The organism is Kribbella sindirgiensis (assembly GCF_004331435.1).
GTDB classification, from domain to species: domain Bacteria; phylum Actinomycetota; class Actinomycetes; order Propionibacteriales; family Kribbellaceae; genus Kribbella; species Kribbella sindirgiensis.
Genome location: NZ_SJKA01000005.1, coordinates 285,171 through 342,436, shown reverse-complemented (window position 1 = coordinate 342,436; position 57,266 = coordinate 285,171). Strand labels below are relative to the sequence as shown.

The window sequence follows — 57,266 nt, the reverse complement described above, 5'->3', positions numbered from 1 at the left end:
TGTGCTTCCGCCGCCGGTGGCCGATCCCGGTCCTGCTGGCGGTCGCGGTGCTGTTCGTGGTGAACGGGGAGCGGGTGCTGTTCGCGTTCGCCGCCAACCTGGTCACGCAGGCGACCATGTTCATGGCGATCTACGCGGCGGTCGCCTGGGCGCGCGACCGGCGGCTGATGAAGGCCGCCGTGGCGGTCGTCTTCATCGTGATGTTCGGGTGGCTCGGGCTCAACTTCGTGCAGGCGCTGCGGAACAACGCGATCGACGGACCGAACCATGCGCTGTTCTCGCCGTACGTCTCGAGCGTGGTGCTGGCCGTCGCGCTGAACGTCCTCTACTTCTTCGGCGCGTACTTCTGGGGCCGGACCGCGTGGGCGACCGCGCGGCAGCGGTTCGAGCTCGAGCAGCAGGCGACCGAGCTGGCGGCGCAGCAGGACGCGAACTCGCGGCGCGCGGTGCTCGACGAGCGGCTGCGGATCTCGCGCGAGCTGCACGACGTCGTCGCCCACCACATCAGCAGCATCGGGATCCAGGCCGGCGGCGCCCGGCGGGTGATGGACACCGACCCGGATGCCGCGAAGAACGCGCTGAACGTGATCGAGGAGTCCAGCCGGAGCGCGGTGAACGAGATGCGCCAGCTGCTCGGCATGCTCCGCTCGGCCGACCCGGACCTCGACGTCGGGACCCCGGATCCCAAGGAGCCGCAGGCCGGCGCGGACCGGCTGCCGGCGCTGATCGCGGAGGCGAACAGCCTCGGCCTGGAGGTCGGCTTCCACCAGATCGGGTCACCGGCCGAGCTGCCGAAGACCGTGTCGGTGTCGGTGTACCGGATCGCGCAGGAGGCGCTCGCGAACGTCCGCAAGCACTCGACGGCCCGCAGCGCCCACGTCACGCTGCGTTATCTAGGGGACGCGGTCGAGCTCGAGGTCCTCGACGACGGCCGCCCGAAACACGCCCCGGTCGGCAGCCGGCTCGGCCATGTCGGGATCCGCGAACGGGTCGGCCTGCTCGGCGGCGAGAGCGAGATCGGCCCGCGACCCGTGGGAGGATTCCGCGTCCGGGTGCGGATCCCGCTGGATCCGCAGAACCGTCCGTTGGCTGGGGGATCTTGAGATGGCTGAAGCGATGCGGGTGCTGCTGGTCGACGATCAGGACCTGGTGCGGGCCGGGTTCCGGATGATCCTGTCGGTCGAGCCGGAGATCGAGGTGGTCGGCGAGGCCGCGGACGGCGAGAAGGCGATCGAGCTGGCGCTGGCGTTGCGGCCGGACGTCGTACTGATGGATGTCCAGATGCCTGGGATGGACGGGATCTCCGCGACGCAGCGGATCGTCGCGGAGGACGCCGGGAAGGTCGTCATCCTCACCACCTTCGACCGTGACGACTACCTGTTCGAGTCGCTCGGCGCCGGCGCGAGCGGGTTCCTGCTGAAGAACACAGCGCCCGAGGACCTGGTGGAGGCGATCCAGGTCGTGCACTCCGGCCACGCGCTGCTCGCGCCCGAGGTGACCCGTCGGGTGATCAAACGATTCACGGGCAAGGGAGAGCGGGTGTACCGGCCGGATCTGCTGGCTGAACTGACCGAGCGCGAACGCGAGGTCCTCGGCCTGATCGCCCGCGGCCTGACCAACACCGAGATCGCCGGCCAGCTGTACGTCGGCGAGGCCACCGTGAAGACCCATGTCTCCCGGGTCCTCCTGAAGCTCGGCCTGCGCGACCGCGTCCAGGCCGTCGTCTTCGCCTACGAATGCGGCCTCGTCACCCCCGGAGACGACCCGACCGGGTGATCCGTCCGTCGTACGGATGACGTCGTTGATCACCCTCGCGGGCGACGTGCCGACATACCTCCACTGACTAGCTTTGGCAGCGTTGGAAGTTTTGGCTAGCTGATGGGAACGGTGACACATGCTCAGGGTGGCAGGGCTCACCCGGCGGTTCGGTGATCATCTGGCGCTGGACGACGTGACCTTCGACGTCGTTCCGGGACGGATGACCGGGTTCGTCGGGGCCAACGGTGCCGGGAAGACGACGACGATGCGGATCATCCTCGGCGTCCTGGCCGCGACGGCCGGCGAGGTGCGGTGGCAGGACAAGCCGCTGACCGGGGCCGTACGCCGGGACTTCGGCTACATGCCCGAGGAACGCGGGCTGTACCCGAAGATGAAGATCCGCGACCAGCTGGTGTTCTTCGGCCGGCTGCACGGGCTCGCCCCGGAGCGCGCCGGCACGCGGACCGACAAGATCCTCGGGCGGCTCGGGCTCGCCGAGCGCGCGTCCGACGTCCTCGAGACGCTGTCGCTGGGCAACCAGCAGCGGGTGCAGATCGCGGCCGCGCTGGTCCACGAGCCGATCGCGCTGGTGCTGGACGAGCCGTTCAGCGGCCTCGACCCGCTCGCCGTCGACGCGATGGTCGACCTGCTCCGCGAGGAGGTGACGCCGGAGGTGCCGGTGCTGTTCTCCAGCCATCAGCTCGACCTGGTCGAGCGGCTCTGCGACGACCTCGTCGTCCTGTCCCGCGGCAAGGTCGTCGCGGCGGGCGCGGTGTCCGAGCTGGCGGCCGGATCCACGTCGACGTACCGCCTGGTGGTGGACGGCGACGCCGGGTGGCTGCGGGACGTGCGGGGGATCCAGGTGCGTGACGTGGCCGGCGGTACGGCGTTGTTCGACGTACTCGATGACGCGGTGGAGCAGAAGATCCTTTCCGAAGCGATCAGTCGCGGGCCGGTGCTCGAGTTCGGGCCGGAGCGGGTGGCGCTCAGCGACGTCTTCCGGGAGGCGACCCGATGAAGACCCTGGACAAGCCGTGGGTGCTGATCGCGGAACGCGAGATCACCACGAAACTGCGGGACAAGACGTTCATCGGCTCGACGCTGGTGATGCTGCTGATCGTGATGGTCGCGGTGATCCTGCCCGCGATCCTCGCCGGCAAGGGCGGCGCGGACAAGATCGGCGTGATCGACGACGCGGGCCAGAAGGTCGTGCAGACGGCGTCGGCGACCGCGGGCGGCGACGGGTACGAAGCGACCCGCTTCGCGGACCGGCCGGCCGCTGAGAAGGCCGTCACCGACGGCAAGGTGAAGGCCGCGCTGCTGCCGGACGCGGACGGGTACGTCGTGCTCGGTAAGGACCGCGTCGACTCCGGTGTGGAAGGCGCCCTTCGCGAGGCGGCCGCGGCCGTCGGGATGGAAGCGAACGCCGGGAAGGCCGGGCTGTCACCGGCGGAGCTGCACGCCGGCACGAAGGTCTCGTTGCAACTGCTGAAACCGGGCCCGTTGCCGGACATCGTCTCCGACTTCGTGAACATCGGGCTGGCGCTGGTGTTCTACATGACGGCGCTCGGCTTCGGGATGATGATCGCGCAGAGCGTCGTCCAGGAGAAGGAGAGCCGGGTCGTCGAGATCCTCGCCGCCGCGGTGCCGATCCGGTCGCTGCTGTGGGGCAAGGTCCTGGGCAACACGGTGCTGGCGCTCAGCCAGATCGTCGTGATCGCGGGTGCGTCACTGATCGGGCTGCTCGCCACCGACCAGGCCGACATTCTCGAGGTCGTCGCGCCGGTCGCCGGGTGGTTCGTGGTGTTCTTCGTGCTCGGATTCGTCGCGCTGGCCGGGCTCTGGGCGGTCGCCGGTTCGCTGGCGACCCGGCAGGAGGACCTCGGGTCGACCACGCTGCCGGGGCAGATGATCCTGATGATCCCGTTCTTCTTCTCGGTGTTCGCGGGTTCGTCGGCCAAGACGGTGGCGTCGTTCGTCCCGATCGCGTCGTCGATGTCGATGCCGGGCCGGATGCTCACCGAGGATGTTCCGGTCTGGCAGCCGCTGGCAGCGATCGCGCTGCTGCTGGTCGCGACCGTGCTGATCGTCCGGGTAGGCGCGCGGCTGTACGAGCGCACGCTGCTGCAGACCGGCCGCCGGCTCGGTTACCGCGAGGCGCTGGCACTCGAATCGAAGTAGCACATCGTCACGACCGGGCCCGGCGTTACAGCTCCGGGCCCGGCTGTGACGAAACCGCAATGTAGGGTCGCTGTGTGCTGTGTCCAGACCTCGACTACGGTCTCAACGCATGAACGTTGAGCTGCGCCACCTGCGGGTGGTGGTCCTGGTGGCAGAAGCGGGGTCCGTCGGACGGGCCGCCCGCTGGCTCAAGGTCAGCCAGCCGAGCCTGACCGCGCAGCTGAAACGGATCGAGGCCGCGTTCGGCGGTGAGCTGTTCGAACGCTCCCGCACCGGCGTGAAGCCGACGCCGCTCGGCCGGTACGCCGTTGACCGCGCGCGGGCCATCCTGGTCGACGTCGACCACCTGTCGGCGACCGTGTCGGCGATGACCGCGGTCGAGTCGTCGGCGGTCCGGCTCGGCGGGTTCCCGACCGCGCCGATGTCCGGGATCGCGTCCCGGCTGCGCGCCCACGGCGAGATCGAACAGGTCAGCATCGAGGTCGAGTGGTCCACCAGTGTGCTCCTGCAGCAGCTGGAGAGCGGGCGGCTGGACTTCGCGCTGCTCCGGGAGTTCCCCGGGTTCGAGCTGCGGCTGCCCGCCGGGGTCGAGAGCACCACGGTGGTCGAGTCCGAGTCGGCGTACGTCGCCTTGTCGGCGGACCACCCGGTGGCGGAGGCGTCGCGGACGCGAGGCGAGGTCGATCTCGCGTCGCTGTCGGGCGAGGAATGGATCGGTGAGCCGCCGGACGACAGCGGCTTCCACGTACTGTTCCGGGCGGCGTGCGAGGCGGCCGGGTTCCAGCCTCGGGTGGAGCACCATTCGGTGGATACGTCGGTGCTGATGGGGTTCGTGACCAGTGGTCAGGGCGTGGCGCTGATCTCGCCCACGTCGTACCGGATGCTCTCGGCCGATGTCACCACGCGCACGCTGGTCGGCGACCCGATTCACCGGAAGCTGGTGCTCGCATGGAGCACCGACTCACCACGGGCCCAGATGGCAGGCGAGGTGCTGCAGATGGCGAGCGCGGCGTACGACGAGGCCATCACCGAGCACGCCCGTCGCGACCAGCACCAGCAGCGCATGCACGTCGCCTGAGTCCCGCGCAGGCTAGGCGGGCTTCACGACAGGGTTCTCGAACGCGAGGTGGAACTCGCCGGTGTCCTCCGGGTCCTCCATCCGCTCCCGGTACTGCGACCCCATCTTCTCCCCCCGCTCCATCTTCTTCTCCTCAACGGGAGCCTTCGTCTCAACCGGCTGAGTCTCCTCAACCGCCTGCGGCTTGGCCTCGACCGGCTTAGTCTCCTCAGCGGGTGCGGTTGCCTCGGGCTTGGCCTCCGTCGGCTGAGCCTCTTCCACCGCGGCGTCCATCGGCTGGGTCTCCTCAACCGGCGCGGCCGCCTGCGGCTCTGGCTTCACCGGCTGGGTCTCCTCGACCGGCTCCTGCTGCGCGACCGGCTCCTCGGCCGCCGGGGGCGGTGCGATGACCGTGTCCTCGCCGGTGTAGTTGCTTTCGGCATCTGCCTCCGGGAACTGGCGGGTGTGCTCGAACTCCTCCGCCTCGCCGACCGGGAACTGCCGCGTCTGGTCGTCGGCCTGATTCCGCGGCTGCGCCGCGGGCTCGTCGAACAGGTCGTCGTACCGGGTGTGACTCTCGTACGCCGCCGGCGCCTGATAGGTGCCCCCGGCAACCGGATACACCGCCGCGACATCCGCCTCCTGCTGCGCCTGCGCGGCTTCCTGCTCGCGCTGCAGCCGGTCGGCCTCGACCCGCTCCCGCCGCCGACGCTGGACGCCGTGGACGATCAGCTGGATCGCGTACACCAACGAGATCACCCCGAGGATCGGCACCACGCCGTTCAGCGTGTACTGCTTCGACCCGTCGATCATCCCGTTGGTGACACCCGGGACGTCGTTCAGGAAGTTCGTGGTCCGGTTCGGGATCCACAGCCAGCAGTAGATCAGGACGCCGAAGGCGATGAACGCCCCCAGCGCACCGGCCCCGGAGAAGTACGACACCACGGCCCAGAAGACCAGCGCGCCGATGCCGAAGGCAAGCGCCATCCCCTTCGCGTTCAGCTCGATACCACCCGGCGCCGCGAGGACCCCGAACACGGCCGGTCCGGCCAGAGCAACAGCTACGCCGAGCAAGAACCCAAGAAATTTGGACACACCCCCAAGGTAGCGACGAACAGCGGTTACACCCCGCAGACACTTCGGCACACCTTTGGGCTGACCCGCACAGGCAACCGCTTGCCTAGGGTAGGAGCCATGCGCCCACCGAACATCGTCGTGATCCTGTCCGACGAACACACCGCCGCGGCGGCCGGCTGGGCGGGTCATCCGCACGTCCGGACGCCACATCTGGATCGCCTGGCCGCGCAGGGCGTCGCGTTCGACCGCGCCTACACCAACAGCCCGATGTGCGTGCCGTCCCGCCTCTCGCTCATGGCCGGCCAGTACGTGCACCAGCTCGGGGCCTGGGACAACGGCGTCATCCCAGACGCGTCGTACCGCACCTGGGGCCATCACCTACGCGAAGCCGGTTACACCTCGGTCATAGCGGGCCGCACGCACTTCAACGGACCAGACCGCTTGCTCGGCTTCGACCGCCGTCTCACCGACGACCTGGACTTCTGGCTCGACCACAGCGGCCGTCCACCCCGGCGTACGGCGGGCTGGCGACGCCCGACCAACTCTCACGTCACTGAACAAGGGTCGGGCGACCACGTCCACACGCAGCACGACGTAGCCGCGACGGATGCCGCTGTGGAGTTCCTGCGCGACCCAGGCGAGGAGCCGTTCCTGCTGTACGTCGGCTACATGCACCCGCACTTCCCGTTGGTCGCACCACCGGAGTTCCGCGCGTTGTACGACACGGCCGACGTCGAGCTACCTGCCGTCGCAGACGATCAGCACCCGGTGATCTCGCTGCTACGCCACGGGTTCCGGAACGACGAGCCGCTGACGGAGGAGCAGATCCGGGAGGCGACAGTCTGCTACTGGGCACTGATCAGTCACCTTGACCACCAGATCGGCCGGCTGCTGGCCGCCGTACCGGACGACACCGTGGTCATCTACACCAGCGACCACGGGGAGATGGCCGGTCACCAGGGCATCTGGCAGAAACAGTGCTTCTACGAGCCCGCCGTACGTATCCCGATGCTCCTGCGCCACCCGTCGTTGCAGCCAGGCCGGAGCGCCGCACACGTCAGTCTGATCGACGTGCTCCCCACCCTCCGACACGCGGCCGGTATGGCACCCGACACCGCACTGCCCGGTCTGACGCTGCTGGAGGCTCAGGACAGACCTGTGCTGTCGGAGTACCACGCACAGGGCATGGTCGACGGTGGCTTCATGCTGAAGTCCGGGCCGTGGAAGTACTGCTACTACGGGTCCGCACACGCGCCACAGGTCTTCAACGTCGACGACGACCCACTGGAGCTCCACGACCTGTCCGGTGAGACGGCTCTGGTGCAGCGACTGGATGCTGAGCTGAGATTGCTGCTGGACCCTGACGCGACCGATGCCCGTGCAAAGTCAGACCAGGCCGCGCGCCTTTCGAGAGGATGAGCTGTTGCCCGCTCCGAACATTCTGCTGATCGTTTCCGACGACCACGGGTACGCCGACCGCAGTGCCCTCGGGGTGCAGCCCGACGTCCGCACTCCGGCGCTGGACCGGCTGGCCGCGGAGGGAGTGAGTTGCACCGACGCCTACGTGACGGCGCCGATCTGCAGCCCGTCGCGGGCGTCGATCATCTCCGGGCGGTACCAGCAGCGGTGGGGCGGCCAATGGTTCGACTCGGCCGCGTTCCCGCCGGACGACGTACCGACGCTCGCGGAGATCCTGCGCGACCAGGGGTACCGGACGGGGTACTTCGGCAAGGTGCACTACGGGAAGGAGGATGTGGGGGACAGGGCGTGTCCGCCGCACCACGGGTTCGAGGAGACGCTGTACGGGCTGGCTGGGCAGTCGTTCGGGCGGCTGAACTACCTGCATCACTCGGACGAGTCGGTCGAGTCCTACGGTCAGCCGGCCGCACACCACATGGCTGTGCAGCCGCTGCTGTCGGGGGACGAGCCAGTTGAGCACGAGGGCTTCCTGACCGCGGAGTTCGGTCGCCGCGCGGCGGAGTTCATGGACGCGGACGACGAGCGGCCGTACTTCTGCATGGTGGCGTTCAACGCCGTCCACAACTTCTGCTGGCAACTGCCGGACTCCGAACTGGAATCACGAGGCCTGCCGGCGTTCCGCGACTGGTCACCGGATGCGGACGGACCGTTCATGGAGTGGTACGACGACGTGATCGTGCCGAATCTGCCGCACGGTCGCGAGTACTACCTCGCCCAGCTGGAGCTGATGGACGCCGAGATCGGGCGGCTGCTCGACCGGGCAGGCGAGGACACGATCGTCGTGTACGTGACGGACAACGGCGGGTCGACCTGCAACTTCGGCGACAACGCGCCGCTGCGCGGGACGAAGTACACGCTGTGGGACGGCGGCATCCGCATCCCGATGCTCTGGCGCTGGCCGGACCGGTTGCCGGCGGGACGCCGTACCGACGCACTCGTCAGCACGATGGACCTGGTCCCCACGCTGGCCGCCGCGGCGGGCGCGACCATGGACGGCGCCGACGGTGTCGACCTCCTGCCCGTACTGACCGGGGACGCCGAGGCCGCGCACGAGAATCTGCACTGGGACTGCGGGTTCCAGTGGGCGGTGCGGTCGGGGGAGTGGAAGCTCAGCTGGGTGGCGGACGACGCCAGCACCCGGCATCTGCGCGACTACGAGCACGCGCCGATGGGGGAGGGCTGGTTCCTCGCGAACCTGGCCGACGACATCGGCGAGCAGACCAACCAGCTGTCAGCGCAGCCGGAGATCGCCGATCGGCTGCGCTCGTTGCACGCCGACTGGCGCGCGGAGGTCGGGCTCGAGGCTCAGACCGTCAACCCGTAGGTGATCGCGGTCGGCGGCTCCTCGTGGTGGTCGATGTCCGGGCTGCGCTCGTACTCGTCCCAGGCGAGGAGCTCGTCGAGGTGCCGGCGCACCGAGGCGAGGACCTCGGTGGTCGTGACCTCGCGGCCGAGTTCCTTGGAGAGCGTGGTGACGTCGGCGTCCGAGATGCCGCACGGGACGATCCGGTCGAACCAGGTGAGGTCGTTGTTGCAGTTCAGCGCGAAACCGTGCATGGTCACGCCCTGCGCGACCCGGATCCCGATCGCGGCGATCTTCCGCTCCCGGCCGCGGTCGTCGGCCGCGACCCAGACGCCGCTGCGGCCCTTGACCCGGCCGGTCTTCACCCCGAGGTCGGCGCAGACGGCGATCAGCGCCTCCTCGAGCCGCCGGACGTAGTCCACGACGTACACGTGGGAGGCGAGCTTGACGATCGGGTACCCCACCAGTTGCCCGGGGCCGTGCCAGGTGATCTTGCCGCCCCGGTCCACGTCGACCACCGGCGTACCGTCCAGCGGCCGCTCGTGCGGCTCGGTGCGCTTGCCCGCCGTGTAGACCGGCGGGTGCTCGAGCAGGATCACCGTGTCCGAGCCGGTGCCCTCGGCAACCTCCGAGTGCAGTCGTCGCTGCTCGGCCCACGCGGTCTCGTAGCGCACCGCGTCGGCGCCGAATCCGGCTTCCACGTACCTGATCGCCCTCACGCCTTCGAGTGTAGGCGGCGGCCGATCGGGCCCGGCGCCCTGGGCTGTGGATAACTTCGACGGGCGTCGTCGCGATCGGTGCATCCTCTTGGGCATGGACCTCGCAGATCTCACCGGCTACAGCCTGCGCCGCGAGCTCGGGTCCGGACCGGCCGGCACCGTCTGGCAGGTCCGGGACCGCGCCTCGGGCCGCAACGCCGTGCTCAAACACGTCCCACACAGCGCCTATCCCGACCGCGGGCGGCTCCGCGAGGACTTGAGCATGCTGTCCCGCTTCCGGCACCCGCATGTCGCGCAGCTCCACGAGTTCCGCGAGACCGGTACCGGCTGGATCCTGATCACCCAGCACCTGGCCGCCGGCAGCCTGGCCGCCCTGCTCACCCGCCGCGGCCCACTGTCCCGCGGCGAACTAGTCACCCTCCTCGCCCCGCTGGCCGACGCCCTGACCCACCTCCACGCCTCCAACCTCACTCACGGCTCCATCACCCCCGAAAACATCCTCTTCGACGCCGAAGGCCGCCCAATCCTCACCGACGCCACCCTCCGCCCCACCACCCCCACCACCGACCACCACTCCCTAGCCACCCTCACCCACCACGTCAGCGCCCACCCCACCCCCTTCCCACCCACCCTCATCACCAACACCCCCCTCAAATCCCTCCCGCACCGCCTCCTGACCCACACCCCCGCCGCCCCGATCGACCTGGCCCCACTCACCAGCCCACCAACAACGAATCCCCCGGCCGGCCCTGACACCTCGCCCACCCCTACGCCCACCCCTCCGTCCACCGCTCCGTCCGCGACGAGTGTCGCTGGGCCAGGCGGTCACGCTCCGACGTCGTCGGGAGGGTCTGCTGACGACGACGATTCGCCAGCCGTGTCCCGCGGACCGCTCGCTCCACCTCCGGCGGACCCACCGCCCGCACCTCTGACGCAACCAAAGCGACCCCACCCCTCCGCGCCGTCCGCCAAGGCCCGCTCGAAGCGCATCCGCCCCATCCGCCGCACCAAGTCCCGCCGCACCAGGTTCGCAGCGCTCCCCGCGCTCGCACGACTCCCACACCCCGCGTACGGCGTACTGGCCGCAGCCGGCCTGGCCGCGATCATCGTGCTCGCGATCGCCATCGCCACCCTCCGCACCCTCAACACCCCAGCCACCGCCCAACCAGACCCCACCAATCCGCAGTCCACAACCCAACGCACGCCCGAATCCCCGCCCACTCAGTCACCTACTGCCGCGCACCCAACGACGCCCGGGCGACCCGAGCCATCGCCGAGCCAGGGCCGTGCCACGACGTCGGCTCCACCCTCCGCGTCCGCAGCAGAGCTGGCCACCTGGATCGAGACGTTGCAGGCGCTCGACGCCCAACGCGCCCAAGCCTTCTGGACTCTGGACCTAGACGCTCTCGACCGCATCTATGTCCCAGGCAGCGCCCCGTGGCGCACCGACCGCGCGCTCCTGTCCACCTACCGCCAACAGAACGTCCGCGTCCAAGGTCTCCGCATCACGATCGAAAGCACCGCCATCACCCGCCGCACCGCGACAACGGTCACCCTCAGGACCACCGACCACCTGACAGCCGGTCAAGCAGTCGACCGCACCGGCGCCAAAACCCCACTCCCACCAGGCTCCCCAGCCACCAGACTGATCACCCTGACAACCACCCCACGCACCGCAGCCCCATCCCGCAGCTCTGATCGTCAACCAGTCCACACCTGGCGCATCACGGCAATCACCCAAACCTGACCCACCGAACCAGACGATCTTCAGCTTGGCCGATTGAGCGCGTCGAAAACGTCCCGCACGAAGTAGGCGTCCGCCAACGCATCGTGAATCGCGTACGAGGACTGGTCGACGCCGACAGCCGCCGACATCTCGCCGACGTCCGCAGTCGGCGGCAGGTTCGTCCGGCCCAACAGTTGGCTGATCACGCACACCAGCCGGAAGTCCCACGGCACGTCCGCCGCGTCATCTGCGACTAAGCCGTTGAGATGCATCAGGTGCAGTACATCGGTCGCATCCATCCACGGCGCCGCCCCTACCCACAGCGGCTCGTCGGAGGTCAGGTCGACCATCAGCTCCGCGACCTCTCGACCGCGGCTCACGTCCTGCTCGGATCCGTTCAGCGACGGGTGGCGGTGAAAGCGGCTGATCTCGAGCGCCCGCTCGGTCGCGACCGACAGATCCAGCTCGTCCGGCCGGACGAACCGGTTGTACGCCGTCTCCCGCCCGTCGTCCTCCCGCCGGATCACCGCCAACTGCCAGATCTGCCGGCCACCTGGCAGCCAAGGTTCCCGAACACTCGTAGTTTCCAGATCAACGAAGAGAGTCGCCATCCAGAAATCCAAGCAGGTCAGACCCGCGCCGGCGAAGGCGTTGAGGAGATCAGCCAGCGGCCGTTGAAGCACGGATGGGCCCCGTAGATCACGACCATCCGGCTTGGATGCAGTACGCGACTTGCCTCCCGAAGTCGTCGACGTCGGTGGACAGCCACAGTACGGCGACAGTAGCGAAGACACCGTCGGCGAACGGCAGCTCCGCCGCGTCGCCCTGGATCAACGTCTCGCCGTCGACCGTGCGTTCGTCCTCGGCATGGGGTCTAGGCGAGGGCGGCGGAGATTGCGGTGGTGACTGTGGGGTGGTGGAAGGTGAAGCCGGTGGACTGGAGGCGGGTTGGGAGGGCACGTTTGCTGCCGAGGAGTTCCCAGGCGAACTCGCCGAGGGCGGCCTTCATGAGGATGGCGGGCACCGGGACGAGGGACGGCCGGTGCAGGGCGGTTGCCAGGGCTTCGGCGAGTTCGAGGTTGGTGGCCGGTGTCGGCAGGGTGATGTTGACCGGTCCGCTCACGCTGTCGTTCTCGGCGACGTGCCGGACGGCGCGGATCCAGTCGGTGAGCGAGACCACCGGGAAGTACTGGGTTCCAGGCCCGAGGCGGCCGCCGAGACCGAGGCGGAAGGGGAGAGAAAGAAGCTGGAACGCAGGAGCCTTGCTGTCGAGCACGACGCCCGTGCGCAGCGCGGCCACCCGGCTGCCTGCCTCACGGGCCGGTTCGAGCGCGCCCTCCCACAGCCGGACGACGTCGGCCAGGAAGCCTTCGCCCAGGTCGGAGTCCTCGGTCAGGATGCGATCGCCGAGGTCGGTGCCGTAGCCGCCGATCCCGCTCTGCGTGAGCAGCGCCGGCCGACGGTCGAGCTGGGTCGCCACCGCGGCCAGGGTCGCGGTGGTCGAGACGCGGCTCTCGCGGATCTTCAGGCGGTACGTCGGTGTCCACGGGCGGCCGATGTTCGCGCCGGCCAGGTTGACCAGGACGTCGGGATCGTCCAGGGCGCCCGGGTCGAGATCGCCCCGGGCCGGGTCCCAGCGCACCTCGTCCGGTGTCGACGGCGGACGGCGTACCAGCCGGACCACCTGGTGGCCGTTGGCAACCAAGTCGCGGGCGAGCGCCTTACCGAGAAAGCCGGACGCTCCGGCCAGTACGTACTTCATCCCGCTGTGCTCCTTGCCGGTTCACGAGAGAAAGAACGGCGCCGGTGTCCGTCTCCGGGGAGACAGGCACCGGCGCCGGGTGTCCGATCGGATCAGACGTCGAACTGGGCCTCTTCGAGGCGCTGCTTGACGGCCGTCAGGTAACGGGCCGCGTCGGCGCCGTCGACCAGGCGGTGGTCGTAGGTCAGCGCCAGGTACACCATCTGCCGGATCGCGATCGTCTCGCCGAGCTCCGGGTGGGTGATGACCACCGGGCGCTTCACCACGGCGCCGGTCCCGAGCATGCCGACCTGCGGCTGGTTCAGGATCGGGGTGTCGAACAGCGCGCCCCGGCTACCGGTGTTGGTGATGGTGAACGTGCCGCCCGCCATCTCGTCCGGCAGCACCTTGTTGTTCCGGGTGCGGTCGGCGAGGTCGGCGATCTTCTTCGCCAGGCCGGCGATGTTCAGGTCGCCGGCGTTGTGCACGACCGGGACCATCAGGCCGCGTTCCACGTCCACCGCGATGCCGAGGTGCTCGGCGGCGTGGTACGTGATCTCGCCCTTCTCCTCGTCGATCGACGCGTTCAGCTTCGGGTACTGCTTGAGCGCGTCCACCGCGGCGAGCGCGAAGAACGGGAGGAAGGACAGCTTGACGCCTTCGCGGGCCTCGAACTCCGCCTTCTTCTTGTTCCGCAGCTTGGCGATCTCGGTGACGTCGACCTCGACGACCGTGGTCAGCTGGGCCGAGACCTTCAGGCTGTTGACCATGTGGGCCGCGATCGCCTTGCGGATCCGGCTCATCTTCTCGGTGGTGCCGCGCAGCGGGCTGACCGCCGGGGCCTTCGCGGCTGCGGCCGGGGCCGCGGCCTGGGCTGCCGGAGCGGGTGCTGCCGCGGCGGCCTTCTTCGCCTCGGCGGCGGCGATCACGTCCTGCTTTCGGATACGGCCGCCGACGCCGGTGCCCTGTACGGCGTTCAGGTCGACCTCGTGCTCCGCGGCGAGCTTGCGGACGAGCGGGGTGACGTAGTTCGCGCCGTCGGCAGCGCCGTTCGGCGACACCGCGGGAGCCGGAGCTGCTGCCGGGGCCGGCGCGGCCGCAGCCGGAGCCGCCTGCGGAGCAGGAGCCTGAGCCGCCGGAGCGGGAGCAGCGGCCGGAGCGGGAGCAGCAGCCGGAGCGGGAGCAGCAGCCGGGGCCGGTGCGGGAGCAGCAGCCGGGGCAGGAGCAGCGGCCGGGGCAGGAGCAGCAGCCTGGGCCGGTGCGGCGGGAGCGGAGGCTGCCGGAGCGGCGGCGGGGGCGGCTGCGCCGGAGCCGACGATGGCCAGTTCGGCGCCGACCTCGACGGTTTCGTCCTCGGCGACCTTGATCTCCAGGAGCTTGCCGGCGATCGGGCTCGGGATCTCGGTGTCGACCTTGTCGGTGGAGACCTCGAGGAGCGGCTCGTCGACGGCCACGTCGTCGCCGACCTGCTTCAGCCAGCGAGTCACGGTGCCTTCGGTCACGCTCTCACCCAGCGCGGGCAGCGTCACCGACGTACCGGACGCGCCGGACGCACCGTCAGCGGGAGCAGCCTCGGCCGGAGCAGGAGCCTCAGCAGCAGGTTCAGGAGCCGGAGCCTCGGCAGCCGGGGCCGGAGCGGACTCAGCAGCCGGAGCGGGAGTGGGCTCGGCGGCCGGCGCGGGCTCGGCGGCGGGCTCGGCGGGGGCCGCAGGTGCGGAGCCGGCCTCGCCGGCGTCGCCGATCACGGCCAGTTCGGCGCCGACCTCGACGGTCTCGTCCTCGGCGGCCTTGATCTCGAGAAGGGTGCCGGCGACGGGGCTCGGGATTTCGGTGTCGACCTTGTCGGTCGAGACCTCCAGCAGGGGTTCGTCCACGGCAACCGTGTCACCGACCTGCTTGAGCCAGCGGGTGACGGTTCCTTCGGTGACGCTCTCCCCGAGGGCCGGCAGGGATACAGAGGTCGGCATGACGGTCGTTGCTCCTTCGTCTGATCGGTCGAGTGTCAGCCTACGGTGCCGCCGGAGCGCCCGGGATCCGGGTCACGGCCGTCCTTGACGCTCCTGCGGTTCCAACCTACTGGGGCGGCCCAGCAGGGTCAGTCATGGAAGTGCAAAGGTTTCCCGGCGAGGGCGAGGTGGGCCTCTCCGAGGGCTTCGTTCTGGGTCGGGTGCGCGTGCACCAGCGGCGCGACATCGGCCGGGTACGCCTCCCAGTTGTAGATCAGCTGGGCCTCGCCGATCAGCTCGCCGACACGCGAACCGACCATGTGCAGCCCCACGACCGCACCGTCCCGCGCGCGGACCAGCTTCACGAACCCGGCCGTCTTCAGGATCTGCGACTTGCCGTTGCCGCCGAGGTTGTAGTTGAGGATCTCGACGTCGCCGTACTTCTCCCGGGCCTGCTCCTCGGTCAGCCCGACGGACGCGACCTCCGGCTCGGAGTACGTCACGCGCGGGATGCCGGCCTCGTCGATCGGCGCCGGGGCGAGGCCCGCGAGGTGCTCGGCGACGAAGATGCCCTGCTGGAACCCGCGGTGCGCGAGCTGCAGGCCCGGCACGATGTCGCCGACCGCGTAGACGCCCGGCACGCTGGTCTGCAGCGTCGCGTCGACGGTCACGAACCCGCGGTCGAGCGCGACACCGACCTCTTCGTACCCGAGACCCGTCGTGTTGGGGCCCCGGCCGACGGCGACCAGCAGGAGCTCGGCCTCGATCACCTCGCCGCCCGCGACGGTCACCCGGACGCCGGAGTCGGTCACCGCGACGGACTCGAACGGCGTACCGGTCTTGAACGCGATCTTCCGCTTCCGGAACGCGCGCTCCAAGGTCTTCGAACAGTCGGCGTCCTCGGCCGGGACCAGCCGCGGCAGCGCCTCGACGATCGTCACCTTGGTGCCGAACGACGTCCACGCGGACGCGAACTCGACGCCGATCACGCCGCCGCCGAGGATCACCGCGGACTCCGGGACCCGGTCGAGCGTCAGCGCGTGCTCGCTCGCGATCACCCGGTGCCCGTCGAGTTCGAGACCGGGCAGCGACTTGGAGTACGAGCCGGAGGCGAGCAGGACATTACGGCCGGTGTACGTCGTGTCGCCGACCTGGACCGTGGTGGGCGAAGTCAGCCGGCCCTCACCCTCGATCACCGTGATGCCGCGGGCCTTCAACTGGCCCTGCAGACCCTTGAACAGCCGGTCGACGACGCCGTCCTTGTACTTGTTCACGCCGCCCATGTCGACGCCCTCGAGTGTCGTCCGGACCCCGAACTGCTCGCTTTCGCGCGCCGAGTCCGCGACCTCGGCCGCGTGCAGCAGCGCCTTGGTCGGGATGCACCCACGGTGCAGACAGGTCCCGCCGACCTTGTCCTTCTCGACCAGCGCCACGGACAGGCCGAGCGTCGCCGCGCGCAGTCCGGCGGCGTAACCACCGCTGCCGCCGCCGAGAATCACCAGGTCGTACGTCGTGCCACTGTCAGTCACAGGTTCCTCCGTGGGGTCCAACAGGCTGTGGGTCTGGGCGGGCGGCCCCGGATCGCGGTTCCGGCCCGGCGTCATCTTGTCACCGATCAGGCCCGGATCCATCCCCGGGCCGGTCGTGGCGGGCAGGCCGGGATCGGCCGCAACCGTTATCCAGGATTTCGGCCCGGACTTGCACAGATAGTGGACACTTACTCCCATGAAGTGGTTCGGTCGCCGGCAGAAGGCCGGAACGATGCGCCGGTCGGACACTCCCGACCAGGCGCACCTGCGCGAGTTCGCCCAGACCCGTCAGGGCGTCGAGGGGTTCGTCGAGCCGCGGACGGCGGTGACGGAGTACACCCTGCTGCTGGTCGCTGTGGACGGCGAGTGGACCCGCCGCCGGGTCCCGTCGGTGAAGTGGGCCCACGACTTCGCGAACCGCCTCGGCATCCCGTCGTACGACGCGGCCGTCGTCGGCTACCCGCCACGGATGCGCGAGTACAACGCCCGCATGAAGAAGAACGGCCTCTCCTAGAGAATCGGCACCCGGGCGCGGACAGCGGCGACGACGGCAGTGTCGACAACAGCGTGCAAGGTTTCAGTTCCGGCGCCGAGTCTCGTGTGGCTCTGACCCAGGGGAGTGGTCAGGCTGCTGCGCCCGATCCCCAGCGGATCCGTGCCGACGGGCGGTACATACGCCTGGTCGCACGCCAGCAACCAGGCCTGAGCGTCCGCGGCGCGAGCACGCGTCAGTAGGTCCCACTGCTCTTCCTTGCCCGGCCCCGCACCCCACGACGCCGGTACGACGATCAGTTCCGCACCGAGCCGCCCGAGCGCGGTGAACTGGTCGGCGAACCGCAGGTCGTAACAGGTCGCCAGCCCGATCGTCACGTCTCGCAGGGCGAACGTCACCAGATCCTTGCCCGGAGCAACAGTGTCCGACTCGCGCGACCCGAAGGCGTCGTACAGGTGGATCTTCCGGTACGACGCTTCGACGCCGGGTCCCGTGACGAGCAGCGTGTTGTACACCCGCCCGTCCTCGGACGGTTCGAACAGGCCGGCGACCACGACGACCCCGGCGTCCGCCGCGGCCTTCCGCAGACCGGTGGCGAACGGTCCGTCCAACGGCTCGGCGATCGAACCCAGGTCGGTCCCGAAGCAGGCCGACGTGGCTTCGGGCAGGATGATCAGTTCGGCGCCGCCGGCGGCCGCGTCCCGGACCGCGCCGGTCGCAGTCGCCAGGTTGGCGACCGGGTCGGGTCCGCTGCTGATCTGGGCCGCGGCCACGTGCACGACTGTCATCAGAACCTCCGAAGCTGTATACATTGAGTATGCAATTGAGTGGGGACTCCGGCCGTGATCGTGCCTATCAGTACTTGCGGGGGACGGTGCTGAGCGACCCGGCCGTGTCGGGGACGTTCATCAACGAGCAGGTCGTCGCGACCGAGGTCGGCATCTCCCGTACGCCGGTGCGCGAGGCGTTGCTGATGCTCGCCGCCGAGGACCTGGTCCAGCTCGTGCCGCACCGCGGTGCGTTCGTCGCGCCGCTGCCCGGCCGCGAGATCGCCGAGCTGATGCAGGCCCGCGGTGTGATCGAGTGCTGGGCCGCGTCGACTTCTCTCGCGGCGGATGCGGCTCCGGTCGAGGCGATGAACGACGTCCTCGAGCAGCAGCGGGCGATCGTCGAGCAGGGCGACGCCAAGGCGTTCATCGAGCTGGACAGCAAGTTCCACGCGCTCCTCGTCGAGGCCGGCGGCAACTCGGTGCTCGGTCGCCTGTACGACAACCTGCGGTCCAAGCACGTGCTCCTCGGCGTCGTGGCCCTGCAACGGAGCGCCACTCGCCGGCAGGATGTCCTCGCCGAGCACCAGGCCATCGTCGATGGCTTGGCGGCCGGCGAACCGGCGGCAGCCGAGAAGGCGATCCTCAGCCATCTCGGCACCACCGGCTCGGTTCTCATGCAGGGCTGACGGCAAGGGAGTCCTCCTGCACGGCCCGGCCGAGGCGCAGGCCGACAAGCGTGATCGAGCACGCCACGATGATGTACGCCGCGATCACGTAGCCGGTGCCCGCCTTGGCGAGGAAGTACGTGAACGCCAGCGGCGCGAGCGCACCGCCGATGACGCCTGCGAACGTGTAGGCGAGTGAGCTCCCGGTGTATCGCAGCCTCGCGGTGAACTGCTCCGACACGAACGCCGCCTGCGGCCCGTACATCAGCGAGTGGAACACCAGCCCGATCACCACTCCCGGGAGCACGGTCGCCAGCGACGACGCCATCGCGAAGAACACCACGCTCCACACGGCTCCTCCGACCGCACCGATCGCATAGACCGTACGACGCCCGTACCGGTCCGAAAGCCAGCCGGACCAGGGAATCAGCACGACCTGCAGCGCAGAACCGACCAGCACCGCGGTCACCGCCTCGCCGCGACTCATGCCCAACTCCTTGGTCGCGTACGTCAGGACGAAGACCGCGAACATCGCGTACAGCACGTCCGGACCCACTCTGGCCAGGATCGCTGCAATCAGCGGGCGCCGCTGCGTCCGCAGCACCTCGGACACCGGAGCTGTCGGCCGATCGCCTCGCGCCTCGAGTTCGCGGAACACCGGCGTTTCCTCGAGCCTGGAACGGATCAGGAGACCGAAGGCGACCAGTACGGCGGACAGCAGGAAGGCGACCCGCCAGCCCCAGCTGAGGAACGCGTCCTCGGACAACGCCCCGGCCAGGACAGCCAGCACGCCGTTGGCCAGCAATGTCCCGAGCGGCGGACCGACCTGGGCGGCTGACGCCCAGAAGCCGCGTTGACCCGCCTCGCTGAACTCACTGCTCAGCAGCACAGCCCCACCCCACTCGCCACCCACTCCGACGCCCTGCGCGAAGCGGAGTACGACCAGCAGCGTCGGTGCCAGGGCGCCGGCTGACGCGTACGTCGGCAGCAAGCCGATGAAGAAGGTGGCGACGCCGATCAGCAGCAGGGTGGCGACCAGTACGCGTTTGCGGCCGATCACGTCCCCGAGCCGGCCGAAGAAGATGCCGCCGAGCGGGCGCGCGACGTACCCGACGGCGTACGTCGCGAAGGCCTGCAGCGTCCCGGTCAGCGGATCGCTGCCGGGGAAGAAGAGGTCGCCGAAGACGAGGGCGGCGGCGGAGCTGTAGACGGCGAAGTCGTACCACTCCAGCGAGGTGCCGGACAGGCTCGCGGCGAAGGCCTTGTGCAGACCGCGGCGATCGGGAGGGGAGGGCGGAGCGCTGGACATCGAGGTGGACCTCCTTGAGGGGATGCTCCATACTCGTTGTATACGACGTGTTCACGCAAGCGCTGATTCAAGAAAATCTGGAGGAGCCCGATGACGATGCGGTTCACCTTGCCCGACGGGAGTGAGCGGGCGGTCACCGTCCGCTATGCGCTGAACGCGGGCTACGCCGGCCGTGACACCGCGCAGGTCCAGCATCACGTGGACGAGCTGGCCCAGCTCGGCGTACCGGCTCCGCGCCGCATCCCGACGCTGTACCCGCTGTCCGCGTCACTCGTCGGACGGCCGGAGGTCGTGCAGGTCGCCCACGCCAAGACGTCCGGTGAGGCGGAGTGGGCGCTGGTGGTCGGCGAGGACGACGTCTTGCTCACGGCCGCGTGCGATCACACGGACCGGGCCCTCGAGGTGCATGGCGTTGCCTGGAGCAAGCAATCCGCGCCGGACCTGCTCGGTGACGTCGCCTGGCCGCTCAGGGAGATCGAGGACGAACTCGACCGGTTCACCTTGAAGGCGTGGGTCCGGCACGGGGACGTCGAGACGCTGATCCAGGACGGGACACTGGCACAGTTGCTGCCGCCGTCGTACTGGATCGAGGAGCTGGGGGAGCGGATCGTTCCGGGCACCGTGCTGCTCAGCGGGACGATCCCGATGATCCCGGGCGTCGACCAGTTCGCCGACGCGTGGCGGGTGGAGCTGACCGACCCGCGCGGTCTCAGCAGCCGCGTCGTGTACTCGATCGAGCAGCTCGCACCGGCCTGGGACTGACGTGCAGGAACAGCCGGCCCCTATCGCACCGGGACCGGCTGCACCATGCTGGAGATTCGCTCCTCAGCTCGCTGAGGCGGCGAGCTCGACCAGGGTGCGGACGGCGTAGCCAGTGCCGCCGGTCGGGGTGTAACCGGAAGGGCCGCCGTCGTTGAAGGCGGGGCCGGCGACGTCCAGGTGCACCCAGTCGATGCCGTCAGCAACGAAGTCGCCGAGGAAGGCGGCCGCGGCGAGGGCGCCGCCCCAGGGCTCGCCGGTGATGTTCGCCAGGTCGGCGACCTTGGAGTGCGACTTCAGCTTGTCCAGCATCTCGGCCGGGATCGGCAGCGGCCACATCGACTCACCCGCCGCGACCGCCGCGTCCACCACCCGGTCGCGGGCCGTGTCGGTGTTCCCGAACGCACCGGCCACCTTGGTGCCGAGGGCAACGACACAGGCGCCGGTCAGGGTGGCCACGTCGATGATCAGGTCGGGCTGGTCCGCGGACGCGCGGACCAGCGCGTCACCGAGTACCAGGCGGCCCTCGGCGTCGGTGTTCAGCACCTCGACGGTCTTGCCGCCGTACATCGTCAGCACGTCGGAAGGCCGGGCCGCGGAACCCGACGGCATGTTCTCGGCCATCGCGGCGTACGACGTCACCTGGACCGGCAGGCCGAGCCGGGCGATGGCGATCGTCGCGCCGATCACCGCGGCGGCGCCGGCCATGTCGGACTTCATGCTCACCATGCCGGTCGACGTCTTCAGCGACAGGCCGCCGGAGTCGAAGGTGATGCCCTTGCCGACGAACGCGAGGTGCGTAACCGGCTTGCGAGGGGTGTAGGTCAGCCGGACCAGCCGCGGCGGGTTGCTCGAGCCCTGGCCGACGCCGAGGATGCCGCCGTACCCGCCCTTGGCGAGCGCCTTCTCGTCGAGCACCTCGACCTTGACGCCGTACTCCTTGCCGAGCTTGACCGCGTCGGCCGCGAACTCGGCCGGGTGCAGGTCCGACGGCGGCGTGTTCACCCAGTCGCGCACCTGCGCGACGGCCTCCGCGGTCACCTGGGCGCGCTCGAGGGCGGCCTTGGCGTCCTTGTTCCGGGCCAGGTCGGTGAGCACGGTCAGGTTGCCGGGCGCGTCGTTCGCGCCGTCCGACGACTTGTACGCCGTGAACGCGTAGCGACCCATCAGCGCGCCCTCGGCCACCGCGCGCACGCACTCGGCGTCCGGAGTCGGAAGCGCGAACGCGACGGACTGAGAGATCTTGGCGGCCCGCACACCGGTCCCGGCCGCGGTCCGCAGGTCCTCGGTCTTCAGTTCGCCGTCCGGGGCGGCGCCGAGACCGACCGCGATCAGGGTGGCCGACTTGCCGGGGTTGGGACCGGGCACCTTCGTCACCTCGCCGGCCTTGCCGGTGGCGCCGAGCCCGGACAGCACCTCCACCAGCTTCCCGCCGTACGCGGCGTTCAGCGATTCGGTGCCGGCCGGCAGCGTGACACCGCCGCCGCTCTTGACCACGCCGATGACCACGGCGTCGCTCTTGACGCCGGCGGCATCTGACTTGCTCAGGGTGATGGTGGTCACGAAATCCTCAGTCCTCCTTGACCGGCGGGCAGACAGCCGGTCGTCACGGTACGTGCGAGCTGCCTCCGCATGCTACGCGTCCGGTAGTTTGCGCTCCATGACCCCGTCATCTTCGCAGTCGCCTGTTCTGAAGAAGTCCCCGTTGCACGAGCGCCACGTCGCGCTCGGCGCCAAGTTCGCCGAGTTCGGCGGCTGGGAGATGCCCCTGGAGTATTCCGGCGTCGTGGCCGAGCACACCGCGGTGCGTACGTCGGTCGGCGTCTTCGACGTCAGCCATCTCGGCAAGGCGACCGTCAAGGGTCCGGGCGCCGCGGCGTACGTGAACGCGTGCCTGACCAACGATCTCGGCAAGATCGCGCCCGGTCAGGCGCAGTACACGCTGTGCTGCAACGAGAACGGGGGAGTGGTCGACGACCTGATCGCCTACCTGCACGCCGACGACGACGTGTTCCTGATCCCGAACGCTGCCAACACGGCCGAGGTCGTGCGCCTGCTCCAGGCCGACGCACCCGACGGCGTCGAGGTGACCAACGTCCACGACGACTACGCGATCCTCGCGGTGCAGGGCGCGAACAGCGACGAGGTGGTGTCCGCGATCGGCCTGCCGACGGGCAGAGACGGCATGGACTACATGTCCTTCGCGACAGCCGACTTCGGCGGTACGCCGGTGGTCGTGTGCCGCACCGGCTACACGGGTGAGCGCGGCTTCGAGCTCGTCGTACCGAACGCCGCCGCGGTGGCGGTGTTCGACGCGCTGCTGGCGGCCGGCGAGCAGTACGGCATCGTCCCGGCCGGACTGGGCGCGCGGGACACGCTGCGGACCGAGATGGGGTACCCGCTGCACGGTCAGGACATCGCGCCGGACATCACGCCCGTCCAGGCACGGTCGGGCTGGGCCGTCGGCTGGAAGAAGGAGCACTTCTGGGGCGACGCGGCCCTGCGCGCCGAGAAGGAGCGCGGACCGGCCCGGATCCTGCGCGGCCTGCGGGCCGCCGGACGGGGTATTCCGCGGCCGCACATGGCGGTTCTGGATCAATCTGGTACGGCGCTGGGTGAAGTTACCTCCGGAACGTTCTCGCCGACGCTGAAGAAAGGTATTGCGTTGGCGTTGCTGGACGCGTCGGTGAAAGAAGGCGATCAGGTAACCGTCGACATCCGGGGCCGCGGGGAAACCTTCGACGTCGTCAAACCGCCCTTCGTGACGGTTCACGTGCGCTGACCCCGTTCCGCGACCGAACGTCGAGAATCGTTACCGTCCGTAATAACCTGGCACAAAATGGCCACTGTCGGTACTGTGCCGACGCGTTTCGCAAGGGCTCAACTGCGGACGGTGACCAAACGGGGCAATTATCCCGTTCGACTACCGGTTCCGGTAACGATTTGTTTACCGCTGCCGGGCACTGCTGGTTTGGTGTCACCGCGTCGGGCAGGCTAGCGCCCGGCTCGGACGGAATCGCTTGTCAAGGCGATTTGACCGGAGCCCTCAAGAGAGCAAAGGTCGGCACGCCATCCACCGATGTGTGCCGGATCCGCGGACCGAAATCCGGCCGACTGAACTGACGGAGTGCGAATGAGTATTGGGTCGCCCGACTCGACCGTAGGGGTCGAAGATCACCCGGCCTCTGCGGAGCCGGCCCGCACGGCCGCCACTCCGCACGGCAAGTCGCCGAGCCGGATCGCCTTCGACCGGCTCCGCAAGGACAGGGTCGCGGTGATCTGCGCGTCGATCGTGCTGTTCTTCGTCCTGGTCGCGATCTTCGCGCCGCTGCTGTCCAAGCTCGAGGGCCAGGACATCAGCACCTTCAACACCCAGCAGATCGACGAGTTCGGCTACCCGACGATCGGCATCACCGCGGACCACTGGTTCGGCATCGAGCCGAAGACCGGCCGGGACAACTTCGCCCGCTGGGTGTACGGCGCCCGCCCGTCGCTGATCATCGCGTTCCTGGCGACCGTGGTCGGCACCGCGATCGGCGTCGTGATGGGTCTGCTGGCCGGCTTCCTCGGCGGCTGGGTGGACCGGATCATCTCCTGGCTGATCGACTTCGTGCTCAGCCTGCCGTTCCTGCTGTTCGCGATCGCGCTGGTCCCGATCGTCGAGTCGCTGCGCGGCGGGTCGTTCAACCTGTCGCCGGAGGACCAGGCGAACATCCGGTTCTACGTGCTGATCTTCGTCCTCGCGTTCTTCGGCTGGGCGGGCCTGGCCCGGATCATCCGCGGCGAGGTGCTCTCGCTGCGCGAGCGCGAGTTCGTGCTCGCCGCGAAGGCGATCGGTGTGCCGACCTGGCAGGTCCTGTTCAAGGAGCTGCTGCCCAACCTGGTGGCCCCGATCGTGATCTCGGCCTCGCTGGCCGTCCCGGCGTACGTGACCGCGGAGGCCGGGCTCTCGTTCCTCGGTGTCGGACTGGTCGAGCCGAAGCCCTCGTGGGGCCAGACGATCGCCGTCGCCACCAACTGGTACAAGGCCGACCCGCTCTACCTCTGGCTGCCGGTCATCGGGATCACCGCTCTGGTGCTCGCGCTGGCCCTGCTCGGAGACGCGATCCGGGACGCCTTCGACCCCAAGACTCGCCGGTAGTACGGCGATTGCCCCAGCGGCAGAAAAGGAGAAACCCGACCATGCAGTGGAAACGGATAACCGCAGTCGCGGCGACGGTCATGCTGACCGCCGTGGCCTGTGGCAGCCCGTCCTCGAACAGCGGCAGCAAGGGCGGCACCGACGCGGTGGGAGGCGCCCAGGTCAAGGCGACGGACCCCACTGCGAAAGGCCCGGCCCCTGACGTCGAGGGCGCGAAGAAGGGCGGGACGATCACCGTCCTGTCCGACGTGACGCCCTCCGGCTTCGACCCGACCGACACGTACTACGTGGACGGCAACGCGATCGAGAAGCTGTACTTCCGCGCGCTGACCCAGTTCCGCCTCGACGGCCCGGACAAGAAGCCGGTGCTGGTACCGGACCTGGCTGAGGACCTCGGCACCAAGTCCGACGACGGCCTGACCTGGACCTTCAAGCTCAAGCAGGGCATCAAGTACCAGGACGGTACGCCGGTCAAGGCCGAGGACTACGCGTACGCGATCAAGCGGTCCTTCGCGCACACGCTGTACGAGAACGGCCCGACGTACCAGATGGACTACTTCCTGGACGGACAGACCTACAAGGGTCCGTACGTCGCCGGGGGCGACGTCTACAAGGGCGTCGAGACGCCGGACGACCACACCCTGGTCATCAAGTTGGCGAAGAAGTTCGACGACCTGCCGTTCTACGCGGCGTTCCCGCTCTTCGCGCCGATGCCGAAGGCGAAGGACACCCAGAAGAACTACGAGCAGCACCCGATGTCGACCGGTCCGTACATGGTCCAGTCCTACAACCCGGGCAGCGAGCTCAAGCTGGTGAAGAACCCGAACTGGGACCCGAACACCGACCCGGTGCGGCACCAGTACGTCGACGGCTGGGACTTCAAGTTCGGTCAGGACACCATCAAGGCGCAGCGCCAGGTGCTGGTCAGCTCCGGCCCGGACGCCAACGCGGTGAACTACTCGAACCTGGACACCACGCTGCTGCCCGAGGTCAAGGACCAGGCGCAGCTGATCACCGGTCAGTCGCCGTGCACGAACATGTACACGATGGACACCCAGAAGATCCCGCTGGACGTCCGCAAGCTGATCGCCAAGGCGTACCCGTACAACTCGTGGCGCAAGGTCGCCGGTCTGAACCCGACCACCGACCCGCCCGCGTCGACGATCCTGCCGCCGGCCGTCCCGGGCTACGAGAAGTACGAGCTGCCGGGCCTGAACGGCACCGGTAACGGCGCCGAGGACGACGCGGTCGCCAAGGAGGTCAAGGACGAGCTGGCCAAGATCGGCAAGTCGAACTTCGAGCTCAGCTGGTACTACTCGATCGACGACAAGATCTCGACCCAGGCCAACCAGCTGCGCAAGCAGGTCTTCGAGAAGGCCGGCTTCAAGGTCAAGGCGATCGGTGTCCCGAAGGCCAACATCCGTAAGTTCACGGGTGCGCCGGACGCTCCGGTCAACATCGGCCGCACCCCGGCCGGCTGGTGCTCCGACTGGCCGAGTGCCACGAGCTGGTTCCCGGTGCTGTTCACGTCCGCAGCGGTCGCGGCGGGTAACAGTGTCGGTCAGCTGAAGGACCCGGAGCTGGACAAGCAGATCGAGGCGATCCAGGCCAAGTCTCCGGACGAGCAGCTGAAGGAGTGGCCGAAGATCGACAAGGAGATCATGGAGAAGTACCTCCCGGTCCTGCCGCTCTACTACAGCTCGAGCAACATGCCGGTCGGCAAGAACATCGGCGGTGCGGTGAACGACCCGACCCAGGGCGTGTTCGAGTTCACCTCGATGTTCCTGAAGCAGCCCTGACCGACGTCCGTTCTGAAGCAGTACTGATCCACTGAGGGTGGCGTGGTGCCCGGACCACAAGTCCGGGCACCACGCCGATCGGTGAGGAGATAATCCCGTGCTCTATTTCGTGGCGCGCCGCTTGGTCAGCGCGCTCAGTGTGGTGCTGGCAACGTTGATCGCGACGTTCGCGCTGTTCTTCATCGCGCCGACCGATCCGGCCGCCGCCATCTGCGGTGAGCGCAACTGCACGCAGCAGCGCTATGAGGAGATCACGAAGAACCTGAACCTCGACCGGCCGAAGGTCGAGCAGTTCGCCGACTACACGATCGGGATCTTCGCCGGCCGCGACTTCACCACGTCCGGTGTCACGCAGCACTGCGCGGCGCCGTGCCTCGGCTTCTCGTTCAAGAACGACCGGCCGGTCACGGAACTGATCGGCTCCAGGTTCCCGGTGACGTTGTCGCTGGTCCTCGGGTACGCCGTCCTGGTCCTGACGATCGGTGTGTTCGTCGGATCGATGGCCGCGAAGAGACGCGGGAGCCTCGGCGACCGGGCGTTGATGACCAGCACGCTGGTGGTCAGCTCGGTGCCCTACTACATCGTGGCGCTGATGGTCGCGCTGTACCTGACCATCGTCTACCCGATCCTGCCGCGGGGTGAGTGGACACCACCCTCGGAGAACTTCGGGAAGTTCATCGCCGGCCTGCTGACTCCCTGGCTGGTGCTCGGCATCTACAACTGCACGTCCTACGCGCGGTACTCCCGCGGATCCATGGTCGAGACGCTGAGCGAGGACTACATCCGGACCGCACGGGCCAAGGGCCTGTCCGACCGGGTGGTCACCTACAAGCACGCGCTCCGCTCCGGGCTGATCCCGGTCGTGACGATCTTCGGCCTGGACATCGCCGGCAGCCTCGGCGGCGCGATCTTCACCGAGCGGATCTTCGACCTCCCCGGGCTCGGGCAGCTGGTGCTGGACAGCCTGAACAACTACGACCTGCCCGTGATCATGGGCACCGTGCTGGTCGCGTCGGTGATCATCGTCGCGATGAACTTCCTGGTGGACATCGGCTACAGCCTGATCGACCCGCGAGTGAGGCTGTCGTGAGCACTCCCGCCCCCGAAGACAAGAAGGACGCTCCTGTGGACGCCAAGCGCGGTCCGTCGGTCGCCACCCGTGAACGCCGGCAGGGTTCGATCAACCCGAGCGGCGAGACGCCGTACCTGGTGGTCGAGGACCTGGCCGTGAAGTTCCCGACCGCCGACGGTCTGGTGAGCGCCGTCAACGGGCTGAGCTACTCGGTCCCGCTCGGCCGCACGCTGGCCATCGTCGGCGAGTCCGGCTCCGGCAAGTCGGTGTCGAGTATGGCCGTGATGGGCCTGCACGACCGCAAGCGGACCCGGATCACCGGCTCGATCCGGCTGGGCGGCGACGAACTCGTCGGCCTGTCCGAGAACGACCTGATGAAGATCCGCGGCGACGCGATGTCGATGGTGTTCCAGGACCCGCAGTCCTCGCTGCATCCGCTGTACACGATCGGCAACCAGCTGGTCGAGGCGTACCGCGTGCACCACAAGGTCTCCAAGGACGTGGCGAAGAAGCGGGCGCTGGAGATGCTCGACCTGGTCGGGATCCCGAACCCGCCGCGCCGGTTCTCGCAGTACCCGCACGAGTTCTCCGGCGGTATGCGGCAGCGCGCGATGATCGCGATGAGCCTGATCAACGACCCGAAGCTGGTGATCGCCGACGAGCCGACCACCGCGCTGGACGTGACCGTGCAGGCGCAGATCCTGGACCTGCTGAACAACCTGCAGAAGGAGTTCGGCTCCGCGATCGTGCTGATCACCCACGACCTCGGGGTGGTCGCCGAGATGGCCGACGACGTCCTGGTGATGTACGCCGGGCGCTGTGTCGAGTACGGCACCGCCGAGGACGTCCTGGCGAACCCGCGGATGCCGTACACCTGGGGTCTGCTCGAGTCGATCCCGACCGTTTCCGCGGCCAACGAGCGGCTGCGCCCGATCAAGGGCCTACCGCCGAGCCTGCTGAACCTGCCGGAGGGCTGCTCGTTCGCGGCCCGCTGCCCGTACGTCGATCGCGTCAAGGGCGAGCTCTGCACCACCCAACTCCCGGACCTGCTGCCGGTCGACGGCGCCGGTGCGCACACTTCCCGTTGTCACCTGCACGACAAGGCCTCGATCTACGAGACCGAGATCGCGCCGAGACTGGGCTGACGAGGGGACTGAGGAACCATGAGCGAAACCAAGAACGACACCCCGCGCGACACACTGCTGCAGGTCCGCGACCTGAAGATGCACTTCCCGATCAAGGAAGCCGCCGGTCTCGGCCGCACCAAGAAGGTCGTGCAGGCCGTCGACGGCGTGTCCTTCGAGCTGAAGGCCGGCGCCAGCCTCGGCCTGGTCGGCGAGTCCGGCTGCGGTAAGTCGACCACCGGCCGGATGATCACCCGGCTGCTGACCCCGACGTCCGGCGAGATCGTGTTCAAGGGCACGGACATCGCGCAGCTGAAGGAGCGGGAGCTGCGGCCGTTCCGCCGCCAGCTGCAGATCGTCTTCCAGGACCCGTACAGCTCGCTGAACCCGCGGCAGACGGTCAGCAACATCATCAGTACGCCGCTGCGCGTGCACAACCTGGTCAAGAAGGGGCAGGAGCTCGCGCGGGTCCAGGAACTGCTGGAGCGCGTCGGCCTGAACCCGGAGCACCACAACCGGTACCCGAACGAGTTCTCCGGCGGTCAGCGGCAGCGGATCGGGATCGCCCGGGCGCTCGCGGTGGAGCCCGAGGTGATCATCGCCGACGAGCCGGTGTCCGCGCTCGACGTGTCGATCCAGGCCCAGGTGATGAACCTGCTCGAGGACCTGCGCAAGGACCTCGGGATCGCGTTCGTGTTCATCGCCCACGACCTCGGCGTCGTCCGGCACTTCTGTGACGAGGTCGCGGTGATGTACCTCGGCAAGATCGTCGAGCAGGGCAGCCGGGACCAGATCTACAACGCGCCGCAGCACCCGTACACGCAGGCGCTGCTGTCGGCGGCGCCGGACCTCGGCACCATCCGGGGCGTCCCGCCGAAGGAGCGGATCCGGCTGGTCGGCGACGTACCCTCGCCGATCGACCCGCCGAGCGGCTGCCGGTTCCGGACCCGCTGCTGGAAGGCGGAGGACATCTGCGCCACCCAGGAGCCGCTGCTGGAGATCAAGCCGCAGTCGACGCCGGGTCACACGGCCGCCTGCCACTTCGCGGAGCCGAAGGTCGACCTGATCGCCGAAACCGCCTAGAACCGAACCGCACAGAACCAAGATGGCCCCCGTCAACGGCGACGGGGGCTTTCTTGTGTCTGGCAACAGTCAGGCGCGGCCGTGGGCCTGGCGGCTGCGGCGGCTGAGCGAGTCGATCGTGACCGCGATCAGCAGCACGCCCGCGGTGACGATGTAGCGGACGTTGGAGTCCAGGCTGAGCAGCGCGAGACCGTTGGAGATCGAGGTGATCACCAACGCGCCGAGCAGCGCCGAGTACGCCGAACCGCGGCCGCCGAACAGGCTGGTGCCGCCGATCACGGCGGACGCGATCGCGTTCAGGTTCACGTCCGTGCCGCCGCTGGCCTGCCCGACCGCGACCAGCCGCGCCGCCGCGAGGATGCCGCCCACCGCGGCGAAGGTGGTGCAGGCGGCGAACACCGACAGGTAGATCATCCGGACGTTGATACCGGCCCGGCGCGCGGCCTCGACGTTGCCGCCGACGGCGAAGACCGAGCGGCCCCAGCGCGTCCGGCGTACGGCGAGGTCCGTGATCACGACCAGTGCGAGGAAGAGCAGGAACATCGACGAGACGCCGCGGTCGCCGTTCAGGACCGCGACCGGGATCAGCAGCACGATCGCGAGGCCGGCGGCCTTGATCGCGATCACCGAGTTCGGCGCCGCGGAGAGACCGGCCGCGGCGCGGGCGGTCCGGCCCTGCCAACGGCTCAGCGCATAGGCGGCGACGACCAGTGCGACCAGCGCGTAGGCCATCGCGGGAGAGAGGAAGCTCCGCGTCGCGAAGCCGACCAGCGCGGAGTCGTACGGCAGGTTGATCGTGCCGTCCTTGCCGAGCACCAGCAGTTGCAGCCCGAGGAACCCGAGCAGACCGGCGAGGGTGATGACGAAGCTCGGTACGCCGAAGCGGGTGTACAGCAGGCCGTAGAACAGGCCGATCAGTACGCCGAGCGCGATGGCGGCGACGAGCGACAGCACGATCGGCCAGCCCTGGTTGACGAAGGTGACGCCGACGACCGCGGCCGCCACGCCGCTGACCGAGCCGACCGAGAGGTCGATCTCACCGAGCAGCAGGACCAGAACGATGCCGAGGGCAATCACCCCGACGGACGTGGTCTGCAGCGTCAGGTTCACCAGGTTGCGGCTGGACAGGAACGAGCTGTTCGCGATCTGGAAGACCGCCCAGATGATGACCAGGCCGACGACGACCGGGACCGAGCCCAGGTCACCGGACCGCAGCCGGGAGGTGAAGGCGCCGACCGCGCCGCTGATGCCCTCCCGGGCGATCAGCCGCTCGTCCTGGAGATCGGCCGGCAGCTGGGCCGCACCGTTCTCCTCGGGCGCCGCCGTCGTACTGATGTCCTGGGGGCGGGTCCCCGATCCTTGGAGACTCATGAGGCCGGTCCCTCTTCCTTGCTCCGGCGCGCTGCGCGTTCGGAGACCGCGTTGTCGGTGGCGCCGGTGATGGCGGCGATGATGTCCTGCGTCCGGGTCTCGCTGACCACGAAGACGCCGTTGTTGCGGCCGAGACGGAGTACGGCGACCCGGTCGGCGACCGCCATCACGTCGGCCATGTTGTGGCTGATCAGGATCACCGCGAGACCGCGTTCGCGGAGCCGCTCGACCAGGTTGAGGACCTCGGCGGTCTGAGCTACGCCGAGGGCCGCGGTCGGCTCGTCCAGCATCACGACCTTGGGCCGGCCGAGCAGGCTGCGCGCGATCGCGACGGTCTGGCGCTGGCCGCCGGACAGGCTGGCGACCGGGATCCGGACCGACGGGATCTTCGCGGACAGCTGCCGGAGCAGCTCCCAGGACGAGCGTTCCATCTCGACCTCGTCGAGCGCGCCGTTCTTGTGCAGTTCGCGGCCGAGGTACAGGTTCGCGACCACGTCGAGGTTGTCGCACAGCGCCAGGTCCTGGAACACGGTGGCGATGCCGAGCTGCTGCGCCTCGGCCGGGCTGCCGACCCGGACCGGCTTGCCGTCGAACACCATCGACCCGTCGTCGGCGGTGTAGACGCCGGCGATCGTCTTGACCAGCGTCGACTTGCCGGCGCCGTTGTCGCCGACGAGGGCCAGTACCTCACCGGCGCGGACGTCCAGCTCGATGTTCTTGAGGGCCTGGACGGCGCCGAAACGCTTGGAAATCCCCTGCAGCGTCAGCACCGTACCGGCGCCGACGTCGAGGGGAGTCGGGGTACTTGGGGTCACAGTCACTCGATCAGCCTCCTGGGGCTTATTTCAGGCCATGATCCTCGCCGGGGGCGCGGTTGGGGAGGGGCCCGGCACAGCCCCCCGCACCTCACTGCGGGGGGCTGCGACGAGGGGGCGGGCCAATGGGCGGCTAGTTGCTGCTCAGGCCTGCGGCGGTGCAGGCGGCCGCGAAGGCGGCGGTGCAGATGTCGCCGACCTTGTAGATGTTGTCCTTGACCACGGTGTCCTTGATGTTGTCCTTGGTCACCGCGACCGGGTCGAGAATCGTCGACGGTACGCCGCTCTTGTCGGTGGTGGACTCGGGCTTGCCGCCGTTCGCCAGCGCCACGGCGCCCTTGGCGGCGGCTTCGGCCTGCGGCTTGACCGCCTTGTAGATGGTCATCGCCTGGTCACCGGCGATGATCCGCTGGATCGCGGCCAGTTCCGAGTCCTGCCCGGTGACCGGTGGCAGCGGCTGCACGCCACCGCCCTTCAGCGCGGCGATCGCACCGCCGGCGGTGCCGTCGTTGGCGGCGTACACACCGACGAGACCGTTCTTGATCGCGCTCAGCTGGCCTTCCATCCAGCCCTGCGCCTTGTCCGGGCTCCAGTCCGGCGTGTCGAACTCGGCGGCGATCTTGAAACCGCTGGAGTCCAGCACGCTGTGCGCGCCCTTCTTGAAGTCGGCCGCGTTCGGGTCGGTCGGCGAGCCGTTGATCATCGCGATGTTGCCGGACGTCTTGCCGGCTGCCTTGAGCGCATCCACCAGGGTCTGCGCCTGCAGCTTGCCGACCGCCTCGTTCTCGAACGAGACGTAGTAGTTGGCGTTCTCGATGAACCGGTCGTACGCGACCACCGGGACGCTCTGCGCCTTGGCGGAGGCGACCACCGCGGCGGCGGCCTTGCCGTCGACCGGGTCGAGGACCAGCACGTTCGCGCCCTGGGTCAGCGCGGCCTCGGCCTGCTGCTGTTGCTTCGCGGCGTCCTGGTCGGCGTTGCTGTAGATCAGCTCGCAGTCGCCGCAGGCCGCCTTCAGCGCTTCGGTGAACAGCGGGCGGTCGAGCGCCTCGTACCGGGTGGTCTTCGACTCGGGCAGCAACAGCGCGACTTTCTTCGCGCCGCCTGAGCCGCTGCCCGAGTCGTCGTCCGAGCCACAGGCCACCAGGGAGACGGCGAGGGCCGAGACGGCGAGGCCGAGGCCGACGAGACGTAGTGCTGAGACGGACATATGGCGGCTCCTTGACGTGACGGCCCCGATTGGCCTGCCCGCAGTCAAGCCCTCCAGCGTCTTGGCGTCAAGACTTGAATTCAAGAAATGGAGATATTGGTATGACTCAGCATCGACGCACGGTGGATCGCGCCGACGATGTCGGCGTCGTCGCCGAGTTCGGCCGCCCGGAGTTCGACGGTCGCCGCGGCGCTCGGGATCGCGCACCGGTCGAGCGCCTCCCGGAGCGGGGCAGTGATCAGGTCACCGGCCTCCGCCATCAGACCGCCGACCACGATCGCCTCCGGGTTCAGCAGGTTCACGACCCCGGCCACGGCCACGCCGACGCGGCGGCCGGCGTCCTCGATCACGCGGCGGCAGCCGAGGTCGCCGGCCAGCGCGCGGGTCACGATGTCCTTCAGCCGTAGCGGTCCGTGCGACGCTGCGAGGCTGTTGATCAGCGCGCGCGAGCCGACGAACGTGTCCAGGCAGCCGCGGTTCCCGCAGCGGCAGATCGGGCCGTTCTCGTCGATCGTCACGTGCCCGATCTCGCCCGCCGTACCGGTCGAACCGCGGAACACGTCGCCGTTGATCACGATGCCCGCGCCGACGCCGTACGAGAACTTCAGATAGCAGCCGTTCCGGACACCGCGGAGCGCTCCGGCCCGCAGTTCGCCCAGTGCGGCCAGGTTCGCGGTGTTGTCGAGGGCGACCGGGGCGCGCAGGTACCCGGACATCGCCTCGGTCACGTTGACGCCGCGCCAGCCGGGCAGGACCGCGTCGGAACCCGCCTCGCCGCTGACGGAGTCGACCGGCATCGGCAACCCGAACCCGACCGCCGAGATGTCCTCGACGCCGGAGCTGACCGTCTCGGCCAGGTCGGCGAGCAGCCGGGCGGCGCGTTCCATGCCCTCGTCGGCGACGTGGTCGGCCTGCAGCGGCATCAGTTGCTGGGCGAGGATCTCGCGGGAGCCGTTCGCGACCGCGACCCGTACGTCGCGCTCGCCGAACGCCACGCCGGCCAGCAGTCCGCCGCCGGACGCGAGCGAGACCAGTACGGCGCGCCGGCCGTTACGGATGCTGCGGGACAGGCCGACCATGCCGGCCTGGTCGAGCTCCTTGACCATGTTCGACACGGTGGCCGCGGACAGGCCGGAGGCGGCGGCGATCTCGACCTGGGTGAGCGGGCCGTGCTGCCGGACGACGCCGAGAACGCGCGCACGGTTGGCTTCGCGCAGCGAAGCCTGCGAGCCCGGGGCCGGGCGGGTTGCGTTCATTACATAAAGATAACGGATCGCGGAGTGAGCGCGATCGCCCCGCGCTCGTCGGCCAAGAACATCGTCAGCAACCTCGCCGTCACTATCCCACCGGATCGTTCAACGCGACAGTAGACCACTTCGCCGCCCGGGCTCCGTCACCTCACCCGCATCTGGCTGGCTGACCCACCAACTTGGGGGTTCTACACCCGCAACGCGGGTCAGGAGCCCCCGAACTGATGGGTCAGCCAGGCAAAATGCCGGGTCAGCCAGGCAAATGGGGGAGGGGCAGGAGGCGCAGGGAGGGTGGCTGGGTGGTGTGACGGGTCAGGTGGTGAGGGCGAGGGGCAGGAGGGCGACCGGGAGAGCCAGTTCGACCGTTGCGCCGAGTACGTCGCCGGTGGTGCCGCCCAGAGCGGTGCGGGCGCGGCGGGTGGTGGCCAGGCTCGTCGCTACGGTCAGCAGGACGGCGGCGGCGGATCCGGCGTACCGGATCGGCGATGCTGCCGGCGAGAGCCAGGTCAGGGCGAGGGCGGCGGCGAGTACGGCGGTTGTGGTGATGGTGGCCGTGAGTGGGCGGACGGTGGCGGCGACGATCGTGCCCAGGCCGTCGGGGCGGGCGGCGGGGATCGACGTACGGCAGGACCAGGGGAGGGTGAGGCGGCTCGCGGTGGTGGCGATCAGGAGCGCCTGCCAGCCGAAGTCCGCTTGCAGGCAGGCGGTGAGGGCGGCGACGTCCAGGAGCAGTACGCCGATGATCGCGACGACACCGAACGGTCCGATGTCGCTCTGCTTCATGATCCGCAGCATGGTCTCGCGATCCCGCCGGCTGCCCAGCGCGTCAGCGAAGTCGGCGAGCCCGTCGAGATGCAGCGCACCCGAAAGGCCCGCCACCACCAGCACACCCAGCACCGCTGCCAACAGGTCGGCCTCCGGCTTGACCAGTTGAGCAAGCGCGATCACACCTGCTGCGATACCGCCCACGACCGCCCCGGCCACCGGGGCGAGGACCATCGCCCGCCCGCCGACTTTTCGGTCCACTCGGGACGGCATGCCTGCAGGCAGCACGGTGAGGGTGCCGAACGACAGCCGGAGCCCATCACGCCACCCGCCCGTCATGTGAGCGGCAGGGTTCGGCCGGCTACGGTCCAGAGGACCTGGTCGGAGGTCAGGGAGATGGTGGTGTTGAGGCGGCCCATCAGGTCCCGGAAGAGGCGGGTGCCGGGGTCGGCGGGGACGATGCCGGAGCCGACGTCGTTGCTGACGGCAACCACGCGGCGAGCGGTCGTCGCCCACGCGTCTGCGAGCTCCGTGATCCGCTGCTCGACGAGCCCCGCACGGCTCAGATCGGACCAGACGTCGACGCTGTCCATCGTGCGTGACAACCACAGCGTGAGGCAGTCGATCAGGAGCGGCGAACCGGACGACGCGAGCAGCGGTACCAGGTCGATCGTCTCCGCCAGACCCCAGGAGGCCGGCCGACGGGCCTGGTGCTTCGCGACCCGGTCGGCCCACTCGGCGTCACCGAAGTCCTCTCCGCCGGTCGCGACGTACAGGACGTCGGGCTCCGCGGACAGCAGGCGTTCGGCGGCGACGGACTTCCCGGAGCGGGCTCCGCCGAGGATGAGGGTTCGGTCAGGCATTCGTCCTCCCGGGCTCGAAGACCACCGGCGCCTCGAACGCCGCCTTGCGCGCCGTACGCCGGAACGCGTTCAGGATCGGCCGCCCGAGCACCAGCACCAGCACCGCGCTGAGGATCCCGCGCGGAATGTCCCACCCCAGCGACGTCGCCACCACGAACAGGAAGTACCTGTGCAGGTTGGCGGCCAGCGAGTCGCCCGGGATGAACGAGAAGTCGCTGCCGAAGGTCGCGTACGGCCAGAACCAGAGGTTCATGATCACGCCGTACAGGACGCCCGACACCAGCGAGTACGCCGCCAGCAGCAGCAACTCCAACCGCCCGCCGACCCGCGGCAGCAGCCCGGCCAGGCACCCGACCCACGCGCACGCGAACATCTGGAACGGCATCCACGGCCCGACCCCACCGCTGATCAGCGCCCCGCCGAGCAACGACACCGCCCCGAGCACGAAGCCGAACCCGGCCCCGAACGCCCGTCCCGCGAGCACCAGCAGGAAGAACCCCGGCTCGAGTCCTGCGGTCCCCGGGCCCAACGCGCGCAGCGCCGCGCCGACCGCGGCGAGCATGCCGACCAGCGAGATCACCTTCGCGTCGATGCCGGCCTCGGACAGCTCCGCGAGGACGACGGCCACGAGCAACGGCAGCAGCAGTACGAACAGCCAGGGAGCGTCCGTGGTGTGACCGATCGCCGACTCACCTGCTTGCGAGGTCTGGAAGAACAACGGCCAGGCGAAGGCGAGTACGCCGACCAATGACGCAACCACCAACGCCGCCGTGCTTCGCGGCTTGAGCCGAACCAGGCGGAGGGGAGGGGTGGGAGCCGACGCCGCGCTGCGGGGCTTGAGCCGGACGAGGTTCACGAGGCCCGGTCCAATGCCTCGGCCACCTCGCCGACGGTCAGGAACGGGAGCGGTGCCAGGATCTTCGCCACCTGCGGCGCGAACGCCGGCGACCCGGCGATCACCTCAGCCGTCTCGCCGTCACTCACCAGCTCGCCGTCGGCAAGCACCATCACCCGGGTGGCGACTTCGGCGACCATCTCCACGTCATGCGTCGACAGCACCACTGCGTGCCCAGCAGCCGCCAGCTCGCGCAGGATCGCGACCAGCCGCCGCTTGGCGCCGTAGTCGAGCCCGCGCGTCGGCTCGTCCAGCAACAGCAACGGCGGCGCGCCACACAGTACGACGGCCAACGCCAGACATAGCCGTTGTCCCTCGGACAGGTCGCGCGGATGCATGTCCAGAGCCACGTCTGGTGCCAGCCGTTCCAGGAGCGCCCGGCAACTACCTGCGGGCACCTTGAAGTCGGAGTCTGCGCTGGCGCACTCGTCCGCGACCGTAGCGGCGTACAGCAGGTCTGCGGGCTCTTGCGGGACCAGTCCGACGGCCTTGACCAGTCGCTTCGGCTTGGTACGGCGGGGGTCGACTCCTGCAGCGCTCGCGGTACCGGAACGAGGAGCGATGATGCCGACGAGCGAGTTCAGCAAGGTCGACTTGCCCGCGCCGTTGCGGCCCATCAGCGCGACGATCTCACCGGCCTGGATACTCAGCGACACGCCCCGGAGCGCAGTGACGGTGCCGTAGCTCACGACGAGGTCCTTGCAGTGGGCAAGCTCCGCACCCAGCGGTGCTCCGGTGCGTGCAGGCTTGGGAGCGTTGAGCTGGGAGCGGAGACCTGCCGCTGCGCGTCGGGCGTCGCGTACTGACAGGGGGAGCGGTGACCATCCAGCCAGCCGTCCCAGCTCCACCACCGGCGGTGCGACCGGTGCGGTCACCATGCGCTCGGCAGGCAGGCCCGTGGACACAGCGGCGGCGCCACCGGGTACTTCGATCACGCGGTCGGCGTACTGGATCACACGCTCCAGCCGGTGCTCAGCCATTACCACAGTGACACCCAGGTCGTGCACGAGCCGCTGCAGCGCGGCCAGCACCTCCTCGGCCGCCTGCGGGTCCAGCGCCGACGTGGGCTCGTCCAGCACCAGTACGGCGGGATGTGACGTGAGGGCCGCACCGATCGCGGTCCGCTGTCGCTGTCCGCCAGACAGCGAAGTCAGAGCACGATCCCGTACGTCGGCCAGCCCGAGCAGGTCCAGGGTCTCCTCGACGCGCCGCCGCATCACGTCCGGCGCCACACCGAGAGACTCCATGCTGTACGCCAGCTCGTCCTCGACCGTGTCGGTGACGAACCCAGACATCGGGTCCTGTCCGACCATCCCGACCACGTCGGCGAGATCCCGCGGCCGGTACTCGCGGGTGTCCCGCCCGTCGACCAGCACGCGCCCGGCGAGCCTGCCGCCGGTGAAGTGCGGCACCAGACCGTTGATGGCCCGCAGCAAGGTGGACTTGCCGGACCCGGTCCGCCCGATCACCAGCGCCAGCTCGCCCTCCGGCACCGTGAAGCTCACGTCCTGCAGGGCCGGCTCACGCGCCCCGTCGTACGTCACCGTCACCTGGTCGAACTCGATCATGGGACCGCCTTCTTCAGTGACGATTTCAGGGGTGGTGCGGCGAGTGCGGGCACCAGTCCGACCAGTACGCCGACCACCGGCAGCACCGGTACTGGTGGGACGACCAACGGGCCGGCCAGCAGCAGACCGTTCACGCCGCGGACCGCTGCGATCACCATGGCACCCGCGGCCACCGCACCGGCCGCTACAACGAGCCACTCGGGCAGCGCCCACGGATCGGGCCGGTAGCGCGTCCTGCTGACCCGCTGCCGTCCTACTGCCATGGCTGCGACGGCCAGGAGCACACCGGCCGCCAGCGCACCGGCAGCGAACGGGAACGCCATGGCGTCGGTCAGCAACGCGTAGACACCCAGCAGGATCCCGAGCAGTCCCAGCAGCACGCAGAGCGCCGTGAGGCGACGCTGAGCACGAGGAGCCTGCGCGGTACGGCCGTAGCCACGGGAGTCCATGGCGGCCGCCAGTTCCACCGACCGGTCCAACGCGCCCTCCAGGACCGGCATGGCCGTCGTACGGAAGGAGGCGCGAGTACGGCCGCGCAACCGGCGTGCTGCGCGCACACGGCGGCCGTCCGTCACCAGCTGCGGCGCGAAGGTCAGTGCGACCACGCAGGCGACGCCCATCTCGTAGAGGGCTCCCGGCAACGACTTCAGCAGCCGCCGCGGACTGGCCAGTGCGTTGGCGGCGCCCACGCAGCAGAGCATGACGGCCAGCTGACCACCGTCGTACAGGGCCGTCACCAGAGCCTCCGCTGTGACATCGCCGCCGAGCTTGACGCCCGCAGCCCAGTCAGGCAAGGGGATCTGAGGCAGCGTGAACAGCAGCGTGTTGCCCTGCGAGCGGGTGGACAGCAGCGCCTGCAGGACCACGCGGACAGCGATGACCAGCAGACCGAGTTTGAGGAACGCAGTGAAGCTGTGTGCCCACGGTGCGTCGCTCCGGCGGGCCGAAACGACGAACCCGGTCACGGCGAGAATCAGGACCAGCAGGACCGGGTTGCGTGTCCTGCTGGCCGCGACTGCCATACAGAGCGCCCACAACCACCAGGCCCCCGGGTGGAGTGCCCGGGGGAGTGTCAGGTGGTTGACGGCGCGCATCTACTGAGCTGTCCTACTGAGCTGTCTACTGGGCTGCGGTACGCCGGCGGTTCAGCACGAAACCGCCGCCGGCCAGGAGCACGACCACGACGACGGCGATGATGATGCCCGTCCACGGCGTACCACTGCTGTCCGATGCGGGTGTGGAAGCGGCGGGTGTCGCGGTGGAGCCCACCGCCGCGCCGATCTGCAGCGTGACCGGGGCCTCGGTGGCCGGAACCTTGATGTTCTTCAGCTGATCGCCGCAGCTCTTGGACGGGTAGCCCGCGATGCCGCAGGTCAGGCCCTTCTCGATCCGGACCGGTCCGGCCGCGGCGAGGACCTGCGCGCCGGTCGACTTCGGGTCGGTCACGACGCAGGTGCCTTTGGCCTCGCCCGGCGTATCGCCGGCGATCGCGTCCTCCGGCGTCCCAGGGTCGACGACCAGCGCGACCCGCTTCTTACCCGTCTCGGCCGGGGTCTTGCCGCAGATCGCCTCGAAGTCGCCCGCGGCCCGCGGGACCCGGGGCTTGGCGCCGCCCACGGCGAACCGCCAGCCTTCCACGGCTCCGTCGGCCGGGACGAAGGCGTCCGCGCCCTTCTGGGAGAAGGCCCACTGGCCGTTGCTCCACTGGTAGTAGCCCCAGAAGCGGTAGCCGTCTTCCGCCTGTGCGGTGCTTGCTGTGACGGTGGCGACGGTCCCCGCGAGCAGGAGACCCGCCAGCAGGCTGAGGACCAGTCGTACAGTCCGGTGTGCAGTCATGTCGTGTCCTCGGTCGGGCCGCAGCCCGGTGGAGGAGGTCCCGCCTGCACCGGCAGGGTAGGGGCTCCACCCGCGGACCACGGCGGGTAGTCGAGCCTGACCGCCTGCGTCACAGTGTTCCGGCTCGCCACCCTGTCAAGGGGGTGGCCTACGGTTGCGGGTCAGCGCCGGACTTGGACCGGCTTCCCTGTGACGCAGGCGTGTGGTTCGACCGAACTCTACTCTGCGCTCGACAGACTCATCGGCCCGTACACCTCACGGCTGTCTTCCAGCAGGTACACCTGGCCGACGCCGCGGTCGGCCAGGTCCCGCCAGACCTCACCCAGCCAGCTCTCCGCGTCCCCCTGCGCCGAGAACTCCGCCCCGCCGACCTCACCGGGGTCGACGACGGCACCGCTCGCGGTCTCGAACCGCCAGCTCCAGCTCACGAGTTCGGCCGCTTCTGCGGGGCGTTCTGCGCGGTCTTCGCCGGGTCGTTCTCGACGATGTGGCCGAGCACCTCGTCGATCCCCTTCAGCAGACCCTCGTCCAGGGTCACGCCGGCCGCCTTCACGTTCTCGGTGACCTGCTCGGGCCGGGAGGCGCCGATGATGGCCGAGGAGACGTTGCTGTTCTGCAGCACCCACGCGATCGCGAGCTGGGACAGTGAAAGGCCTGCCTCGTCGGCCAGCGGCTTCAGCTCCTGGACCCGGGTGAGGACGTCGTCGGTGAGGAACCGCTTGATGAAGTTCGACCCGTTGGCGTCGGTCGCCCGGGAACCCTCCGGCGGCTGCTGACCAGGCAGGTACTTACCGGTGAGCACGCCCTGCGCGATCGGCGAGAACACCACCTGGCCGATGCCGAGCTCCTCCGAGGCCGGCACCACCTCGGCCTCGATCACCCGCCACAGCATGCTGTACTGCGGCTGGTTCGAGACGAACGGGATGCGCAGCTCACGGGCCAGCCGGTGACCTTCCTGCAACTGCTCCGCGGTCCACTCCGACACGCCGATGTAGAGCGCCTTGCCCTGCCGGACGACGTCGGCGAAGGCCTCCATCGTCTCCTCGAGCGGCGTCTCGGTGTCGAACCGGTGCGCCTGGTACAGGTCGACGTAGTCGGTCTGCAGCCGCTGCAGCGAGGCGTTGATCGACTCGTGGATGTGCTTGCGGGACAGGCCGGTGTCGTTCGGTCCGCCGGGACCGGTAGGCCAGTACACCTTGGTGAAGATCTCCAGCGACTCGCGGCGCTCGCCGGCCAGCGCCTCGCCGAGCACCGACTCGGCCTTGGTGTTGGCGTAGGTGTCGGCGGTGTCGAACGTCGTGATGCCGGCCTCCAGGGCCGCCCGCACACAGGCCCTGGCCTGCTCGTTCTCCACCTGGGAGCCGTGCGTCAGCCAGTTGCCGTACGAGATCTCGCTGACCTTGAGACCACTGTTGCCCAGATAGCGGAAGTCCATGATCCGACCCTACTTGCTCAGGATGGCTTCTCGCCGCGCTTGACCATCGGCTTGGGCAGCCGCCAGCGGCGCATCTGCATGGTCCGCCGGACCGCGTAGAACCCGAGCCCCTTGGCGGACTCGTTCGGGAACTTGATCGCGACCTGCTTCTTCAGCCCGGAGGTGAGCAGGAACCAGTCCGCCGCGATCAGCAGGATCATGAACAGGAACAGCAGGTTCACCATCCCGGCCAGCCACGGGAACTGCGGTGAGAACACCACCCCGATCAGCGACACCACCAGGAGCACCGGCAGCGCGAACTCCATCACCGAGTAGCGCGCGTCGACGTAGTCCCGGGCGAACCGCCGTACCGGGCCCTTGTCGGCGGCCGGCAGGTAGCGGTCGTCGCCGGTCTGCATCGCCGCCTGCATCTTGGCGCGCTCGGTCCGGACCTTGTCCCGCCGGATCGCCGAGGCCTCCTTGCGGTTGCGCGGCTTCTTGAACGCGGCCTTGCGGGCCGCCTCGGCTTCCTTGCGGCTCGGGGTCGGCCGGCCCTTGCCGCCCACCTTGCCCTGGGGCTCGGCGGGTACGGTGGTATCTGTCTCAGACTTGGTACGACGGAACACGGGGTCAGAACCTCATTCGCAGGGCAGGTCGCGACTCGGGGTGGTCCCCGGACCTTCTACTACTTTATCGGGGCCAGTCCTGATGGTGTGGTGACCCGGTGGGACATAGGGTGGAAGGCACGCACGCCGGGTCGTCACTCCGGCACAGAAGGGGTACGGATATCGATGAGCATCTTCAAGCGGATGTCGACGATCTTCAAGGCCAAGGCGAACTCCGCCCTGGACAAGGCCGAGGATCCTCGCGAAACCCTTGACTACTCGTATCAGAAGCAGCTCGAGCTGCTGCAGAAGGTACGGCGGGGTGTGGCCGACGTGGCCACCAGCCGGAAGCGGGTGGAGCTGCAGGCGTCACAGCTGCAGTCCCAGTCGGCCAAGCTGCAGGAGCAGGCGCAGAAGGCGCTCTCGATGGGCCGCGAGGACCTGGCCCGCGAGGCACTGACCCGCAAGTCCGGGCTGCAGGGCCAGATCGACGATCTGACCACCCAGCACGCCCAGCTGCAGGGTGAGGAGGAGAAGCTGACGCTCGCCTCCCAGCGGCTGCAGGCCAAGGTCGAGTCGTTCCGGACCCGCAAGGAGACCATCAAGGCCACCTACACCGCGGCCGAGGCGCAGACCCGGATCAACGAGGCCTTCTCCGGCATCTCCGAGGAGATGAGCGACGTCGGTCTCGCGGTCCAGCGGGCCGAGGACAAGACCCAGCAGATGCAGGCCCGGGCCGGTGCGATCGACGAGCTGCTCGCCTCCGGCGCGCTCGACGACGCGAGCGGCACGGTCAAGGACAACATCACCCTGGAGCTGGACCGGATGTCGTCCGGCTCCGACGTGGAGAACGAGCTGGCCGCCATGAAGGCCCAGCTGGCCGGCGGCGGTGCGCCGAAGGAGCTCTCCGGTGAGGGGGCCGCGCAGGCCCAACCGCAGGCCGCCCAGCCAGTGCAGCAGCCGGCCCAGCAACCTGTCACGGAGCCGGCGCGACCTCAGGACGGAGATGTTCGGTGATCGTTCGCATCATGGGTGAAGGCCAGTGGCGACTGGCCGACGACAAGCTCGAAGCCCTCAACGCGGTGGACGGCGACCTGGAGAAGGCGGTGTCGTCCGGCGACGAGACGGCGTACCAGAGCGCGTTCGCCGCGCTGTTGGACTTCGTCCGCTCCGGTGAGCAGGTGCCGGACACCGAGTTGCACGACTCCGACGCCATCCTGCCCCCGTCGGACAGCTCGCTGGCCGAGATGCGTGAGCTGATCAGCGGCGACGGCCTGATCGCCGGCTGAAGCAGCACCCCCGATCGGTGCCCCGACCCGGCGACCGATCACTTCAAGTAATCATTTGAGACCCCTGGGATCCCGTTCGGCGGGTTCCCGGGGGTCTTCGATTTACGGAACCAGAGAGTCGAGTTTGCGCAGCGGTAAACACTCTCGTCCGGTGCTGTTGCCGGGTGCGTCCACGTAGTACTCTCTGGTTCACGCCGTTGTGGGGGCGGTGTTTGGACGAGGTCCGTGACGGGGTGTGGGTTGGTCACGGTTTCGGTTTTCACCTGTGGGGGGTGACTGTGCGTGACTGATTTTGTCATGTCCGAGGGGTTCGCCGAACCGGCTGACCTCCGGCCGGCGCCGTCGGGGGAACGACGTCGGCCGGTCTGGGTGGTTCCGGACGAGGTACCCGCGGTGCTGCCGCGCTCGGCCCGGTACACCGAAGCGCGCTGGGTGGCGAGATACCGGCTGGCCTCGCTGGCCGCTGATCTCGGCGCCGGGGTGATCGGCGCCTCGCTGGCGCTGGTGGCCCGCTTCGGGGCCCAGATCAACCTCGGGTACTTCGTGCTGGGCGCGCTGCTGCCGATCGCCTGGGTGGCCTGTGTGGCCTTGCAGCGCGGCTACGAGACGCGGTACTTCGGCACCGGGCCGGAGGAGTTCCGCTCCATCATCCGGGCCGCGGTCGCGCTGACCGCGGTGGTGGCGATCACGTCGTACGCGACCAAGAGCGAGGTCGCTCGAGGGTTCGTCGTACTGGCGGTGCCGATGACGTGTGTGGCGGCGATGTTCGGCCGCTGGATCCTGCACCGGCAGATCTCCTGGCGGCGGGTCGCCGGCCGCTGCATGCGCCGGGTGCTCGTTGTCGGACGCAACGACCAGGTGACGACGCTTCGACGGCACCTGGAGGAGCGGCCGGCCGACGGGTACGTCGTGGTGGCCAGCTGCCTGCCGCGCGGTGACAGCTTCGACGAGGAAGGGCTCGAGCGGCTGGGCCGTACCGAGATGGACATCCTGGCCGGGGTCGACCAGTACGACGTGGAAGTGGTCGCGATCGTGGCCGACCCGGAGCTGGCCGGGCACTCGCTGCGCCGGCTTTCCTGGGCGCTGGAGCAGCGCGGCGTCGACCTGATCGTGTCGCCGGGCATCGTCGAGGTGGCGGGTCCGCGAATCTCGATCCGGCCGGTCGCAGGGCTGTCGCTGCTGCACCTGGAGCGGCCGTCGGTGAGCGGTGGACCGCACGTGCTGAAGAGCATCTTCGACCGGGTGGTCGGCTGCCTGCTGTTGCTGGCGGTCGCGCCGCTCCTGATGGTCACAGCGGTTCTGGTGAAGCTCACCAGCCGCGGTCCGGTGCTGTTCCGGCAGACCCGGGTGGGTCGCGGCGGCGAGCAGTTCCAGATGCTGAAGTTCCGCACGATGGTCGTCGACGCCGAGGCCCGCAAGGCCGAGCTGCACGCGTTGAACGAAGGCAACGAGGTCCTGTTCAAGCTCCGCGACGACCCGCGGGTGACCAGGATCGGCCGGTACCTGCGACGGTTCTCGATCGACGAGCTGCCGCAGCTGGTGAACGTGCTCCGGGGGGACATGTCGCTGGTCGGCCCGCGTCCACCCTTGCCCGCCGAGGTCGCGCAGTACGCGATCGACGACGCGCGGCGGATGCTCGTGAAGCCCGGTCTGACCGGCCTGTGGCAGGTCAGCGGCCGCAGCGACCTGACCTGGGAGGAGTCCATGCGACTCGACCTGCGGTACGCCGACAACTGGTCGATCGCGCTGGACCTTTTGATTCTGTGGAAGACCGCACGCGCCGTGCTGGGGAGCGACGGCGCGTACTGAGTTGTTCTGAGCGGTGTTTGTGTTCCCGAGGGGGGAATCCGTGACTGTAGTACTGGAAAGGTCGGCCGTCGCCCGGTCCGAGGCCGCGACCCTGGTAATCAGGGCCGCGGCGGGGGACCAGGGTGCCTGGAGTCAGCTGGTCGACCATTATGCGCGGCTCGTGTGGGCCGTCACCCGCAGCTTCCGGCTGGGCGACAGCGACTCCGCTGACGTCTCCCAGATGGTCTGGCTGCGGTTGCTCGAGCACATCAATCGCGTCGATCCCGAACGGGTCGGCGCCTGGCTGGTCGTCACCACGCGCCGGGAATGCCTGCGGGTCCTGGCGTTCCGCAAGCGCGTGCTGCTGACCTACGAAGCGACGGCGTTCGAGGACGTGGCCGGTGACCAGCCGGAGCTGGACTCCGACCTGATCGCCGGTGAACGCGCGGACGACGTACGGCGGGCGCTCGAGAAGCTGCCCGACCGGTGGCAGCAGCTGCTCGGCATGCTGATGTCCGATCCGCCGGCGCCGTACGCCGAGATCTCCGCGACGATCGGGATCCCGATCGGCAGCATCGGCCCGATCCGCGGCCGCTGCCTGGAGAAGCTCAGACTGCTGCTTGCCTCCTGAGGCAGCAGGACCCGGTCCGGGCCGCGCACCGATCGTGCTCTTCTGGTCAGAGCATGATCCAGGCGGTCCGGACCGGCCGTTGTTCGCTGCCGGGCCACCGCAGCAGGAAGCTCACCAGCTGCGCGTCCCCAGGTCCCTCGCCGCCGCGGGCCTCGACCACGACCGGACCGGCCGGGGAGACCCGCAGTTCCACGGTCAGCGTGGTGCGTTCCACGTCCAGCGTCACCCCGTGCCCGGCGAACCGCAGCCGGCGTACGTCGTCGGCTCCGGGCTGGTCGACGAGGCTGTCGAAGACCAGGTCGAGCACGTCGAGGTCCCGCTCGTGCCGCCCGAACGCGGCGTACCCGACCGACCGGAGCAGCGCGATCTGCTCACCCGCGACCCGCTCCGGAGGCCCGATCATCGCCCTCAGCGCTCCCCGAGGACCTTGACGACGCTGTCTTGGTCCTGACCGTACGGCGCGCCTTGCCAGGAGGCCCAGTTCACCCGGTTGCCCTGCTCGTGCACGATGAAGTTCCACGGCCCGGAGTAGGTGTTGTTGAAGAACCGGTTGCCCTGGTGGAACGTGATCGCGTCCTGCACGGTGGCCTTCTGGTACGGCGACCAGGCCGGGAACGTGCCCCAATTGGAGAACAGGCCGTTGTAGCCGCATCCGGAGCTGGACCCGCAGCTCGCGGACACCTTGGCCGGATTGAGGTTGAACACGTTGTCGTGGACCCGCACGTTCTGGGTTTTCCACCGGCAGTCGCTCAGGTACGGCTGGTCCCGGATGGTGGTCGCGTTGCAGGTCTTGGCGTTCACCACCGACGGGTTGACCAGGGTGCCCGAGCCGGTGCTGGTGTTGGCCGCCGATCCGGCGAACCGGTCGGCGTTCTCCCACAGGATCACGCCGGCCCAGTTGTCGGTGAAGACGTTCTTGCTGATCTCGAAGGTCTGGTTGAAGACGCCCGGCGCCCGCGGGTCGCTGCCCGACTCGGAGATGTACAGCGCAGGGGTCGGGAATCCGTCGTTGGCCGGACCCTTGCCGAGCCCGTTGCGGACGAACGCGTTGCCCCGGATGCCGGCGTTGTAGCTGGTCTCGTAGACCAGCCCCTCGGCCAGGTTCCCGGAGATGTAGTTGCCCTCGATCACGAACCCGGTGTTGTTGGTGTCGGCCCACAGACCGGCGCTGTGGTTGTCGTGGACCCAGTTGTTCCGCACGATCGCCCCGGTGACTTCCCAGAACTTGCCGCCGCCGGTGCACCCGCAGCCGCCCTTGAGCCGCTCCCAGTCGTCGGTGTTGTTCCCGGCGATCTCGTTGCCCTCGATCGTGATCCCGGTCACCTTGCCCGGGTTGTAGGCGTTGAAGCCGTACTGGCCGTTGTTCTGCAGACAGTTGCCGCGGACAACGTTGTGGTCGCCGACCATGACGCCGGCGCCGGCGTTGTCCTTGATGGTGTTCCCGGTCAGGGTCCAGCGGCCGGCGGCGTCGTGGTTCACCACGCCCTCGTCGTTGTTCGTCCTGACCGGACCGAAGTTCTGGATGGTCAGGTTCTTCAGCGTCACCGCCGTGGCGTATCCGGTGAACGCGTACCGGTTCCGCCGGCCGCCGTCCAGGATCGCGCCGGGCGCGCCGACGTACGTGTTGCCGTCCTTCGGGATCACCTGGGCGAACGGGCCGCTGCCGAGCCTGTGCGTGCCGGGAGACAGCCAGAAGGTGGTGCCGGGCGGGTTCGCCTCGGTGAGCTGGTTGACGTTGTCGGTGGTCCTGACCACGACCGCGCCGGCCGGCGCGGTGGCCGGACCGAACAGGACCTTGGAGTTCCCGCAGATTCTCGCGGGCGGTGCCGTCGGTGCGGTCACCGGGGCGTTCGTGATCGCCGGGGATCCGGTCGCCGGTGGTGGAGCGTTCTTCGCCGCCGGGTCGTCGTCGAGGACGAAGACACCGACCGCCGTCAACGCGGCGAGGACCAGCACGACGACGCCGAGCACCAGCCGCCGGCGGGACCACACGGTCCCGGCGGAGGGCGGCGGCGGAGCGCCTGGGTCCAGGGCGTTTCCTTCGGGGGGCATCGGATCCTCGGGTTCAGCGGTCGGCGGAGACCGGATTGGCTACCGCGAAGCGGTAGATGTCGAGCAGTTGCTCGACGTTCCGGTCGATCTGGTGGTGAGTCTCGTACGTCGTGCGGGCCTGCCGGCCGAGCCGGGCGTACCGATCGGGGTCCGCGTCCACGTCGCGCAGCAGCCTGCCCAGCGCGTCCGGGTTGCCCGGCTCGAACAGGGCGCCGTCGGCGCCGTCGGTGATCAGGCTCGGGAACGATCCGTGACCCGAAGCCAGCGGCGGTACGCCGGCAGCCATCGCCTCGACCACGACGAGACCGAACGTTTCCTCCCATTCCGATGGCAGCACCACCGCGCGGGACTCGCTGATCAGCTTGAAGACATCCGGTTTGCTCATCAGCCCGCGAAGTTCGACCGAGGGCCGGTCGGCGGCCCAGGAGGTCACCTCGTCGAGCATCGGTCCGCCACCGGCGATCACCAGCCGCAGCGCGCCGTCCCCCGCGGTCGCGCGGAACGCGTCCCAGCCCTTCATCAGCAGCGGAGCGCCTTTGGCCGTGTCGAGCCGGCCGACGTACGCGACCTGACGCTGCCGGGCTCCGTCGAAGGGTCCGTCGTACGGCACGAGGTTGTGCTTGACGAACGTCCGATCCGGGTCGAAGTCCATGCCCGCCATCAGTCGGCGCTGAGACTCGGAGATGAAGATGTACGCCGACACGAGGCCGCGCCAGCTGCGCCGATGACCGCGGGTGTTCAGCACGGTGGTCGCGGTCGCGAGCGCTGACCCGCGGTAGCAGCGGTGCACCACGCCGCTGACGGGGTTGCCGTCGGCGCAGTCGTGACAGACCTTGCCGTCGCGGAAGAAGTCACCGCTGGCACAGAGCAGCTTGTAGTTGTGCAGCGTGATCACGGCCGGCACCTCGGCCCGCCGGCACGCGTACAGCACCGAAGGGCTGAGCAGCGGGAAGGTGTTGTGGATGTGGACCACGTCCGGCCGGTGCCGGAACAGGTCGCGGGCAAGGTCGTACCGGCTGGCCCGGCTCCAGACCACCCGGGCAGGCAGCGCCGCCTTCTTCAGGGCCGGCCACTCCTCGATGTCGTCGCTGTGCCGCTCGAAGTGCCGGACTGAGTGACCCGCCGCGGTGAGCGCTTCGCTCTCCTGATCCACGACCCGGTTCTCGCCGCTGGGTGCGGTCGACCGGTATCTGTTGTGCACCATCAGGATCTTCATCGCGGTCCTTCACGTGTTGATGTGGAATACACCAGCGAGGCGGCCAGCGTCAGTTCCAGCAGGTACGGCGATGCCTCGCTGAGTCCGCTCTCGGTGAACGAGGCGACGACGCAGTAGGCAACGAGGAACAGGGCGAGAGCTCGATGCGGCCCCTGAGGCCGGAACCATGCCGCGGTCAGCACGAACACCACCAGCAGGACTGTGATCGCACAGCCGACCAGGCCGACGTCGTAGTAGGTACCGAGCCAGTTGCTGTCGATCGGCAGACCGTTGAACGACTTGTTCGACAGGCCGAAGCCGAAGAGGGTTTCGAAGGTGGAGCGCGGCTGGGCCAGGATCGCGTCCCAGACCGCCTTCCGTCCGGTCAGGGCGCCGAGCTCATCCGGGTCCTGGCCGCGAGCCAGCCAGGTTGTCACCACTGAGCTGAGTGTGAGCGCGCCGAGCGTGAAGACGGCCAGGCCGATCAGGAACGCTCGGCGTACCCGCGTCCGGGCCGTGAACAGGCTGAGTCCGGCGATCGTCACACCGGCGACCGTCGCGACCAGGGCGGTCCTGGTGTGGGTCAGCAGGAGGACCGGAAGACAGACCAGCACGCTGGTGAGAGCCGCGCTGCGGCGGAGCAGGCCCGACATCCACAGCACGACGGTGAGACCGATCGCCACGGCGGCGTAGTGGCCGACCTGGGTCGGCGGGATCGGCCAGAGGGCGCCGCCGAGCCGATCGTCGGTCATGGCGAGGCCGGGGGCGACGATCAGACCGAGGACGACCGATCCGACGATGGCCCACAGCACCATCAGGTGTGTACGGACCAGCAGCAGGTCACGACGCGTCCACCAGGGCGTCAGCAGCCACAGCACCAGCGCGAACCCACAGAGCCGGCCGGCGCGGAACAGCGCGCCGAGCAGGAACTCCGCCCGGATGCTGGCCAGCAACGCCTCGACTGCCAGTGTCATCAGCAGTGCGATGTACACGCTGGGGCGGACACGGACCGGCCGGTTCACGGACAGAACCATCATCAGAGCGCCTACCAGCGCTCCTTGGGCGATGAGCTTGCCGACCGATCCCGGGATCGGCAGCAGGTGCGGTGCTCCCGGGAAGAACGTCATCACGTTCAGCACCAGCAGAGCCCAGGTCAGCTGCACCCTCCGGCGACGGCGGACGTCCGGGGCCACGACCCGCCGCGTCGGGCGAAGCCCGAGGCGCGTGGTCAGCTGATTCCCGAGCCGCGTGGCGAGCATCGTCATCGGGTGAACATCTCGACGTCGACGGCCCGGGTCCGGCCGGACTCTGCCTCGGCGACGCCGACACTCTCGTCCGTGCGGTCCGGACGGAGCACGATCGCGGTGGTGACCTCCAGCCCGGCGAGCCGGAGCATCTCACCCGTGGCCTGGATCGCTGTCGTGGTCGAACGACCAGCGGTGACCAGGACGGCGGCGTGCGACGCCCACGTGGCAAGGTGGTCCGCGCCGAGCTCGGGGCTCAGATCGGCCATGCTGAGCACCACGTCGGCGACTTCCCAGGACGCGTCGAGTGCGACGTTGCCGGAGCCGGACGGCCGGCTGTTGTCTGCCAGCCGCAGGTAGGCCCCTTCGGCAGGACCGGCGGCCGGGTCGGCCAAGTGAACGTCGATCCGCCGGCCGGGCTCGGTGAACTGCGACTCGTGCGTACCGGCTGTCTTGACCCCGAGCATCCGGGCCAGCCGGCCGGAGCTGGTCAGGTCGGCGACCAGGACATTCTTGCCGTCCTCTGCCAGCGACACCGCGAGTGAGGCCACTGCGAGCGCGCAGGTGTGGACGTCGTCGATGCCGACCACCGCGAGGGACGGGACCGGGCGCTCGCCCCAGAAGATGCGGTGGTCGAGATGCTGGACGATCAACTGGTTCTCCCGGCTCTGCAGCTGCGCCCTGCGGAGGGCAGCAGGCCAGGGCAGCCGCCAGCGTGCCGGCCTGGTCACGCTCAGCCGGACCCGCGTACCGAGGGCGTGGGCGATGTCCTGCCGCTTCCACAGCCGGTCCGAGATCAGCGCTCGGACGATGACGAACCCGATGCCCAGGAACAGCCCGGCGATCAGTCCGGTCCCCCCGTTGATCACGATCGTCCGCTTCGCGGAGACCGGCACCGGGGCGGCCACGTCGAGCACCCGGCTGCTGTTCATCCGGGCCGCCTGGACTTGTTGGTCGAGCAACTGCTGCCGGACATAGGTGTCCCGGTCGCGGGCCGCGCTGAGCCGGGCGCCCTCCGCAGTGTTCGGGCGCTTCATGTCGTCCGGATCGTCTCCGGCCGCACGAACCGCCTGTTTGGCGAGGGACAGATCGTTCTGCGCGGAGATCAGGTCTCGCTGCAACGGCGCGTCCTGCAGCGCGATCTGCTCCTTGCGGTAGATCAGGAACACCTGGGCGATGACCGTTGCCAGTCTCGTCGACTCGCCGTCGGTCTTCGCCTTGGCGGTGATCTCGAGTACTCGGTCGGTCGACGCGGCCGCGGTGTACTGCTTGAGCAGATCGTCCTGGGTCACCGGCAGCTTCAGCAGCGAGATCACGCGCTGTGCGACGGTGTGTGTGGTGGCGAGGCTGACGTCGGTGGCCATCGCCTTCGTGGGGTCTTCCCCGTCGCGATGGGTCAGCAGCAGACGGGTCTGCGACGTGCTCGGTGCGGGCACCACGACAGTAGAAGCCAGGCCGCCGGCCAGACCGACGACGGCGAGGACCAGCCAGATGCGCAGATGCCTGCGGAGCGCATCACGGATGAACCGGAAGGTGACCAGCGTGTCCGGTGGGAAGGCCGCCGACTTCTCGTTGTCGAAAAGGCCGTCGTCATCGGCCCAGACAGGCTCGCGGACATCCGGTTCGGTGTAGGGCTGGTTGCTCATTTGGTCCTCCGCGCCGTCCCGGTGAGCAGCGTGGGAAGCCGCGAGTTCGAGCGGCGCGTCGATTGCGACACCCGCCCGATCGTGCGGTCCGTCGGGTCCGGATCGGTCACGACGAGGCCGTCGATCTCGCGGTCGCTCGCTGCTGCTGCGACCGCCAGCCGGGCCAGCTCCTCGGCCGTCACGACGCCGGACGAGAGCGCGATGACGGTGTTCGTGGTGCGCTCGCTGCCGTCCAGATGCGGTGCGTCCCGGTCCACCACGACCAGATGGATGGTCAGTGCGGGGGAACCGGCCGGCTCCTGATGGCTGTCGACCACGATCGAGGCAGGAATCCCGATGGAAGTAGCCAGCGCTGCCAACTGCGGACCGAGGGGAAGCGCCTTGTCGTCACCGGCGAAGGAGAGCACCGTCAGCGTGACCGGTGGGCCGCCGCGAACGTCGAGCCCGAGGTGGTGCAAGGTCTTTCGCAGGCTCCAGGCCTCGACTGCTGTCGGCGAGTAGTGCTGGAGCAGGTAGGCCCAGTCGGAGACGTCCGTGGCCTGGTACGACGAGACCGAGGCCAGCACGGGGAGACCGACGGCGTCCGCGATCTCGTCCCGCAGCCGCAGCCGCCGGTCACCGCGGGCCTTGGCCAGGACACCGACCGAGCCGACTGCGGCGCCGATGAGCGCACCGAGCAGGCCGAGGATCCCGAGATGGACGAGGATATTGCCACCGCGCGCGGTGGTCGCTTGCTCCAGAACCCGGGCCCCTGTCTTCTTGCCCAGATCACCAGGCAGGTTCTGATCGCTGGTCACGTAGACCAGATAGATCCCGGCGACAGCGTTGGCCAGTTGCATCGACTGCCGCGCCGTCTGGCCTTTCGCGTCGATCTTGATGACGTCCTGGGTGACAGCGGTGACCTTGACCCGGCCGCGGACCTGTTCGGTCGTCAGCGTCGGATCGAGGTTCTGGCCGGCGCTCTTCAGCACCGGCTCGCTTTCGGCGATGAAGACCTGGGTGTCGATGCTCTGGGTGCCGGTCGCGGCGGATTTCTCGGTATCGGTCGCAGGCGGCGGTGGCAGAACGACGAGTGAAGTGGCGGTGTGCATAGCCGGCACGATGAGGCCGTACGCGATCCCGCCGAGCAGGCCGAGCGCTGCCACGGAAGCCACGATCAGCCGATGTCTGCGGATGGCGCGCCAAGATTTCTTCACGTCCAACTGCTGTGCGCTCACAGAGCCCCCTCCAAAGCGAACGTCTCTGGTACCGAGTAATAGAGGGGCGGGACAGGGTGCTGATACACCTCAGGCGCGGAAGCGGAAAGTACTGGTTGCGGGGGAGCCGGGGGCCAGGGCGCCTTCGCCGATCAGTGTGGTGCTGGGGACCTTGTGGCCGAATCGCGGTGAGTACCAGCCCAGCAACGGACTGTCGCTACCGCGGTGTGCTGTCCAGGCGAGTCCGGCCGGCAGTTCGACCATTGCTGAGCCGGTGGGCCACTCCAGCCGTCCCGTCGAGCCGTCCAGCTCCACGGAAACCTCAGGTCCCAGATGCCAGGCGATCCGTACGTCGGCCGCGGCGTCGAGGTGGTCCTCCACGCGCAGCACTCCGTGGTCCAGTACGGCGGTACGTCGATGCGTCACGGGAGCGTAGCCGTCGTGCTCGGCATCCCAGCTGCTCTCGTCGTGCCGACGTACCGTGCCTGTTGCTCCGCGCAGCCAGAGGAACGGGCCGCCCCACGTGGACTGCTCGGTGCGCGCCACCTCGACGGTGTTGTGGGCGATGGTGGAGCGGAAGTAGTCCCGCCACTCCTCCTCGCCGTGATAGCAGTACGTCCCCGGGTCGGCGAGGATGTCGACGCCGTCGACGCGCACCTCGAGCGAGAGCGCGTCCGAGTGGGCGTGAGCGGCGATAGAGAGGAAACCGTGCGGACCGGCGTCCGCACGACACCAGATCTCCGGACCTGAGTCACGGCTCCTCAGGATGGTGAGACCAGCGTCCCGGAAGTGGTCCGGTCGTTTGGCCGGCCGGTCTGCTTGCTGCGCGTCGACCAGGGAGCCGACGATGACCGAGGTCGCTGTCGGTGGGCTGCTCGGCCACCACGGCGCTGCGCCGACCACGGCGGCGCCGAGAGAGAGGTACGCCGACCAGTTGCTGATGTCCGGTGGGTCGAGGACGAGCGCCATGCCTTCGTCGTCGTCACCTTGGCGTGGCGGGCGCAGGCTCGTGTCGACGATCGCTGCGGCCACATCGACGGTGCGGGTCAGCAGGGCCCACGTCTGCGGGCTGAGCGGATGCCCCGCGAGGTCGGCCTCCAGAGCGGCGTACAGGCCGAGCTCGGAGACGAAGCGGTGGTAGTCGGTGGCCAGCTCGCGGTTGACGCCGGAGGGGAACGTGTTCGCGTCGAGTTCCTTCTCCAGCAGGGCTGCGGCGTCGGCACGCCAGTGGGCGCTCTTGGTGAACCAGGGGAACGCGCAGGCGCCGACGAGCTGGCCGGCGGCTTCCGCGATCACGTGGTTGTTGGCCGACGAGCCGTGGCTGCGAAACGCGGCCAGGTAGCGCTGGTGCCAGTAGATCTGCTGGAGCGCCAGCTCGTTGTGCTCGAACAGGTCGGTGATCTCGGGCCAGTCGTTGAGCAGCCGGCGGATCCAGGTCCAGCTGATCAGGCGCAGGCCGAGCTCGATACCGCTCGCCCAGTGCACGCCGGACAGGAACGGGTTCGAACGCCACCAGTCGTTGAGGTGCTCGGCGACGCGTTCGGCGTACCGGTCGTCGTGGGTCAGGTACCACGCCGCGGCCAGCTGGGTCAGGTGGTGATGGCGGGACAGCTCCCACACCTGCTTGATGTTCCCGACCGCTTCTTCGTTGCGGTGGTTCAGTTTGAAGACGTACTGCGCCGGGTCGGACCGGCGGCCCGTGGCCGGGTCGCGGAACCAGTCCGGTGCGCGGAGGTCGGTGCGCTCGACGCCGAGGACCTCGAGGTTCCCGGCCAGGATGGCGTCGGCGGTCTCGATCACCGCCTTCCGTGCTTGGTCGTCCACGGCGCAGGCGGTTCTGGGCGGCAGCGTCGTACCGAACGTCAGGTCCTTGCGGAGCGGGAGGTGGATCGCCGCGTTCTGCCCGGGCCTGACGTGCTGGTAGGCCCAGGCAGTACGGCGTCCGGCATCGCGGGTTCGCCAGATGAGTTCTGTGGGGGACATCCGGCGGAGGCGGCGGACGTACCAGCCCAAGGGCTGGCGGCTCACACTTGCTCCGGCTTGCCACTTGCGAGACTGCGGTCGACGGCGATCGTCGCGCGGGTGGTGGCGACCAGCGCTTCGAACGGGATCGGCATCGGGCCACCGGACTTGACGGCGGCGACGAAGCGTTCGAGTTCGGTGCGCTGGCCCTTGTCGGTACTGCGGGACTTGCGGGTGGACGGTTTGCGTCCGGTCCACAGCGAGGCGCTCTGGAAGTTGTCGAACCGGGCGTTCCGGCCCGCCCCGGTGATGTCGATCGTCTCCTTCGGGAACCGCGAGTTGCCGCCGCCGACGTAGCTGATCGTGCCGACCGACCCTCCTCCGAACCGGAGCGTGACGACGACGTCGCCGGTGTCCGGCCCGGGTACGGCGTACACCTCGGTCGGGAGACTGTTCAGCCACCAGGTCAGCGTGTCGATGAAGTGACCGCCTTCGCCGGCGAACCGGGTACCTTCCTTGCCGGCGTCGAGGTACCAGCTGGTGGAGTCGAGTTTGCCGGCGTTCACCAGGTACCGCAGCGAGAAGCTTCCGCCCGGGTCGCCGAAGCGGTTCTTCAGGTCGGTCAGCAACGGCGCGAACCGGCGGTTGAACCCGACCATCAGCCGGTCGTTGCCGGTGGCATCCACCGTGGCGACGATCCGGTCCAGCTCCTCGTCGGTCAGCGCCAGCGGCTTCTCGACGAAGACGGCCTTCCCACTCTCCAGCGCCCGGCAGGCCAGTTCCGCGTGCGAGCTGTGCCGGGTTACCACGAACACGGCGTCCAGACTCGCGTCGGTCAGCACCTCGTCGGCGTCGGTGGACACCGTCTCGAACCCGAACCGCCGCTGCGCGTTGGCCGCCGACAACGACTTGTTGGTCGCCACCCGCCCCAATACGGCCTGCTCGTTCTTCTGCAGATGCGGCAGCAACATGCTCGACGCGTAGTTCCCGGCCCCGATGAACCCCAGCCGGACTCCACCACTCGTGGGTGCGGCAGGGCGTGCCGCGGCCGCCGTCGCCGGCGGTGCGGCTGCCTGAGGTACGTCGGGGTACTCGAAGAGGAAGCCGACGCCTGGGTACGTGCCGCTGCTGAGCTTCTGGTAGACCTCCGTGGCGTCCGCGATCGGGAACGTGCTGGCGATCAGGGAGCCGACGTCGATCTGCTCGCGGGCGATCAGGTCGACGAAGCACTCCAGGTTGCGGCGTTCGGTCCAGCGGACGTAACCGGCCGGGTAGTCGATGCCCTGGAGCTCGTAGCGGTCGTCGTACCGGCCGGGGCCGTAGGACCGCGAGAACCGGACGTCCAGCTCCTTGTCGTAGTACGCGTTCCAGGGCAGGTCGAGCTTGGTCTTGCCGATGTCGACGACGCGGGCGCGGTCGCGGGCCAGGCGGGCGGCCGTTTCGACCGGTCCGTTCGAGTGACCGCCGGCGGCCAGCAGGATGTGGTCGGCGCCCAGACCGTTCGACGCGTCCAGCAGCGCCCGCTCGAGTGTCGCGACCCCTGCCTCATCAGGAGACGAGCAGTGCAACGCTCCGGCCTTCTCTGCCATCCGGCACCGGTCCTCGACCGTGTCGATCCCGAACACCCGGACACCGGCGGCAACCAGCAACCGCACGACCAGCTGCCCGACGAGCCCGAGCCCGATCACCACAGCCGTGTCACCGAGCTGGACCTCGGCCTGCCGCACCCCCTGCATCGCGATCGCACCGACCGTGGAGAACGCGGCCTGCTCGGCCGGTACGCCGTCCGGCACCGGCACGCACAGGTTCAGCGGCACCCAGTTGTACTCCGCGTGCAGCGCGAACTCGTTGCCCGCCGCGGCGACCAGCTGCCCGACACTGAACTCCTCCGCGCCGGCGCCCACCTCGACCACCACACCGCAGAGCGAGTACCCGAGCGG

Annotated in this window: 52 protein-coding genes (2 of these 52 cut by a window edge); 21 read left to right on the top strand and 31 right to left on the bottom strand. The window is 69.1% G+C overall.

Annotated features, from left to right (window positions below):
• From E0H50_RS16620 to E0H50_RS16600, 5 genes are all read left to right on the top strand, one after another.
• A protein-coding gene (locus tag E0H50_RS16620) for a sensor histidine kinase (RefSeq protein ID WP_131289172.1) crosses the window boundary here: on the top strand, positions 1–1,103 show its 3' portion. The gene continues 250 nt to the left of window position 1, outside the view; 1,103 of the gene's 1,353 nt are visible here — the last part of the coding sequence; the start codon falls outside the window, past its left edge; the stop codon is at positions 1,101–1,103.
• Position 1,104: 1 nt separating this feature from the next.
• Positions 1,105–1,776: a response regulator gene (locus tag E0H50_RS16615; protein WP_131289170.1), complete on the top strand. Its 672-nt coding sequence runs from the start codon at positions 1,105–1,107 to the stop codon at positions 1,774–1,776.
• Between the two features lie 118 nt (positions 1,777–1,894).
• Complete coding sequence (locus tag E0H50_RS16610; protein ID WP_131289168.1) at positions 1,895–2,776, top strand: ABC transporter ATP-binding protein; 882 nt, start codon at positions 1,895–1,897, stop codon at positions 2,774–2,776.
• The gene (locus E0H50_RS16605) at positions 2,773–3,939 is read left to right on the top strand and encodes an ABC transporter permease (protein WP_131289166.1); all 1,167 of its coding nucleotides are present in this window, start codon (positions 2,773–2,775) and stop codon (positions 3,937–3,939) included. Before E0H50_RS16610 ends, E0H50_RS16605 begins: the two co-directional genes overlap by 4 nt.
• A 109-nt stretch (positions 3,940–4,048) precedes the next feature.
• A complete protein-coding gene (locus E0H50_RS16600) occupies positions 4,049–5,017 on the top strand; it encodes a LysR family transcriptional regulator (protein WP_131289164.1) in 969 nt (322 codons plus the stop codon).
• Between the two features lie 12 nt (positions 5,018–5,029).
• On the opposite strand, the gene E0H50_RS16595 is transcribed toward E0H50_RS16600, so the two are convergent.
• A complete protein-coding gene (locus E0H50_RS16595; RefSeq protein ID WP_131289161.1) occupies positions 5,030–6,091 on the bottom strand; it encodes an MFS transporter in 1,062 nt (353 codons plus the stop codon).
• 99 nt (positions 6,092–6,190) lie between these two features.
• Between E0H50_RS16595 and E0H50_RS16590 the strand changes: the two genes are divergently transcribed.
• Together E0H50_RS16590 and E0H50_RS16585 are read left to right on the top strand one after the other, a co-directional pair.
• Positions 6,191–7,492 (top strand): sulfatase-like hydrolase/transferase, encoded by a 1,302-nt coding sequence (locus E0H50_RS16590; protein ID WP_131289159.1) that lies wholly within the window; start codon positions 6,191–6,193, stop codon positions 7,490–7,492.
• A 4-nt stretch (positions 7,493–7,496) separates the two neighbouring features.
• Positions 7,497–8,876 (top strand): sulfatase family protein, encoded by a 1,380-nt coding sequence (locus tag E0H50_RS16585; RefSeq protein ID WP_238151010.1) that lies wholly within the window; start codon positions 7,497–7,499, stop codon positions 8,874–8,876.
• Here the strand turns inward: E0H50_RS16585 and lipB are convergent.
• Positions 8,858–9,574, bottom strand: a complete 717-nt coding sequence (gene lipB / locus E0H50_RS16580; RefSeq protein ID WP_238151009.1) for a lipoyl(octanoyl) transferase LipB — start codon at positions 9,572–9,574, stop codon at positions 8,858–8,860. The genes E0H50_RS16585 and lipB overlap by 19 nt on opposite strands.
• Before the next feature lie 94 nt (positions 9,575–9,668).
• Between lipB and E0H50_RS16575 the strand changes: the two genes are divergently transcribed.
• Positions 9,669–11,321 (top strand): protein kinase domain-containing protein, encoded by a 1,653-nt coding sequence (locus tag E0H50_RS16575; RefSeq protein ID WP_131289155.1) that lies wholly within the window; start codon positions 9,669–9,671, stop codon positions 11,319–11,321.
• A 20-nt stretch (positions 11,322–11,341) separates the two neighbouring features.
• On the opposite strand, the gene E0H50_RS16570 is transcribed toward E0H50_RS16575, so the two are convergent.
• The 5 genes from E0H50_RS16570 to lpdA form a co-directional block, all read right to left on the bottom strand.
• Complete coding sequence (locus E0H50_RS16570) at positions 11,342–11,911, bottom strand: 3'-5' exonuclease family protein (RefSeq protein WP_131289153.1); 570 nt, start codon at positions 11,909–11,911, stop codon at positions 11,342–11,344.
• Between the two features lie 88 nt (positions 11,912–11,999).
• Positions 12,000–12,134 (bottom strand): hypothetical protein, encoded by a 135-nt coding sequence (locus E0H50_RS44210; protein WP_272948506.1) that lies wholly within the window; start codon positions 12,132–12,134, stop codon positions 12,000–12,002.
• 40 nt (positions 12,135–12,174) lie between these two features.
• Positions 12,175–13,062 (bottom strand): TIGR01777 family oxidoreductase, encoded by an 888-nt coding sequence (locus E0H50_RS16565; protein ID WP_131289151.1) that lies wholly within the window; start codon positions 13,060–13,062, stop codon positions 12,175–12,177.
• Between the two features lie 92 nt (positions 13,063–13,154).
• Positions 13,155–15,008, bottom strand: a complete 1,854-nt coding sequence (gene sucB / locus E0H50_RS16560) for a 2-oxoglutarate dehydrogenase, E2 component, dihydrolipoamide succinyltransferase (RefSeq protein WP_131289149.1) — start codon at positions 15,006–15,008, stop codon at positions 13,155–13,157.
• A gap of 128 nt (positions 15,009–15,136) precedes the next feature.
• Entirely contained in the window at positions 15,137–16,516 is a 1,380-nt protein-coding gene (gene lpdA, locus E0H50_RS16555; RefSeq protein WP_131289147.1) for a dihydrolipoyl dehydrogenase, read from the bottom strand.
• Positions 16,517–16,712: 196 nt separating this feature from the next.
• On the opposite strand from lpdA, the gene E0H50_RS16550 reads away from it, so the two are divergent.
• A complete protein-coding gene (locus tag E0H50_RS16550) occupies positions 16,713–17,030 on the top strand; it encodes a hypothetical protein (protein ID WP_131289145.1) in 318 nt (105 codons plus the stop codon).
• Here E0H50_RS16550 and E0H50_RS16545 read toward each other — a convergent pair.
• The gene (locus E0H50_RS16545; protein WP_131289143.1) at positions 17,027–17,797 is read right to left on the bottom strand and encodes a nitrilase-related carbon-nitrogen hydrolase; all 771 of its coding nucleotides are present in this window, start codon (positions 17,795–17,797) and stop codon (positions 17,027–17,029) included. The two genes, E0H50_RS16550 and E0H50_RS16545, sit on opposite strands and share 4 nt — an antisense overlap.
• Before the next feature lie 29 nt (positions 17,798–17,826).
• Here E0H50_RS16545 and E0H50_RS16540 point away from each other — a divergent pair, with 29 nt between their 5' ends.
• Entirely contained in the window at positions 17,827–18,465 is a 639-nt protein-coding gene (locus tag E0H50_RS16540) for a GntR family transcriptional regulator (protein ID WP_131289141.1), read from the top strand.
• Here the strand turns inward: E0H50_RS16540 and E0H50_RS16535 are convergent.
• Positions 18,452–19,753 carry an MFS transporter gene (locus E0H50_RS16535; RefSeq protein ID WP_131289139.1) on the bottom strand — a complete coding sequence of 434 codons (1,302 nt, stop codon included), beginning with the start codon at positions 19,751–19,753 and terminating at the stop codon, positions 18,452–18,454. The genes E0H50_RS16540 and E0H50_RS16535 overlap by 14 nt on opposite strands.
• Positions 19,754–19,843: 90 nt before the next feature.
• Between E0H50_RS16535 and E0H50_RS16530 the strand changes: the two genes are divergently transcribed.
• On the top strand, positions 19,844–20,515 hold the full coding sequence (locus E0H50_RS16530) for a DUF2848 family protein (protein WP_131289137.1): 672 nt from the start codon (positions 19,844–19,846) through the stop codon (positions 20,513–20,515).
• Between the two features lie 63 nt (positions 20,516–20,578).
• Here E0H50_RS16530 and E0H50_RS16525 read toward each other — a convergent pair whose 3' ends face one another.
• Positions 20,579–22,075 (bottom strand): leucyl aminopeptidase, encoded by a 1,497-nt coding sequence (locus E0H50_RS16525; RefSeq protein ID WP_131289135.1) that lies wholly within the window; start codon positions 22,073–22,075, stop codon positions 20,579–20,581.
• A 97-nt stretch (positions 22,076–22,172) separates the two neighbouring features.
• Here E0H50_RS16525 and gcvT point away from each other — a divergent pair, with 97 nt between their 5' ends.
• From gcvT to E0H50_RS16495, 6 genes are all read left to right on the top strand, one after another.
• Positions 22,173–23,294 (top strand): glycine cleavage system aminomethyltransferase GcvT, encoded by a 1,122-nt coding sequence (gene gcvT, locus E0H50_RS16520; protein WP_131289133.1) that lies wholly within the window; start codon positions 22,173–22,175, stop codon positions 23,292–23,294.
• A gap of 351 nt (positions 23,295–23,645) precedes the next feature.
• Entirely contained in the window at positions 23,646–24,653 is a 1,008-nt protein-coding gene (locus E0H50_RS16515; RefSeq protein WP_131289131.1) for an ABC transporter permease, read from the top strand.
• A 41-nt stretch (positions 24,654–24,694) separates the two neighbouring features.
• The gene (locus E0H50_RS16510; RefSeq protein WP_131289129.1) at positions 24,695–26,452 is read left to right on the top strand and encodes an ABC transporter substrate-binding protein; all 1,758 of its coding nucleotides are present in this window, start codon (positions 24,695–24,697) and stop codon (positions 26,450–26,452) included.
• Positions 26,453–26,549: 97 nt separating this feature from the next.
• On the top strand, positions 26,550–27,542 hold the full coding sequence (locus E0H50_RS16505; RefSeq protein ID WP_131289127.1) for an ABC transporter permease: 993 nt from the start codon (positions 26,550–26,552) through the stop codon (positions 27,540–27,542).
• Positions 27,539–28,669, top strand: a complete 1,131-nt coding sequence (locus E0H50_RS16500; RefSeq protein ID WP_238151008.1) for an ABC transporter ATP-binding protein — start codon at positions 27,539–27,541, stop codon at positions 28,667–28,669. The genes E0H50_RS16505 and E0H50_RS16500 overlap by 4 nt, the downstream gene beginning before the upstream one ends.
• A gap of 18 nt (positions 28,670–28,687) precedes the next feature.
• Positions 28,688–29,731: an ABC transporter ATP-binding protein gene (locus E0H50_RS16495; RefSeq protein ID WP_131289125.1), complete on the top strand. Its 1,044-nt coding sequence runs from the start codon at positions 28,688–28,690 to the stop codon at positions 29,729–29,731.
• 69 nt (positions 29,732–29,800) lie between these two features.
• Here the strand turns inward: E0H50_RS16495 and E0H50_RS16490 are convergent, their stop codons facing one another.
• The 13 genes from E0H50_RS16490 to E0H50_RS16430 form a co-directional block, all read right to left on the bottom strand.
• Positions 29,801–31,102 (bottom strand): sugar ABC transporter permease, encoded by a 1,302-nt coding sequence (locus E0H50_RS16490; protein ID WP_131289123.1) that lies wholly within the window; start codon positions 31,100–31,102, stop codon positions 29,801–29,803.
• A complete protein-coding gene (locus tag E0H50_RS16485; RefSeq protein ID WP_131289121.1) occupies positions 31,099–31,923 on the bottom strand; it encodes an ATP-binding cassette domain-containing protein in 825 nt (274 codons plus the stop codon). The genes E0H50_RS16490 and E0H50_RS16485 overlap by 4 nt, the downstream gene beginning before the upstream one ends.
• A 127-nt stretch (positions 31,924–32,050) precedes the next feature.
• Positions 32,051–33,127 carry a substrate-binding domain-containing protein gene (locus tag E0H50_RS16480; protein WP_131289119.1) on the bottom strand — a complete coding sequence of 359 codons (1,077 nt, stop codon included), beginning with the start codon at positions 33,125–33,127 and terminating at the stop codon, positions 32,051–32,053.
• Positions 33,128–33,207: 80 nt separating this feature from the next.
• The gene (locus E0H50_RS16475; RefSeq protein WP_131289117.1) at positions 33,208–34,383 is read right to left on the bottom strand and encodes an ROK family transcriptional regulator; all 1,176 of its coding nucleotides are present in this window, start codon (positions 34,381–34,383) and stop codon (positions 33,208–33,210) included.
• 306 nt (positions 34,384–34,689) lie between these two features.
• A complete protein-coding gene (gene cobS / locus E0H50_RS16470) occupies positions 34,690–35,481 on the bottom strand; it encodes an adenosylcobinamide-GDP ribazoletransferase (protein WP_131289115.1) in 792 nt (263 codons plus the stop codon).
• Positions 35,478–36,005 (bottom strand): bifunctional adenosylcobinamide kinase/adenosylcobinamide-phosphate guanylyltransferase, encoded by a 528-nt coding sequence (locus tag E0H50_RS16465; protein WP_131289113.1) that lies wholly within the window; start codon positions 36,003–36,005, stop codon positions 35,478–35,480. Before E0H50_RS16465 ends, cobS begins: the two co-directional genes overlap by 4 nt.
• The gene (locus E0H50_RS16460) at positions 35,998–36,861 is read right to left on the bottom strand and encodes an ECF transporter S component family protein (RefSeq protein WP_131289111.1); all 864 of its coding nucleotides are present in this window, start codon (positions 36,859–36,861) and stop codon (positions 35,998–36,000) included. The genes E0H50_RS16465 and E0H50_RS16460 overlap by 8 nt, the downstream gene beginning before the upstream one ends.
• A complete protein-coding gene (locus E0H50_RS16455) occupies positions 36,858–38,468 on the bottom strand; it encodes an ABC transporter ATP-binding protein (protein WP_131289109.1) in 1,611 nt (536 codons plus the stop codon). The genes E0H50_RS16460 and E0H50_RS16455 overlap by 4 nt, the downstream gene beginning before the upstream one ends.
• Complete coding sequence (locus E0H50_RS16450) at positions 38,465–39,562, bottom strand: energy-coupling factor transporter transmembrane component T (protein WP_131289107.1); 1,098 nt, start codon at positions 39,560–39,562, stop codon at positions 38,465–38,467. Before E0H50_RS16450 ends, E0H50_RS16455 begins: the two co-directional genes overlap by 4 nt.
• A 25-nt stretch (positions 39,563–39,587) precedes the next feature.
• A complete protein-coding gene (locus E0H50_RS16445; protein WP_131289105.1) occupies positions 39,588–40,304 on the bottom strand; it encodes an SCO2322 family protein in 717 nt (238 codons plus the stop codon).
• 218 nt (positions 40,305–40,522) lie between these two features.
• Positions 40,523–40,732, bottom strand: coding sequence for a hypothetical protein (locus tag E0H50_RS16440; protein ID WP_131289103.1), 210 nt, complete (start codon positions 40,730–40,732; stop codon positions 40,523–40,525).
• A complete protein-coding gene (locus tag E0H50_RS16435) occupies positions 40,729–41,739 on the bottom strand; it encodes an aldo/keto reductase family protein (RefSeq protein ID WP_131289101.1) in 1,011 nt (336 codons plus the stop codon). The genes E0H50_RS16440 and E0H50_RS16435 overlap by 4 nt, the downstream gene beginning before the upstream one ends.
• 17 nt (positions 41,740–41,756) lie before the next feature.
• Entirely contained in the window at positions 41,757–42,344 is a 588-nt protein-coding gene (locus E0H50_RS16430; protein WP_131289100.1) for a DUF3043 domain-containing protein, read from the bottom strand.
• A 165-nt stretch (positions 42,345–42,509) separates the two neighbouring features.
• On the opposite strand from E0H50_RS16430, the gene E0H50_RS16425 reads away from it, so the two are divergent.
• From E0H50_RS16425 to E0H50_RS16410, 4 genes are all read left to right on the top strand, one after another.
• On the top strand, positions 42,510–43,340 hold the full coding sequence (locus tag E0H50_RS16425) for a PspA/IM30 family protein (RefSeq protein WP_131289098.1): 831 nt from the start codon (positions 42,510–42,512) through the stop codon (positions 43,338–43,340).
• Positions 43,337–43,612 (top strand): PspA-associated protein PspAA, encoded by a 276-nt coding sequence (gene pspAA, locus E0H50_RS16420; RefSeq protein WP_131289096.1) that lies wholly within the window; start codon positions 43,337–43,339, stop codon positions 43,610–43,612. Before E0H50_RS16425 ends, pspAA begins: the two co-directional genes overlap by 4 nt.
• A gap of 282 nt (positions 43,613–43,894) precedes the next feature.
• Positions 43,895–45,421: a sugar transferase gene (locus E0H50_RS16415; protein ID WP_238151007.1), complete on the top strand. Its 1,527-nt coding sequence runs from the start codon at positions 43,895–43,897 to the stop codon at positions 45,419–45,421.
• 40 nt (positions 45,422–45,461) lie between these two features.
• Positions 45,462–46,031, top strand: coding sequence for an RNA polymerase sigma factor (locus E0H50_RS16410; RefSeq protein ID WP_165547161.1), 570 nt, complete (start codon positions 45,462–45,464; stop codon positions 46,029–46,031).
• Between the two features lie 46 nt (positions 46,032–46,077).
• Here the strand turns inward: E0H50_RS16410 and E0H50_RS16405 are convergent, their stop codons facing one another.
• From E0H50_RS16405 to E0H50_RS16370, 8 genes are all read right to left on the bottom strand, one after another.
• Positions 46,078–46,434: a hypothetical protein gene (locus tag E0H50_RS16405; protein WP_131289092.1), complete on the bottom strand. Its 357-nt coding sequence runs from the start codon at positions 46,432–46,434 to the stop codon at positions 46,078–46,080.
• 5 nt (positions 46,435–46,439) lie between these two features.
• Positions 46,440–48,083, bottom strand: a complete 1,644-nt coding sequence (locus tag E0H50_RS16400) for a right-handed parallel beta-helix repeat-containing protein (RefSeq protein ID WP_131289090.1) — start codon at positions 48,081–48,083, stop codon at positions 46,440–46,442.
• 13 nt (positions 48,084–48,096) lie between these two features.
• On the bottom strand, positions 48,097–49,299 hold the full coding sequence (locus E0H50_RS16395; protein ID WP_131289088.1) for a glycosyltransferase: 1,203 nt from the start codon (positions 49,297–49,299) through the stop codon (positions 48,097–48,099).
• Positions 49,296–50,543 (bottom strand): O-antigen ligase domain-containing protein, encoded by a 1,248-nt coding sequence (locus E0H50_RS16390; RefSeq protein ID WP_131289086.1) that lies wholly within the window; start codon positions 50,541–50,543, stop codon positions 49,296–49,298. Before E0H50_RS16390 ends, E0H50_RS16395 begins: the two co-directional genes overlap by 4 nt.
• The gene (locus E0H50_RS16385; RefSeq protein WP_131289084.1) at positions 50,540–52,168 is read right to left on the bottom strand and encodes a YveK family protein; all 1,629 of its coding nucleotides are present in this window, start codon (positions 52,166–52,168) and stop codon (positions 50,540–50,542) included. Before E0H50_RS16385 ends, E0H50_RS16390 begins: the two co-directional genes overlap by 4 nt.
• Entirely contained in the window at positions 52,165–53,364 is a 1,200-nt protein-coding gene (locus E0H50_RS16380; RefSeq protein WP_165547160.1) for a YveK family protein, read from the bottom strand. The genes E0H50_RS16385 and E0H50_RS16380 overlap by 4 nt, the downstream gene beginning before the upstream one ends.
• A gap of 90 nt (positions 53,365–53,454) precedes the next feature.
• Entirely contained in the window at positions 53,455–55,392 is a 1,938-nt protein-coding gene (locus E0H50_RS16375) for a heparinase II/III family protein (RefSeq protein ID WP_202868175.1), read from the bottom strand.
• Positions 55,389–57,266: the 3' portion of a bi-domain-containing oxidoreductase gene (locus tag E0H50_RS16370; protein WP_131289080.1), read on the bottom strand. Its footprint extends 273 nt past the window's final position; the window shows 1,878 of its 2,151 coding nt (coding positions 274–2,151); its start codon lies beyond the right edge, outside the window — the gene reads right to left on this strand; its stop codon occupies positions 55,389–55,391. Before E0H50_RS16370 ends, E0H50_RS16375 begins: the two co-directional genes overlap by 4 nt.

Excerpts from the sequence above, each read along its gene's own strand:
- E0H50_RS16575 (WP_131289155.1), top strand. The coding sequence starts at position 9,669 with ATGGACCTCGCAGATCTCACCGGCTACAGCCTGCGCCGCGAGCTCGGG.
- E0H50_RS16515 (WP_131289131.1), top strand. The coding sequence starts at position 23,646 with ATGAGTATTGGGTCGCCCGACTCGACCGTAGGGGTCGAAGATCACCCG.
- E0H50_RS16385 (WP_131289084.1), bottom strand. The coding sequence starts at position 52,168 with ATGAGCAACCAGCCCTACACCGAACCGGATGTCCGCGAGCCTGTCTGG.
- E0H50_RS16480 (WP_131289119.1), bottom strand. The coding sequence starts at position 33,127 with ATGTCCGTCTCAGCACTACGTCTCGTCGGCCTCGGCCTCGCCGTCTCG.
- E0H50_RS16590 (WP_131289159.1), top strand. The coding sequence starts at position 6,191 with ATGCGCCCACCGAACATCGTCGTGATCCTGTCCGACGAACACACCGCC.
- E0H50_RS16550 (WP_131289145.1), top strand. The coding sequence starts at position 16,713 with ATGAAGTGGTTCGGTCGCCGGCAGAAGGCCGGAACGATGCGCCGGTCG.
- E0H50_RS16530 (WP_131289137.1), top strand. The coding sequence starts at position 19,844 with ATGACGATGCGGTTCACCTTGCCCGACGGGAGTGAGCGGGCGGTCACC.
- E0H50_RS16435 (WP_131289101.1), bottom strand. The coding sequence starts at position 41,739 with ATGGACTTCCGCTATCTGGGCAACAGTGGTCTCAAGGTCAGCGAGATC.
- cobS (WP_131289115.1), bottom strand. The coding sequence starts at position 35,481 with ATGACGGGCGGGTGGCGTGATGGGCTCCGGCTGTCGTTCGGCACCCTC.
- E0H50_RS16495 (WP_131289125.1), top strand. The coding sequence starts at position 28,688 with ATGAGCGAAACCAAGAACGACACCCCGCGCGACACACTGCTGCAGGTC.
- E0H50_RS16565 (WP_131289151.1), bottom strand. The coding sequence starts at position 13,062 with ATGAAGTACGTACTGGCCGGAGCGTCCGGCTTTCTCGGTAAGGCGCTC.
- E0H50_RS16600 (WP_131289164.1), top strand. The coding sequence starts at position 4,049 with ATGAACGTTGAGCTGCGCCACCTGCGGGTGGTGGTCCTGGTGGCAGAA.
- E0H50_RS16465 (WP_131289113.1), bottom strand. The coding sequence starts at position 36,005 with ATGCCTGACCGAACCCTCATCCTCGGCGGAGCCCGCTCCGGGAAGTCC.
- E0H50_RS16545 (WP_131289143.1), bottom strand. The coding sequence starts at position 17,797 with ATGACAGTCGTGCACGTGGCCGCGGCCCAGATCAGCAGCGGACCCGAC.
- E0H50_RS16490 (WP_131289123.1), bottom strand. The coding sequence starts at position 31,102 with ATGAGTCTCCAAGGATCGGGGACCCGCCCCCAGGACATCAGTACGACG.
- E0H50_RS16570 (WP_131289153.1), bottom strand. The coding sequence starts at position 11,911 with ATGGCGACTCTCTTCGTTGATCTGGAAACTACGAGTGTTCGGGAACCT.
- E0H50_RS16475 (WP_131289117.1), bottom strand. The coding sequence starts at position 34,383 with ATGAACGCAACCCGCCCGGCCCCGGGCTCGCAGGCTTCGCTGCGCGAA.
- gcvT (WP_131289133.1), top strand. The coding sequence starts at position 22,173 with ATGACCCCGTCATCTTCGCAGTCGCCTGTTCTGAAGAAGTCCCCGTTG.
- E0H50_RS16395 (WP_131289088.1), bottom strand. The coding sequence starts at position 49,299 with ATGAAGATCCTGATGGTGCACAACAGATACCGGTCGACCGCACCCAGC.
- E0H50_RS16510 (WP_131289129.1), top strand. The coding sequence starts at position 24,695 with ATGCAGTGGAAACGGATAACCGCAGTCGCGGCGACGGTCATGCTGACC.
- E0H50_RS16405 (WP_131289092.1), bottom strand. The coding sequence starts at position 46,434 with ATGATCGGGCCTCCGGAGCGGGTCGCGGGTGAGCAGATCGCGCTGCTC.
- E0H50_RS16390 (WP_131289086.1), bottom strand. The coding sequence starts at position 50,543 with ATGACGATGCTCGCCACGCGGCTCGGGAATCAGCTGACCACGCGCCTC.
- E0H50_RS16535 (WP_131289139.1), bottom strand. The coding sequence starts at position 19,753 with ATGTCCAGCGCTCCGCCCTCCCCTCCCGATCGCCGCGGTCTGCACAAG.
- E0H50_RS16610 (WP_131289168.1), top strand. The coding sequence starts at position 1,895 with ATGCTCAGGGTGGCAGGGCTCACCCGGCGGTTCGGTGATCATCTGGCG.
- E0H50_RS16455 (WP_131289109.1), bottom strand. The coding sequence starts at position 38,468 with ATGATCGAGTTCGACCAGGTGACGGTGACGTACGACGGGGCGCGTGAG.
- E0H50_RS16425 (WP_131289098.1), top strand. The coding sequence starts at position 42,510 with ATGAGCATCTTCAAGCGGATGTCGACGATCTTCAAGGCCAAGGCGAAC.
- E0H50_RS16450 (WP_131289107.1), bottom strand. The coding sequence starts at position 39,562 with ATGCGCGCCGTCAACCACCTGACACTCCCCCGGGCACTCCACCCGGGG.
- E0H50_RS16400 (WP_131289090.1), bottom strand. The coding sequence starts at position 48,083 with ATGCCCCCCGAAGGAAACGCCCTGGACCCAGGCGCTCCGCCGCCGCCC.
- E0H50_RS16605 (WP_131289166.1), top strand. The coding sequence starts at position 2,773 with ATGAAGACCCTGGACAAGCCGTGGGTGCTGATCGCGGAACGCGAGATC.
- E0H50_RS16540 (WP_131289141.1), top strand. The coding sequence starts at position 17,827 with ATGCAATTGAGTGGGGACTCCGGCCGTGATCGTGCCTATCAGTACTTG.
- sucB (WP_131289149.1), bottom strand. The coding sequence starts at position 15,008 with ATGCCGACCTCTGTATCCCTGCCGGCCCTCGGGGAGAGCGTCACCGAA.
- E0H50_RS16615 (WP_131289170.1), top strand. The coding sequence starts at position 1,105 with ATGGCTGAAGCGATGCGGGTGCTGCTGGTCGACGATCAGGACCTGGTG.
- E0H50_RS16445 (WP_131289105.1), bottom strand. The coding sequence starts at position 40,304 with ATGACTGCACACCGGACTGTACGACTGGTCCTCAGCCTGCTGGCGGGT.